The organism is Actinoallomurus sp. NPDC050550 (assembly GCF_040655075.1).
Taxonomy (GTDB): domain Bacteria; phylum Actinomycetota; class Actinomycetes; order Streptosporangiales; family Streptosporangiaceae; genus Actinoallomurus.
Map to the genome: position 1 here is coordinate 1 of NZ_JBFAJC010000008.1, position 57,671 is coordinate 57,671.

At 69.5% G+C, this 57,671-nt stretch carries 43 protein-coding genes, 2 tRNA genes and 1 pseudogene (1 of these 46 running past the window's edge); 17 read left to right on the top strand and 29 right to left on the bottom strand.

Features of this window, described 5'->3' with window-relative positions; all coding sequences use genetic code 11:
- The 8 genes from AB0I04_RS13395 to AB0I04_RS13430 form a co-directional block, all read right to left on the bottom strand.
- Positions 1 to 679 (bottom strand): FAD/NAD(P)-binding oxidoreductase (locus AB0I04_RS13395; protein WP_360883205.1); only part of this gene is annotated, 679 nt, incomplete at its 3' end.
- Positions 680 to 927: 248 nt separating this feature from the next.
- The gene (locus AB0I04_RS13400) at positions 928 to 1,554 is read right to left on the bottom strand and encodes a hypothetical protein (protein WP_360883208.1); all 627 of its coding nucleotides are present in this window, start codon (positions 1,552 to 1,554) and stop codon (positions 928 to 930) included.
- 11 nt (positions 1,555 to 1,565) lie between these two features.
- The gene (locus AB0I04_RS13405; protein ID WP_360883211.1) at positions 1,566 to 2,732 is read right to left on the bottom strand and encodes a cytochrome P450; all 1,167 of its coding nucleotides are present in this window, start codon (positions 2,730 to 2,732) and stop codon (positions 1,566 to 1,568) included.
- A 191-nt stretch (positions 2,733 to 2,923) separates the two neighbouring features.
- A complete protein-coding gene (locus tag AB0I04_RS13410) occupies positions 2,924 to 3,136 on the bottom strand; it encodes a glutathione S-transferase C-terminal domain-containing protein (RefSeq protein WP_360883214.1) in 213 nt (70 codons plus the stop codon).
- Positions 3,052 to 3,585 carry a glutathione S-transferase N-terminal domain-containing protein gene (locus AB0I04_RS13415; protein WP_360883217.1) on the bottom strand — a complete coding sequence of 178 codons (534 nt, stop codon included), beginning with the start codon at positions 3,583 to 3,585 and terminating at the stop codon, positions 3,052 to 3,054. The genes AB0I04_RS13410 and AB0I04_RS13415 overlap by 85 nt, the downstream gene beginning before the upstream one ends.
- Positions 3,582 to 7,499 carry a beta-ketoacyl synthase N-terminal-like domain-containing protein gene (locus AB0I04_RS13420; protein WP_360883220.1) on the bottom strand — a complete coding sequence of 1,306 codons (3,918 nt, stop codon included), beginning with the start codon at positions 7,497 to 7,499 and terminating at the stop codon, positions 3,582 to 3,584. The genes AB0I04_RS13415 and AB0I04_RS13420 overlap by 4 nt, the downstream gene beginning before the upstream one ends.
- A 25-nt stretch (positions 7,500 to 7,524) precedes the next feature.
- Complete coding sequence (locus AB0I04_RS13425; protein ID WP_360883223.1) at positions 7,525 to 13,116, bottom strand: type I polyketide synthase; 5,592 nt, start codon at positions 13,114 to 13,116, stop codon at positions 7,525 to 7,527.
- The gene (locus AB0I04_RS13430) at positions 13,109 to 20,158 is read right to left on the bottom strand and encodes a type I polyketide synthase (protein ID WP_360883226.1); all 7,050 of its coding nucleotides are present in this window, start codon (positions 20,156 to 20,158) and stop codon (positions 13,109 to 13,111) included. The genes AB0I04_RS13425 and AB0I04_RS13430 overlap by 8 nt, the downstream gene beginning before the upstream one ends.
- Before the next feature lie 496 nt (positions 20,159 to 20,654).
- On the opposite strand from AB0I04_RS13430, the gene AB0I04_RS13435 reads away from it, so the two are divergent.
- Both AB0I04_RS13435 and AB0I04_RS13440 read left to right on the top strand, forming a co-directional pair.
- Positions 20,655 to 21,719: an integrase core domain-containing protein gene (locus AB0I04_RS13435; protein ID WP_360883229.1), complete on the top strand. Its 1,065-nt coding sequence runs from the start codon at positions 20,655 to 20,657 to the stop codon at positions 21,717 to 21,719.
- Between the two features lie 26 nt (positions 21,720 to 21,745).
- A pseudogene (locus AB0I04_RS13440) lies at positions 21,746 to 21,923 on the top strand (IS256 family transposase); the annotation flags it as partial.
- Between the two features lie 119 nt (positions 21,924 to 22,042).
- On the opposite strand, the gene AB0I04_RS13445 reads toward AB0I04_RS13440, so the two are convergent.
- From AB0I04_RS13445 to AB0I04_RS13455, 3 genes are read right to left on the bottom strand one after another with little or no spacing between them, the layout of a single operon-like run.
- Positions 22,043 to 22,777, bottom strand: a complete 735-nt coding sequence (locus tag AB0I04_RS13445; RefSeq protein ID WP_360883232.1) for a helix-turn-helix transcriptional regulator — start codon at positions 22,775 to 22,777, stop codon at positions 22,043 to 22,045.
- 54 nt (positions 22,778 to 22,831) lie between these two features.
- Positions 22,832 to 24,295: an NAD-dependent succinate-semialdehyde dehydrogenase gene (locus AB0I04_RS13450; protein WP_360883234.1), complete on the bottom strand. Its 1,464-nt coding sequence runs from the start codon at positions 24,293 to 24,295 to the stop codon at positions 22,832 to 22,834.
- Positions 24,292 to 25,329 carry a nitronate monooxygenase gene (locus AB0I04_RS13455; protein WP_360883237.1) on the bottom strand — a complete coding sequence of 346 codons (1,038 nt, stop codon included), beginning with the start codon at positions 25,327 to 25,329 and terminating at the stop codon, positions 24,292 to 24,294. Before AB0I04_RS13455 ends, AB0I04_RS13450 begins: the two co-directional genes overlap by 4 nt.
- A gap of 189 nt (positions 25,330 to 25,518) precedes the next feature.
- Between AB0I04_RS13455 and AB0I04_RS13460 the strand changes: the two genes are divergently transcribed.
- From AB0I04_RS13460 to AB0I04_RS13485, 6 genes are all read left to right on the top strand, one after another.
- Positions 25,519 to 26,265 carry an amino acid racemase gene (locus AB0I04_RS13460; protein ID WP_345444455.1) on the top strand — a complete coding sequence of 249 codons (747 nt, stop codon included), beginning with the start codon at positions 25,519 to 25,521 and terminating at the stop codon, positions 26,263 to 26,265.
- The gene (locus AB0I04_RS13465) at positions 26,265 to 27,668 is read left to right on the top strand and encodes an aspartate ammonia-lyase (protein WP_360883241.1); all 1,404 of its coding nucleotides are present in this window, start codon (positions 26,265 to 26,267) and stop codon (positions 27,666 to 27,668) included. The genes AB0I04_RS13460 and AB0I04_RS13465 overlap by 1 nt, the downstream gene beginning before the upstream one ends.
- Before the next feature lie 107 nt (positions 27,669 to 27,775).
- A complete protein-coding gene (locus tag AB0I04_RS13470; protein WP_360883244.1) occupies positions 27,776 to 28,318 on the top strand; it encodes an amino acid permease in 543 nt (180 codons plus the stop codon).
- 295 nt (positions 28,319 to 28,613) lie between these two features.
- Positions 28,614 to 28,811: a transposase domain-containing protein gene (locus AB0I04_RS13475; RefSeq protein ID WP_360883247.1), complete on the top strand. Its 198-nt coding sequence runs from the start codon at positions 28,614 to 28,616 to the stop codon at positions 28,809 to 28,811.
- Positions 28,808 to 28,987: a hypothetical protein gene (locus AB0I04_RS13480; protein WP_360883250.1), complete on the top strand. Its 180-nt coding sequence runs from the start codon at positions 28,808 to 28,810 to the stop codon at positions 28,985 to 28,987. Before AB0I04_RS13475 ends, AB0I04_RS13480 begins: the two co-directional genes overlap by 4 nt.
- Positions 28,984 to 29,880, top strand: coding sequence for an integrase core domain-containing protein (locus AB0I04_RS13485; RefSeq protein ID WP_360883253.1), 897 nt, complete (start codon positions 28,984 to 28,986; stop codon positions 29,878 to 29,880). The genes AB0I04_RS13480 and AB0I04_RS13485 overlap by 4 nt, the downstream gene beginning before the upstream one ends.
- Before the next feature lie 80 nt (positions 29,881 to 29,960).
- Here AB0I04_RS13485 and AB0I04_RS13490 read toward each other — a convergent pair whose 3' ends face one another.
- The gene (locus tag AB0I04_RS13490) at positions 29,961 to 30,368 is read right to left on the bottom strand and encodes a hypothetical protein (protein WP_360883255.1); all 408 of its coding nucleotides are present in this window, start codon (positions 30,366 to 30,368) and stop codon (positions 29,961 to 29,963) included.
- A 383-nt stretch (positions 30,369 to 30,751) separates the two neighbouring features.
- On the opposite strand from AB0I04_RS13490, the gene AB0I04_RS13495 reads away from it, so the two are divergent.
- The gene (locus AB0I04_RS13495) at positions 30,752 to 31,693 is read left to right on the top strand and encodes a NucA/NucB deoxyribonuclease domain-containing protein (RefSeq protein WP_360883258.1); all 942 of its coding nucleotides are present in this window, start codon (positions 30,752 to 30,754) and stop codon (positions 31,691 to 31,693) included.
- Between the two features lie 61 nt (positions 31,694 to 31,754).
- Here the strand turns inward: AB0I04_RS13495 and AB0I04_RS13500 are convergent, their stop codons facing one another.
- Both AB0I04_RS13500 and AB0I04_RS13505 read right to left on the bottom strand, forming a co-directional pair.
- Positions 31,755 to 31,991, bottom strand: coding sequence for a helix-turn-helix domain-containing protein (locus AB0I04_RS13500; RefSeq protein WP_360883261.1), 237 nt, complete (start codon positions 31,989 to 31,991; stop codon positions 31,755 to 31,757).
- Between the two features lie 749 nt (positions 31,992 to 32,740).
- A complete protein-coding gene (locus AB0I04_RS13505; RefSeq protein WP_360883264.1) occupies positions 32,741 to 35,596 on the bottom strand; it encodes a hypothetical protein in 2,856 nt (951 codons plus the stop codon).
- A 356-nt stretch (positions 35,597 to 35,952) separates the two neighbouring features.
- Between AB0I04_RS13505 and AB0I04_RS13510 the strand changes: the two genes are divergently transcribed.
- On the top strand, positions 35,953 to 37,695 hold the full coding sequence (locus AB0I04_RS13510) for a hypothetical protein (protein WP_360883267.1): 1,743 nt from the start codon (positions 35,953 to 35,955) through the stop codon (positions 37,693 to 37,695).
- A gap of 127 nt (positions 37,696 to 37,822) precedes the next feature.
- On the opposite strand, the gene AB0I04_RS13515 is transcribed toward AB0I04_RS13510, so the two are convergent.
- Positions 37,823 to 38,590, bottom strand: a complete 768-nt coding sequence (locus AB0I04_RS13515) for a tetratricopeptide repeat protein (protein ID WP_360883270.1) — start codon at positions 38,588 to 38,590, stop codon at positions 37,823 to 37,825.
- Positions 38,591 to 38,639: 49 nt separating this feature from the next.
- Here AB0I04_RS13515 and AB0I04_RS13520 point away from each other — a divergent pair, with 49 nt between their 5' ends.
- From AB0I04_RS13520 to AB0I04_RS13530, 3 genes are all read left to right on the top strand, one after another.
- Complete coding sequence (locus tag AB0I04_RS13520; protein ID WP_360883272.1) at positions 38,640 to 38,933, top strand: hypothetical protein; 294 nt, start codon at positions 38,640 to 38,642, stop codon at positions 38,931 to 38,933.
- A gap of 132 nt (positions 38,934 to 39,065) precedes the next feature.
- Complete coding sequence (locus tag AB0I04_RS13525; protein WP_360883275.1) at positions 39,066 to 39,269, top strand: hypothetical protein; 204 nt, start codon at positions 39,066 to 39,068, stop codon at positions 39,267 to 39,269.
- A complete protein-coding gene (locus AB0I04_RS13530) occupies positions 39,266 to 40,252 on the top strand; it encodes a DUF3631 domain-containing protein (protein ID WP_360883277.1) in 987 nt (328 codons plus the stop codon). The genes AB0I04_RS13525 and AB0I04_RS13530 overlap by 4 nt, the downstream gene beginning before the upstream one ends.
- 491 nt (positions 40,253 to 40,743) lie before the next feature.
- Here AB0I04_RS13530 and AB0I04_RS13535 read toward each other — a convergent pair whose 3' ends face one another.
- The gene (locus AB0I04_RS13535; protein ID WP_360883280.1) at positions 40,744 to 41,010 is read right to left on the bottom strand and encodes a hypothetical protein; all 267 of its coding nucleotides are present in this window, start codon (positions 41,008 to 41,010) and stop codon (positions 40,744 to 40,746) included.
- A gap of 176 nt (positions 41,011 to 41,186) precedes the next feature.
- Between AB0I04_RS13535 and AB0I04_RS13540 the strand changes: the two genes are divergently transcribed.
- Entirely contained in the window at positions 41,187 to 41,501 is a 315-nt protein-coding gene (locus tag AB0I04_RS13540) for a restriction endonuclease subunit S (protein ID WP_360883283.1), read from the top strand.
- 371 nt (positions 41,502 to 41,872) lie between these two features.
- The gene (locus AB0I04_RS13545; RefSeq protein ID WP_360883287.1) at positions 41,873 to 43,180 is read left to right on the top strand and encodes a hypothetical protein; all 1,308 of its coding nucleotides are present in this window, start codon (positions 41,873 to 41,875) and stop codon (positions 43,178 to 43,180) included.
- Between the two features lie 234 nt (positions 43,181 to 43,414).
- On the opposite strand, the gene AB0I04_RS13550 is transcribed toward AB0I04_RS13545, so the two are convergent.
- From AB0I04_RS13550 to AB0I04_RS13580, 7 genes are all read right to left on the bottom strand, one after another.
- Positions 43,415 to 43,915 carry a hypothetical protein gene (locus AB0I04_RS13550; protein WP_360883290.1) on the bottom strand — a complete coding sequence of 167 codons (501 nt, stop codon included), beginning with the start codon at positions 43,913 to 43,915 and terminating at the stop codon, positions 43,415 to 43,417.
- Positions 43,916 to 44,552: 637 nt separating this feature from the next.
- Positions 44,553 to 44,625: transfer RNA gene (locus AB0I04_RS13555), tRNA-Lys, on the bottom strand.
- Positions 44,626 to 44,700: 75 nt separating this feature from the next.
- Positions 44,701 to 45,252 carry a response regulator transcription factor gene (locus AB0I04_RS13560; protein WP_360883293.1) on the bottom strand — a complete coding sequence of 184 codons (552 nt, stop codon included), beginning with the start codon at positions 45,250 to 45,252 and terminating at the stop codon, positions 44,701 to 44,703.
- A 202-nt stretch (positions 45,253 to 45,454) separates the two neighbouring features.
- Positions 45,455 to 45,530 (bottom strand) — tRNA-His (locus AB0I04_RS13565).
- Between the two features lie 47 nt (positions 45,531 to 45,577).
- Entirely contained in the window at positions 45,578 to 46,174 is a 597-nt protein-coding gene (orn, locus tag AB0I04_RS13570) for an oligoribonuclease (protein WP_360883296.1), read from the bottom strand.
- A gap of 20 nt (positions 46,175 to 46,194) precedes the next feature.
- Positions 46,195 to 47,238, bottom strand: a complete 1,044-nt coding sequence (locus tag AB0I04_RS13575; protein WP_360883298.1) for a DUF2510 domain-containing protein — start codon at positions 47,236 to 47,238, stop codon at positions 46,195 to 46,197.
- A 26-nt stretch (positions 47,239 to 47,264) separates the two neighbouring features.
- Positions 47,265 to 47,933 carry a pyridoxamine 5'-phosphate oxidase family protein gene (locus AB0I04_RS13580; protein WP_360883301.1) on the bottom strand — a complete coding sequence of 223 codons (669 nt, stop codon included), beginning with the start codon at positions 47,931 to 47,933 and terminating at the stop codon, positions 47,265 to 47,267.
- Positions 47,934 to 47,968: 35 nt separating this feature from the next.
- On the opposite strand from AB0I04_RS13580, the gene AB0I04_RS13585 reads away from it, so the two are divergent.
- Positions 47,969 to 49,411: a PLP-dependent aminotransferase family protein gene (locus AB0I04_RS13585; protein WP_360883304.1), complete on the top strand. Its 1,443-nt coding sequence runs from the start codon at positions 47,969 to 47,971 to the stop codon at positions 49,409 to 49,411.
- On the opposite strand, the gene AB0I04_RS13590 is transcribed toward AB0I04_RS13585, so the two are convergent.
- On the bottom strand, positions 49,335 to 50,024 hold the full coding sequence (locus AB0I04_RS13590) for a hypothetical protein (protein ID WP_360883307.1): 690 nt from the start codon (positions 50,022 to 50,024) through the stop codon (positions 49,335 to 49,337). The genes AB0I04_RS13585 and AB0I04_RS13590 overlap by 77 nt on opposite strands.
- A gap of 280 nt (positions 50,025 to 50,304) precedes the next feature.
- On the opposite strand from AB0I04_RS13590, the gene AB0I04_RS13595 reads away from it, so the two are divergent.
- Entirely contained in the window at positions 50,305 to 51,375 is a 1,071-nt protein-coding gene (locus tag AB0I04_RS13595) for a phosphotransferase family protein (RefSeq protein WP_360883310.1), read from the top strand.
- Between the two features lie 111 nt (positions 51,376 to 51,486).
- On the opposite strand, the gene AB0I04_RS13600 is transcribed toward AB0I04_RS13595, so the two are convergent.
- From AB0I04_RS13600 to AB0I04_RS13620, 5 genes are all read right to left on the bottom strand, one after another.
- Positions 51,487 to 52,275: an isocitrate lyase/phosphoenolpyruvate mutase family protein gene (locus AB0I04_RS13600; protein WP_360883313.1), complete on the bottom strand. Its 789-nt coding sequence runs from the start codon at positions 52,273 to 52,275 to the stop codon at positions 51,487 to 51,489.
- 168 nt (positions 52,276 to 52,443) lie between these two features.
- On the bottom strand, positions 52,444 to 53,916 hold the full coding sequence (locus AB0I04_RS13605) for a sigma-70 family RNA polymerase sigma factor (RefSeq protein ID WP_360883316.1): 1,473 nt from the start codon (positions 53,914 to 53,916) through the stop codon (positions 52,444 to 52,446).
- A 289-nt stretch (positions 53,917 to 54,205) separates the two neighbouring features.
- Positions 54,206 to 55,645 (bottom strand): sigma-70 family RNA polymerase sigma factor, encoded by a 1,440-nt coding sequence (locus AB0I04_RS13610; RefSeq protein ID WP_360883319.1) that lies wholly within the window; start codon positions 55,643 to 55,645, stop codon positions 54,206 to 54,208.
- A 184-nt stretch (positions 55,646 to 55,829) separates the two neighbouring features.
- On the bottom strand, positions 55,830 to 57,515 hold the full coding sequence (locus tag AB0I04_RS13615; protein ID WP_360883323.1) for an AMP-binding protein: 1,686 nt from the start codon (positions 57,513 to 57,515) through the stop codon (positions 55,830 to 55,832).
- A 71-nt stretch (positions 57,516 to 57,586) separates the two neighbouring features.
- On the bottom strand, positions 57,587 to 57,671 hold the final stretch of the coding sequence (locus AB0I04_RS13620) for a sigma-70 family RNA polymerase sigma factor (RefSeq protein WP_360883326.1). It continues 1,406 nt past the right edge of the window; only the last 85 of its 1,491 coding nucleotides appear in the window; its start codon lies beyond the right edge, outside the window; it ends in the stop codon at positions 57,587 to 57,589.

Consider the following 57,671-nt stretch of genomic DNA (forward strand, 5'->3'; position numbering starts at 1 on the left):
AGTCCTCGGCGGCTTGATCAACGAGTATAGACGCGCGGCGTAGACAGACAGAAAAGGCCAGGTCGCAACTGAAATCGAGTATCCGCACCCGACAGCCATCCAGCGGTGTCACGTAGGTCAGCTCGACCCGGTCACGGATCCCGCGCTGCCGGAAGTACCAATCGGCCAGGAAACAGAATTCCAGCGGCGCGACCGGGCATTTGATGGGCGTGTCGACGACGTTGACCGCGATCCGCCCACCGGTGAAGTCGTGCAACGCGTGCTGCAGCGCGGCCGCACCAGCCGGGGTGTAGAAGGTGAAGACCTTCTCGTTCCACCCGGGGCCGGTCAGCCCTTCGGTCTCCTCCGGCAGCAGCACCGACCCGGTCGCCACGACCAACACGTCGTAGTCCAGCAGAGTGCCGTCCTCGAGGCGCACCTGATCGGTATCGAGATCGACGCGGTCGATGCCGGCCTGGTGGAAGACGATCCCGTCGTGCAGTTGCCGGTGCCGGGGACGAATGAGTTCCTCCGGCTCGGCGAGCCCGAACGGGATGAACAGCAGACCCGGTTGGTAGACGTGGTCGTCGTCCTGATCGACCACGACGATCTCGGCTTCGCCGATGTCGTAGGCGCGCCGTAGCCGGTTCGCCGCCAGCGTCCCGCCGGTACCGGCCCCCAGAATCACTATCCTTCGCACACTTCAAAGATCGGCCACGCCACCCTCGTCACCCAGGGGCTTAGGTCCCACAGCAGCGGTGCCAACGGCCCAACGGCGGCCGGGGCACGGGAGATGGCGCCGGTGCTGATGGCGGTGAGGTCTGCCGCGGTGAAGAGGCGCTTGCGGGCGGTGCGATGTGTGGCCGGCTTGGTCGAGCAGGGACTGGATCTGGCATGCCGCCGGGGTCACGGGTTTCCGGGGCCGGTGTTTCGGAGCGCGCCTCGTTCTCAGCAGACGCGGCGCACGATGATCGCTCCGTTGTCGCGGCTCGGCGGGTCCGGGTAATAGCCGGGCACGATGTGGGCGCGGTCGGGCACCACGTACCGGTGGCCGCGGTACATCTCCAGGAACGGGTCGACGAGGCAGCCGTTCACGCGGAGGAACGCGTAGTCCTTGGCGTCGACCTCGCCGAATCGGCGGCAGTACGCGTCGTAGCCCGGGATCTTCGCCCCCGTGACGACGTACTCCAGGCCGAGTCGTTCGGCCAGCGCGACCGGCGTCTCCATCATCACCTTGTACGCCGTGCCGCCGCGCGCGTGGCGGCGGAGCGACCCGGAGACGAGGTAGAGGGAGTTCGCCCGGGAGAGGTCGATATCGGGCAGGAATCCGTGATTGGTCACCTTGTCCCAGCTGCTGAAACCGGAGACCTCGGCCGGGTCGTACCGCAGCGGGCAGCTCATCAGCGTGCCGACGGTCTCGCCGTCGCGCCGGAACAGCCAGAAGCCCTTCGGGAACTTCTCCAGCCGGACCCGCATCTGCTCGCGGCTCGCTCGCTGGTCGGGAGTCCAGTCCTCCTCCACGCGCATGATGTCGTCAAGGTCGGCGAGCGTGGCCTCGCGCACGTCGATGTTCATGTTCTCCTCTCTCACCACTTCACGGGCAGGCGTTCCAGCCCGTGCACGAACACTCCGTCGCGCCAGCGGAAGGTGGATGGCTCCTCGGCGAAGCACAGGCCCGGGGATCGGCGCGTCAGCAGGCTCAGGGCGACCGCCGCCTCCATCCGTGCGAGCGGAGCGCCCAGGCAGAAGTGGATGCCCAGTCCGAAACCGAGGTGCCGGTTGGGCGTGCGGGTGATGTCGAACCGTTCGGGGTCGGGGAACTGTGCCGGATCGTGGTGCGCCGACAGCAAGGACGCGACGACGAGTTCCTCGGCCGGGATCAGGTGTCCGGCGAAGTAGGTGTCCTCCAGCGCGAACGCGCCCGTCGTGTTCTTCACCGGGCCGCAGTGGCGCAACGTCTCCTCGACAGCCCCGGTGATCAATGACGGATCGGCGCGGAGCCGCTCGAACTGGTCGGGATGGCGCAGGAGCGCCCAGACGCCGTTGCCGATCAGATTGCCCGTGGTCTCGTATCCGGCGGCGATGAGCAGGAAGATCATGCTCATCAGCTCGACCGGGGACAGCCGGTCCTCATGCTCCTCGACCGCGACCAGGGCACTGGTGAGATCGTCACGCGGTCGAGCCCGGCGCAGCTTCAGGAAGTCGGTCAGGTAGGCCTGGAACTCCGTGGCCATCCGCCGCAGGGCTGAGAAGTCGCCGTCCGTGGGCGGGGAGACGAGGATCGTGGTCCATTCCCGGAACTGCTCCTGGTCCTCGACAGGGACCCCGATCAGTTCGGCGATGACCGCGATGGGCAGCGGGAAGGCGAACCGGTCGAGGAGGTCGCCCTCGTCACCGGCCTGCCTGGCCTCGTCGAGCAGCCGGGTCGCGATCGTGGTCACCGTCGGCCGCAGTGCCTCCACCCGGCGCGGGGTGAAGGCCTTCGACACGAGCGAGCGCAGCCGGGTGTGTTCGGGAGGATCGGAGAAGAGCATGTGACGATCCAGCTCGCCGAGCTCGCTCACCCGGAAGTACCGCCCGCGCGCCTGGTCGGACAGCTTGCGGGGGTCCTTGATGAAGCGCGGGTCTCGCAGGAGCTCGACCGCCCCGGCGTACCGGGTCACCACCCATTCCGGAGCGCCCTGGTGCGGGTTGAACAGCCGGACCATGGGCGCCTCGCGGCGCAGACCGGCCAGGATCGGGAGTGGATCCACGCGTGCCTGCGGTTGCCACAGGTCATGCCGATCGTCTCCGGCGGCCACTGGTCATCTCCGATCTTCGTCGTTTCGTCGGGCGGGCCCGGCGTCGCCGTCGCGACGAGTTCCGTCAGTAACTCGCTGAGGGCGCCGGAAAGCAGGATCGGCCGGCATCCGGCACGCCACCGGCGCTCCGTGCCGGATGCCGGTCAGTCGACGGAGGTCAGCACCCGTCCGACGGCGCGCCACGTCGGGCGGGTGCTGATCCTGTCCCACCATGCGGCGAGATGGGGCCGTTCGTTTATCAGGTCACCGCCGCCGGAGGCGACCAGGTACGTCAGGTACGGCAGGAAGGTGACCTCGGCCAGGGAGAACCGCGGACCGGCGAGGTACGGCCGGTCGGCCAGGGCCGCGTCCAGCACCCCGAACGTGCGCGCCAGTTCGGCGCGTGCACGGGAGATGCCGGCGTCGTCCGGCGGGGCGGGAACAGCGCGACCGCCGGGCTGCGGCGGATGATGTCGTACACGGGTCCCGCCCTGACCAGGTCCCAGACGGGACCGCTCACGTACGACTGCTCGACGCTGATCCACTGTTCCATCAGGCCGCGCAGGCGTATGTCGTCCGGGGTGAGCGACGGCCCGGGCAGCCGTTGGTCGAGGTAGCGGATGATGGCCCGCGACTCGTAGAGCAGGAAACCGTCGTCGTCGAGTACGGGTATCTCCCCGAACGGCATCCGCGCCACGTGCTCGGGCAGCTTGTCCTGCCCCCGCAGCACGTCGACCTCGACGAGTTCGGCCTCGTGGCCTTTCTCGGCGAACACCATCAGCACCTTGTGCGTGCACGCGCTCGTCGCCGATCCGTAGACCCTCATCGGTCCTCGCCTTCACTCTCGCCGACCTCGACCGATGCGGCCCCGCCGAGGATGTCGAGCAGATACTCGCTGATCTCGCGAATCGTCGGATACTCGAAGGCCAGCGTCGCCGGCAGATCGATGCCGGTGCGCCGGGCCAGTTCGTGGCGGAGCGACACGGCCATCAGGGAGTCCATGCCGAGATCGAGCAGGGCCCGATCGGCGGGCAGGGCCGTCGGCTCCGTCAGCTCCAGCACCGTGGCGACGTCGGCGCGCACGGCGGCTTTAACGTACTCCCGGCGCTCTCCGGAGGGCAGCTCCGGCAGCCGGGCGCTCCAGTCGTCCTGGCGTCCGGCCCACTCGGCGCCGCCGCCGTGGATCGGCGAGAGCCGGAGCCCGAGCAGCTCACCCCGGATGATTCCGCCGTCGTCCACGATCCGGACGTCACCGGCCGGCGACGCCGCGTCGGTGGGCGACCCGATCGCCGCGTGGAGCCACAGTGTCCCGGCCTGTGGCGCGTCGATCGCCAGCTCACCGACCGCGAGGACCCGCCAGGCGGCCGGGTTCTCCTGCTCGCCCGCCGCGGCGAGGACCATACTGAGCGCGGCCCGCAGCAGCAGGTGGCGTGCTCCGGCGATATCCGGGGTCACCTCCAGGCGACACCACGCCTCGCGGTCGCCGCGCCACAGTCCGGCTGTGCCGGGCGGCATCGAGGACAGATCGCCGACCGGGAACGCGGCACCGCGACGTTCCCAGACGGAGTCCCAGGCGTCCCACGGGTCGCCGGACGGGCCGTCGGCGACCACCAGCCCATCCGCGTGACCGGTCCACGGCTCCCCGGCGCCGGCGGTGTCCGCCCTGCCGTACACGGTGAGCGGAACGCCGTCCTCCGTGGGCGCCGACAGTACCGCCTGCAGGCGTCGGGCCCCGCCGTCGGGCAGCGCGAGCGGCCGGTCGATCGTCAGATCCTGGATCCGGCCGCCGCCCTGGATCGCGTTCGCGACCGCGAGCGACAGGTCCACCAGCGCGGTGTCGGTGGCGACCCACTGTCCCGGTACCTCGCGTCCGGGGTGGTCCGCGACGGCGTCACGGGTCACGACGCTTTCGAACACGGCGGTGAGGCCGGCCACGTCCTGTCGTCTCCCAGGCCAGCAGGGCCGGGTCGCGGCCGGGACGGCCTCAAAGCCGGCGGACGTCCCTTCGGCCACCGTCGCCGGGGCCGACGGCAGCCAGTGGTGCCGCCTTCGCCACGGATAGGACGGCAGGGAGACGACCCGCCCTCGGGGCGCGTACAACCGCGCGAAGTCCACGGGCACTCCCGCCGCGTACAGGTCCGCCAGGGAGCGCAGCAGGCACCGTCGTTCGGGCTGGTTCCTGCGCAGCGTCGGGATGACGTGGCCGTCGACGCCGGTCCCCGCGAGAAGTGTCTCCAGATCACCGGTCAGTACGGCGTGCGGGCCGACTTCCAGGAACACGCGCCGGCCCCCTTGCGCTGCGGCCGAGACGGCGTCCGCGAAGCGCACCGGTTCCGCCACATTGGCGGCCCAGTAGGTCGCGTCCAGCCCACCCTGGGCGACGCGGTCCCCGGTGACGGTGCTGAACATCGGCCGGTCCGGCGGGGCGGAGCCGATCTCGCCGAGCTCGGCCGCGAGGGCGGCGGCGAACGGGGCCATGGCGGGCGAGTGGAACGCGTAGTCGACGTCCAGCGGACGGCAGCGCGTCCCCCTGCCGCGCAGCCGTGCGACCACCTCGTCCAGGGGACCGGCCGCTCCGGACAGCACCGTCGAGCCACCGTTGACCGCCGCGACCGCCACCTGCTCCTCGTGACCTCGCAGAGCGTCGCGTGCCTCCGCCGACTCCGCGGAGACGGACACCATACGGCCGGTGCCCTTGGCCCTGCCCATGATCCGCCCGCGCAGCACCACGAGCCGAGCGGCCTCCTTCAGATCGAGGGCCCCGCAGGCGTACGCGGCGGCGACCTCGCCCACACTGTGCCCGATGACCGCGCCGGGCCGGATCCCCCACGACGACAGCAGCGCGGTGAGTGCGACCTGCAGGCCGAACAGCGCCGGCTGGACGACCTCGGTGTGCCGCAACCTGGACTCGGATTCGCCGGCCGCGAGCTCGCGAAGGATCGAGAACCCGGCGTGCTCCCCGAGCACGGCGTCGCACTCCTTCAAAGCGGTACGGAACACCGGTTCGCCGGCGAGCAGCTCACGGCCCATCCCGATCCACTGTGATCCCTGGCCCGAGAAGACGAACGTCACGGCGGGGACCCGTCCCGGCGCCCGTCCGGACGCCGTGCCGCCCGGACGCTCACCGGCCGCCAACGCCCGCAGCGAGGCCGCGAGCTCCTCCCGCGAGTCCGCCACGACCGCCAGCCGGTGCTCGTGATGGGTGCGCCGGGCGGCCGCCGTGTAGCCCACGTCCCGGATGTCCTCGGCCCGGTCGACGACGTCCGCGTACGCTCCGGCCAGCGCCGGCAGCGCTCCGGGTTCGCGTGCCGAGACGGGAACGAGGACCGGGCCCGCCGAAGGCGGACCGGATTCCTCAGGAGCCGCCTCCTCCACGATGAGGTGCGCGTTCGTGCCGCTCATTCCGAAGGAGCTCACCCCGGCGAGCCTCGGCCGGTCACCGGCCGGCCACGGAAGCGGCCGGACCGGCAGCGTGAACGGAGTGCCGTCCAGGGTGATCCGCGGGTTCAGCGTCCGGAAGTGCAGGTTGGCGGGGATGGTCTCGTACCGCAGCGCCAGCACCGTCTTGATCAGCCCGGCGATGCCGGCCGCGGCCTCCAGATGACCGATGTTGGTCTTCACCGCGCCGAGCGCGCACGTCGCGCCGTCGGGCCGTGGCGGTCCGAACACCTCGGTCAGGGCATCGACCTCGATAGGGTCGCCGAGCGACGTGCCGGTGCCGTGGGTCTCGACGAACCCGATGTCCGACGCCGAGACGCGCGCGTCGTCCAGCGCACGGCGCAGCATGGCCTGCTGCGCGTCGGCGTTCGGCGCCGTCAGGCCGGCCGACCGCCCGTCCTGGTTCACCGCCGAGCCTCGGAGCAGAGCCCACACACGGTCGCCGTCCGCGCGGGCGTCGGCGAGCCGCTTGAGGACGACGAAGCCGCAGCCCTCGCCGCGGACGAACCCGTTGGCCCACGCGTCGAACGTGCGGCACCGGCCGTCCGGTGACAGGGCCTGCAGGTCCGCGACCATGTCCGTCGTCGGCGTGGCCAGCATCAGGTTGACGCCGCCGGCCAGCGCGAGCGAGGTCTCGCCACTGCGCAGGCTGCGCATGGCCAGGTGCACGGCGACCAGGGAGGACGAGCACGCGGTGTCCACGGCGAGGCTCGGTCCGCGCAGCCCCAGGTGGTAGGAGATGCGGCCCGGGCCGAAACAGTGTGCGGTGCCCGTGCCGGTGTAGGCGTTCCGCGACCGGGCTCCGGCCGTCGTGCCCAGCAGCAGGTAGTCGCTGGTGCTCATGCCCACGAACACGCCGGTGTCGGTGCCGGAGAGCCGATCGGGGGCGATGCCGCTGTGCTCGAGAGCCTCCCAGGCCACCTCCAGGAGCAGCCGCTGCTGGGGATCGAGCTGAGCGGCCTCCCGTGGAGTGATGCCGAAGAACGCCGCGTCGAATCCCGTCACGTCGGGGAGGAACGCGCCCCAGGTGCTCCCCTCGGCCGGCCGGTATCCCTGCTCCGTTCGCGCCGTGGGGACCCGGGACACCGCGTCCCGTTCCTCGACCAGCAGCCGCCAGAACGACTCGGGGTCATCGGCGCCGCCGGGAAAGCGGCAGCTCAGACCGACGATCGCGATCGGCTCGGTCCGCTCCCGCTCCAGCCGGTCGAGCCGCGCCCGCATCTCCCGCAGGGCGCCGGCCGCCTTCACCAGCCGGGAACGGTATTCGGCCTCCAGCCGCTCGGCGTCGCTCACCGCGGGCACGACGTGCCACCGCGATCACTCGTGTTCATCCGGTGCTCCCCTCGATGCCGCGTGTGGAGCCGTCGATCAGGTCCAGCAGCTCATCCATGCTGAGTTCGTCCAGGGATCCGGCAGGCGACCCGGCTGGCGGCGCGTCCGGTGCCCGCGATTCTCGCGCCGCACGCGGCTCCGTCACATCCGGCACCAGCCGTTCGGCCAGGGCGGCCACCGTCGGGGAGCCGAACAGGGCGCTGACGGCCAACCGGATGCCGAACACCGCCTCGATCCGGTTGCGCAGTTCCAGCGTCATCAGTGAGTCCATGCCGAGGTCGGCGAAGGTGCCCTGCCGGTCGATCCGGTCGGGTGCCAGGTGCAGGATCCGGCCCAGCTGCTCGCCGACCAGTTCCTCGACGAGTGCGGGGACCTCCTCCGGCATGGCGGCGGCGAGCCGTGCTCGTCCCTCCGGCTGCGACGGCGTTCCGGTCTCCGGGTCCCGGATCTCGCGGCCCAGCTCCGAGAGGAGGGCCGAGCCCGCGGCGGCCGGGTAGAACTCCATCCACTGACGAAGGTTCAGGCGCACCGCGGCGATCTGCGGCGGCGCGCTCCGCAGGAGCCGGCCGAGGATCTCCATCCCCTCCCGTGGCTCGATCCCGGTGACTCCGAGTGCGGACAGGCGTTCACCCTCCAGGGAGCGATCCGCCATGATCCCGGAGGTCGCGTACAGGCCCCAGTCCACGCACACGGCGGGCAGGCCGGCGCGCCGGCGATGCCGGGCGAGCGCGCCGAGGAACGCGTTGGCCGCGGCGTAACCGGCCTGGCCGGGTGACCCCAGGACGGTGGCCGCCGACGAGTACAGGACGAAGAGGTCCAGCGGCCGGTCGCGGGTCAGCTCGTGCAGGTTCCACGCGCCGAGTGCCTTCGGCGCCATGACCCGCTCGTACCGCTCGGCGTCGAGTTCCAGCACCGTACGGTCGTCCAGCACCATCGCCATGTGCACGACGCCGCGCAGCGGCGGGCCGCCATCGTCGATCCCGGCGAGGACGCGGGCGACGTCCGTCCGCCGCGACACGTCGCCGCGCGCGATGACGACCTCGGCGCCCGCCGCCTGGATCCGCTCGACCCGCTCCAGGACCTTCGGCGCCGGCTCGCTCCGGCCCATCAGGACCAGGCGTGCGGCGCCACGGTCCGCGAGCCACTGGGCCACCTCGAGGCCGAGCCCGCCCATCCCGCCGCTGATCAGGTACGTACCCGGGCCCACCGCGGGCCGCGGCCGGGTGCCCAGGTAGGTGTCCTCGAAGGAGGCCCGCACCAGGCGCGCGACGTACCGCCCGTCCGTGCGCAGCGCCATCTCGTCCTCGTCACCGGACTCGGCGAGAGTCTCGGCGAGCCTTTCGGCGGCCGGGATGCCCTCCGCTCCGGCGTGGAGGTCGATGCGCATGGTGGCGAACTCCGGATGCTCCATGGCCAGGGTCCTGGCGAACCCCCACAACGGAGCCTGGGAGACCCCGGTGAGCCCGTCCTCCGCGACCACGTCATGGGCGTCGCGCGTGACCAGCCACAGCCGGGGGGTGTTCCGCCACCCGGCGCGTACGACGGCCTGGACGAGCCGGAGCACGCTCAGGCCACCGAGACGCTGATCGTGCGACAGGGTCTCGGCGGTGACCCGCTCGCCGGCGTCCAGGCTCCACAGATGCACGATTCCCGCGCAGGCGCCTCCGCCGAACGCGTCGTCGAGCAGGTCGGTCCACGATCGGGCGTCCTCCGGATCGATCTCGTACGCGTCGGTTTCCAGTCGGCGGTAGGCGGCCCCGGCCATGACGCGGACGCACCGCACGCCCTGTGCGTCGAGCAGCGCGGTCAGCGCCTCGCCGACGCCGGACCGGTCGCTCAGGACGAGCCAGGGTCCGTCGGCGGGCGCCACCGCGGTCCCGCCGGGCGTGCCCGCCGGGCGCCACTCCAGCCGGTACAGCCAGTCCTCGTACGGCTCCCGGACGGTGGAAGCCGAGGTCAGCCGTCGTACGGACAGCCGCTCGACGTCGGCCAGCACGTGCCCGTCGTTGTCGATCAGCCGCAGGTCGCCGGTGAACAGGTCGGCGTCCGTGTCCTCCTCCGCCGGGGCGTGACGCGGCCGGGCGTGCACCCAGACCCGCTCGGTCGGCCGTCGGTGAAGCCGGAGCCGCTCCAGGCCGACCGGGACGAACGCTCCGGTGTCGTTTTCGCCGAGCAGCAGTCCGCCGAGAACCTGGAAGCAGGCGTCGAGCATCGCGGGATGGACCAGGTACTCCGCGGGTGACGAGGCCGGATCCTCCGGCAGCCGTATCAGCCCGAGGGCCTCCCCGGAGCCGAGCCACAGCCGCTGGACGCCCTGGAAGCCCGCGCCGTAGTCGATCGCGTGGTCCCGGTAACTCCGGTAGAGCCGGTCGGACGGCACGTCGACCGGGCACCGGCCGCGGACGTCGTCCGGCCGCTCGCCCCGGGCGGGTGGGGCCACCGCCGACGCGGGTAGGACGGTGCCGGCCGCGTGCCGTGTCCAATTCTCATCGCCGTCGGTCCGGCCGAAGAACCGGAAGGACGCGTCGTCCTCGTGCCGCTCCAGCACCAGCTGGACGGTCCGCGAGCCGTCGCGCGGCAGCACGGCCATCCGTTCGAAGCGGACATCGGTGAGCAGGTGCGGACCGGGGCCGTACGTCTGGCCTGCCGCCGCGAGCGCCGCTTCGACGAAGGCGGCGGCGGGCAGCACGACCTCGCCCTCCACGCGGTGGTCTGCGAGGTAGGCGGGGCTCGAGGGCGTGAGCTCCCGCTGCCAGATACGCGTTCCGGGCAGCGACGCGATGCCCACCGAGGGACCCAGCAGTGGGTGCCCGTCGACCTGCCGTGGCCGATCGGTGCCCGCACCGGCGGCGACCCAGTAGCGCTCCCGCTGCCACGGGTACACCGGCAGCGGGACACAGCGCCCGCCTGCCGCGTGGTACTTCTCCCAGTCCACCGGGCAGCCGTGCGCGTACAAGGCGGCCAGCGCCTCGGACAGGACCTGCCGCTCGGTGCCGTGCCGTCGTGAGGACGCGACGGTGATCCCCTCATGTCCGCCGGTCGCGATCTCCTCGTCGACGGCCGGCGTCAGCACCGGGTGCGGGCTCAGCTCGACGAACAGGGCATGGCCGTCATCCAGGAGGCCGCGCACGGAGGATGAGAACAGCACCGGATCGCGCAGGTTGCGCGCCCAGTAGCCGGCGTCGAGCTCGTTCCCGTCGCACGGAGTGCCGGTGACCGTGGACCGCATGGGAATCCGTGTGGTCATCGGCCGGATGTCCGTCAGCGTGTCACGCAGCTCCTCGAGCAGCGGCTCGACCTGCGGGCTGTGCGAGGCGACCTCGACCTTGACGTGGCGTCCGAAGACGCCGGCCTTGGCGAGTTCGTCGAGTAGTTCCCGCACCGCGTCGGGATCCCCGGACACCACGGTGGAGCGCGGGCTGTTCGCCGCCGCGACCGACAGCCTGTCCGCGTGGCGGGACACGGCGCTTTGCGCCTCGGCCATGGGCAGCTCGACGAGGGCCATCGCCCCACGCCCGGCCAGCCGCCGCAGCAGCCCGCTGCGGCGGCAGACGACGCGTACGGCGTCGTCCAGGGTGAGCGCTCCGGCCACGTGCGCGGCGGCGACCTCGCCCATGCTGTGGCCGACGACGGCGTCCGGCTCGACGCCCCACGATCGCCACAATGCGGCCAGCGCGACGCTCATCGCGAACAGGACCGGCTGGACAACGTCGATCCGTTCCAGCCGGGACCGGTCCTCGGGGGCGTGGAGTTCCTCGATGAGCGACCAGCCGGTCTCCCGGCGGATCGCGTCGTCGCAGGCCTCGATCGCGGCCCGGAAGACCGGTTCGGTCGCGAGGAGTTCGCGGCCCATGCCCGTCCACTGGGCGCCCTGACCGGGGAAGACGAACACCACCTTCTGGGCTCTGTCGCCACGGGCACGGCCGTCCGCCACGCCGGGAAGGCTCAGGCCCGTCGCGAAGGCGCCGGCCAGCTCGGCGAGGTGCTCGCGGGAGCGCGCCGTGAACGCGGCCCGCCGCTCGTGGTGGTGCCGGCGCACGGCGGCCGTGTAGGCGATGTCGGCGAGGCCGGGAACCACCTCATCGTGCGCGGCGGCGCCGTCGGGCGGGGCGGTCAGGAGAGCCGCGTAGGAGCCCGCCAGCTCCCTTAGGGCGGTGTCGTCGCGTGCGGAGATCGGGACCACGATGGTGCGCTCGGTGTCCGGTGACGCGGCCGGCCGGGCCGTGTCCGGCGCCTCTTCCAGGATGACGTGGGCGTTGGTGCCGCTGATCCCGAAGGAGCTCACCCCTGCGAGGCGGGGATGTCCGGCGGACCGAGGCCAGTCGACCGGTTCGGCGGGCAGCAGGAACGGCGTCCCGCTCAGATCGATCCGGGGATTCCGCGTGCGGAGGTGCAGGTTGGCCGGGATGCGTTCCCGCCGCATCGCGAGCACCGTCTTGATCACGCCGGCGACGCCGGCGGCCGCCTCGAGGTGCCCGATGTTGGTCTTCACCGCGCCGAGCACACAACGGCCGGCATCCTCCCGGGGTGCGCCGAGCACGCTGGTGAGGGCCTCGACCTCGATGGGATCTCCGAGCGGTGTGCCGGTCCCGTGCGTCTCGACGTACCCGATGTCGGCGGCGTGGACGCGCGCGTTGGCCAGTGCCTGGCACAGCAGGTCCTTCTGCGCACTGACGTTCGGGGCGGTGAGCCCGGCCGAACGGCCGTCCTGGTTGACGGCCGACCCTCGGATCACCGCGAGCACGGGATCGCCGTCGGCCACCGCGGCCGACAGACGCTTCAGGATCAGCACGCCGCAGCCTTCGCCGCGGACGTATCCGTTGGCCTGGGCGTCGAAGGTCCTGCAGCGTCCGTCGGGGGAGAGGGCCTGCCCGGCGGCCAGCATGCGGCTCATGTCGGGCGTCAGCATCAGGTTCACCCCGCCCGCGAGCGCCAGCGTGCTCTCGCCCGACCGCAGACTCTGGCAGGCGAGGTGGACGGCCACGAGGGAGGACGAGCAGGCGGTGTCGACCGTCATGCTCGGTCCTTCCAGCCCGAGGACGTAGGAGAGCCGGCCGGCGGGGAAGGAGTGCCCGTTCCCGGTCACCGTGTAGATGTCCCGGGCACCACCGGCGCACAGCCGGTCGTAGTCGGTCACGACGACGCCTACGAAGACGCCGGTCCGTGAGCCGGTGAGCAGCCGCGGAGTCTGGCCGGCCCGTTCCAGAGCCTCCCACGCGACCTCCAGCAGCAGGCGCTGCTGCGGATCCATCGTCTCGGCCTCACGCGGAGATATCCCGAAGAACGCGGCGTCGAAGCGATCCACGTCCTCGAGGAAGGCACCCCAGCGGGCCGGGTCCCGCCGCGGAACGGCCTCACCGTCCGGCGCGCCCCAGCGACCGGCCGGGACCTCGCCGACGGCGTCGACCCGCTGGTCGAGCAGCTGCCAGAAGCCGTCGGGGTCCGTGACGCCGCCGGGAAGCCGGCAGCCCATCCCGGTGATCGCGATCGGCTCCGTCCGCGACCGCGCCTCGGCGTCCAGCCGTGCCTGGAGCCTCTTGATCGTGATCAGGGCCTGCTTGACCGTGGAGGTGGCCTGGTCACTCATCCGTCTTCTCCGCCTCGATGAGCCGCAGCAGCAGCCGTTCGGCCTCTTCATCGGACATGGCCTCGATGTCGAGTTCGTTGAAGGCGGCGTCGGCGCCGGGCGCCGCGCCCGGTCCGACGCCGGTCTCACCCGCGTCGCCGGCGTCCGCGGACGCCGTGCCGGAGGGGGCGCCCAAATCGAGTTCGGTCAGGATGTGGTCGGCCAGCGCGGCGATGGTGGAACACGTGAACAGCAACGCCACCGGCAGCCGTGTGCCGAGAACCGCCTCCAGCCGGTTCCGGTACTCCACCGCCATCAGCGACTCCAGACCCATGGTCTGGAAGGGCGTCGTGCGGTCCAGCCGGGCCGGATCCTGCTGAAGCGTGAGGGCGAGCCGACCGCGCAGGTGGTCTTCCAGCCTGGACCGGCGTTCCCCCTCGCGCAGCCCTGCCAGCTCCCGTCGCAGTGACGCGCCGTCCGCCGCGATGGCGGGCGGTTCGGCGAGGAGATCGGAGAGCAGGGGTGAGGCGGCGGCGCCGGGATGCGTCTGTACCCAGTGGCGTGCGTTCAGCCTGAGCACCGCGAGCGATCCCGGGCCTGCCGCGCTGAACCGCCGCAACGCCCGTGCGCAGTCCGCCGTCGTGACCTCCTCGACACCCTGTGCCGCGAGACGGTTCCCCCCATCGATGGCCCGGCCCCTGGACTCGTCCGGTGCGACCGGTCCGCAGCCGACGCCGGTGGCCCGCAGCCCGGCCAGCCGCCGGTGGGCGGCCAGCGCGTCGAGGAACGCGTCTCCGGCGGCGCGGACGGCCTGCCCCGGGAATCCCAGCAGCGGGGCCGCGGAGGACCACAGCACGAAGTAGTCCAGCTCACGGTCGGCGGTCAGCGCGTGCAGGTTCCAGGCGCCCGCCATCGTCGACGCCAGGCCCGCGGTCAGGCGGTCCGCGGTGAGATTCCCGACGGCCGCGTCGTCGACGATCCCGTCGCTCCCGGCGTAGACGACGCCGCGGAGGTCGCCGATGCCGGCGAGCACCGCGGCCGCGTCGCCGGGGTCTGAGACGTCCGCGCGGACCAGCCGGACGCCCACGCGGCCCGCCATCGCCGCCGTGATCGCCTCGGCGGCGGCCTCGCGGTGGACGACCAAGAGCTCCGGCGTGTCCCCGGCGGTCGGCCGGTCCGCCAATGCCGCGATGAGCGGGAGGGATCCACCCACGACGAGATGGGTGCCCCCGGCGGCCGGCCGCGCGTCGTTCCGCCGGCCCGCGTCGGCCGGGCCGGCCGGCGGTGTCCGCGCGAGACGCAGTACCCGGCGGCCGCCGTCGCGGAAGGCGACGTCCGTCTCCGGCCCGTCCGCGAGGACCTCCCGGCACAGGACCGCCGCCTCATCGGCGGGCAGGCCGGGGTCCAGATCGACGCGCGTGCACGCGAGCTCGGGATGCTCGGTGGCGATCACGCGGCCGAGGCCCCACACGGGCGCCTGCGCCGCCGACACCGGGCCCGACCCGGCCGCCTGCGCGCCACGGGTGACCAGCCATAGCCGGGGCGTGTCCCGCCGGCCCGCCGCCGCCAGCGCCTGCGCGGTGTGCAGAACGCCGGCGGCGACGCGACCCGCCGCGAGAGTCGCGTCCTGCCGCCGATGACCAGGGCGCGCCGCCTCCGTCGGCGGAGTGTCGAGCGCGCCGAGGTGGACGACGCAGGACGGAGGTTCGGGGAACGCGGCGGACAGCAGGGCGCCGACCGCTCCGGGCTCGCCTGGGTCGAGGTGGATCACGTCCGGGTCCGTCTCCTCGTACGGCCGGTCGAGTACGGCCAGCACGCAGCGCCGGCCCCGCGCCCGCAACGCGGCGGCCAGCGCGTGGCCGCTCCCGCCCCGGTCGGCCAGCACCAGCACGGTGCCGGCCCGGCCCGGGACGGCCGACGGCTGCTCCGTGCCGCGCCATTCGAGCGCGTAGAGCACCTCGTCACCGGCGTCCACACGTGTCGGCGTGGAGGGCGGCAGCGGTCGCAGCCGCAGGCCGTCGGCCACGCCGACCTCCCGTCCGTCCACGCCGACCAGCCGCAGATCCGCGACGCGTTCACGGCCGTCTTCCGGACGGAGCCGGACATGCGCCCAGACTTCGCCCGTGCCCGGGCCGTCGAGCCGGAACCGGTCGACCGAGGTGATCATGTGGGAACCTCCGTCGCTGGCGTCGCACAGCGCGGCGGCGACCTGAAGGCAGGAGTCCAGCATCGCGGGATCCATCCGGTGACCGGACGGCGACACCGGTTCGGCGGGCAGGGCGATCCGGCCGAGCGCCTCGTCCGCTCCCAGCCACAGGTCGCGCACGCCGCGCAGAGGCTCGTCGAACTCCAGACCCGACTCCGACAGCCGGCGGTAGTGCTCGATCCCGGGACGGTGCTCGGAGCACCGGTTTCGGATCCGGTCGATCGGCTCTTCGGCCGCCCGCCGGTCGTCCGGCGGTGCGTGTCGCACCACGCCGTGACAGTGCCGGACCCAGGAGTCGCCGGCCTTGCTGGACACCTGGAAGTCCACTCGGCCGGGCCCTTGCTCCTCGGCCACGGCCTGAACCGTCGGTTCGTCCTCCGGAGATATGGTCAGCAGCCGTTCGAAGGTCAGGCCGGTCACCTCCACCGGCTGCCCCGGCCACAGCCGGGCACCCGCGGACGACGCCATCTCGAGGTACGCGGCGGCCGACAGCACCGTCTCACCGCGCACGTTCAGGGCGGTGAGGAACGGCGACCTCGTCACGCTCAACCGCTGCTGCCAGTACGTGGTTCCGGGATGCACGGACGACGTGAGGGACGAGCCCAGCTGGGGGTGACCGCGGTCGCTCCAGGACGGCTGGAGCGAAGCGCCGCCCGACCAGGGCGGCGTCAGCCAGTACCGTCGTCGCTGCCAGGGATAGGCGGGCAGCGGAACACGGCGTCCCCAGTCACCGGCGAGCCGCTCCCAGTCGACCGGGTGCCCGTCGGCGAAGAGCGCTCCGACCGACCGGAGAAGCGACTCACTCCCGTCCTGCTGCCGGCGCAGCGACCCGACGGCCCGCCCCTCCACTCCCGCGTGCGCCAGGCACTCCTCGATGTTAGCGACCAGCACCGGATGCGGACCGACCTCCAGGAACGTGCGGTGGCCGGCGGAGAGGGCCGACTCCATCGCGTCGGCGAAGCGTACGGTGTCCCGGACATTGTCGGCCCAGTAGGCGCCGTCCAGCTCCGGTCCCTTTATCTCCTCCCCGGTCACCGTACTGTAAATGGGGAGCCGGGCCCGTCCCGGGCGTGACTCGTCCAGCGCTCGCGCCAGCTCGTCATGGAACGGCGTCATCTGCCCGCTGTGGAAGGCATAGTCGACGCGCAGATCACGACAGTGGACGCCGTCCTCCCGCAGTCGCCGCAGCAGGTCCGCGAGTGCCTCCGCCGCACCGGAGAACACCACCGATCCCGGATCGTTGACAGCGGCGATCGCGAGCCTCCCGCCGTACCCGGCGACCAGGTTCCGGGCACGACCGCGCGGAAGCTCGGCGGCGCCCATCCGTCCGAGCCCGGCGGCCCGTTCCATGAGGCGCCCGCGATGGTGGACGATCCGTATCGCGTCCTCCAGGCCGATGACTCCCGCGACGTGTGCGGCCGCGACCTCCCCGACGCTGTGACCGACGACGGCGGCGGGCGTGATCCCCCAGGACCGCCACAGGGCCGCCAACCCCACCTCGACCGCGAACAGCGCCGGTTGTGCCACCGACGTACGGTCGAGCCGACCCGCGTCCTCCGTACCGGCCAGTTCTGCCAGCAACGACCAGCCGGCGAGGGGCCGCAGAGCCTCGTCGCACGACTCGACGACCCGGCGGAACACCGGTTCGCGGTCCAGAAGGTCCCGGCCCATGCCGGCCCACTGCGAGCCCTGCCCGGAGAACACGAACACCGGCGGCGGACGGTCCCCGGAGGAGACCCGCCCTGAAGCCGTTCCGGCGCGCGGTTCGCCGTCCGCCGCCACGCGCAGTGAGCCGGCGATCTCCTCGGCGGTCCGGCCTACGACGGTGAGCCGGTGTTCGTGGTGCGTACGGCGCACGGCGCTCGTGTGGCACAGGTCGCCGACTGGCGCGTCACCGCCCTCGCGGAACCGATCCGCGAGTGCCCGCGCCGCGTCCCGCAACGCCTCCGGCGTGCGGGCCGTCACCACCGCGATCCGTACCGAGGCCACGTCGTCCACGGGTACACCGTCCACGCGCTGCAGGTCGACGGCGGCGCCGCTGGCGTACAGGGCGCCGAGGGATTCCAGCGGTGTGGCGCGCCCGCGGTCACCGCGCCGGAGGGACGGCAGCACGAGCACCTCCGGTCTGCCAGGCCCGTCCCGGAGGGCGTCGTACCGGGCGGCCTGGCCGCCTTCCGGCCCGACCGTGTCCGGCCGGACGTGCTGCCGTATCGCGTCGACGAGCACCGGGTGGGGGTCCAGGTCCACGAAGACGTCGTGGCCCTCGTCGAGCAACCCGCGGACGGTGGAGGAGAACAGCCACGGGTCGCGTTCGGTCCGTACCCAGTGCTCCGCGGTGAGACGCCGGCCGTCCAGCGGGCCGCCGTTGACCGACGAGTGGAATGGGACGCGGGCGTCCCGGGGACGCAGCCATGCCAGCGCCTGCGTGAGCTCATCGCGGATGTCGTCCACGAAGGGACTGTGCGACGCGTAGTCCACCCGGATGCGCCCGCAACGGACGCCACCGGCCTCCAGGACGGTCAGGACGTGCCCGAGCGCGTCACGGTCCCCGGAGAGGACCGTCGACCGTGGACCGGCCTCACCGGCCACCCACACTCTGCCCGGATGCTCGTCCAGCACGGCGCGTGCCTCGGCCGCCGAGCACTCGGCGACCGCCATCCCGCCCCGGCCGCGCAGGCGGCCGGCGATCCGGCTGCGCACGCACATGAGGCGGGCGGCGTCATCCAGGTCCAGCACCCCGGAGACATGGGCCGCCGCGACCTCGCCCATGCTCATGCCGACCACCGCGTCCGGCTCGACGCCCCACGACCGCCACAACTCCGCGAGCGCGACCTGGACGGCGAAGATGGCCGGCTGCACCACCGGCGTGCTCTCCAGCCAGGCCTCGTCGTCGCCGGAGAGAACCTGGAGCAGCGACCAGTCCGCGTACGGGCGCATCGCCTCAGCACATCGGCGCAGAGCGGAACGGAAGACGGGTTCTTCCCGCAGCAGCCGCACGCCCATCGCCGGCCACTGCGCGCCCTGACCGCCGAATGCGAACACCGTCTTCGGCCGTTCACCGCCGGGCCGTCCGTCGCGGACGCCGGGATGAGCGCGGCCGGCGAGGAAGTCGTCCGCTCGGGCGATGAGGTCGTCCCGTGACCGGGCGGTCAGCGCCAGCCGGTGCCGCCGGCCGTCGCCGGCTGGCGGGGCGAGCCGGGGAGGCCACGGTCCTGGACCGGTCACGGCCGACGCCAGGTCGCGTACGGCCGATCGCAGCGCTTCGGGCGTGGCGGCCTCCACCGGCACCAGCCATGCCGCCTCTTCGCCTAGGCCCTCGAGCACGAGGTGGCAGTTGGTGCCACCGAAACCGAATCCGCTCACGCCGGCGAGCAGGCGCCCCTCTTCATCGCCGGGCCAGTCCTCCGGCTCACGCTGGACGCGCAGGGCCCACTCCTCGAAGGGGATGTGGGGATTCGGACGCTCGAATCGCACGCTCGGCGGCAGGACCCGATGCCTCATCGCGAGAGCAACCTTGATCACGCCGGCGATGCCCGCGGCCGCCTCCAGGTGACCGATGTTCGCCTTGACGGACCCGATCCGCAGCGCACGCTCCCGCGGCCGCCCGGCGCACAGCACGGCGCTCAGCGCCTCGGCCTCGATGGGGTCGCCGAGCCGGGTGCCGGTGCCGTGGGCCTCCACGTACTGGACATCGGCCGGACGCACGCCGGCCCGGGCGTACGCCTGCCGGAGAACGGCCTCTTGGGCCTGGGGGCTCGGCGCGGTCAGGCTGTTGCCGCCCCCGTCGTTGTTCACCGCTCCGCCTCGGATCACGCAGTGGACGGGGTCGCCGTCGGCCAATGCGCGACTGAGCCGCTTGAGGACGATGAGGCCGCCTCCCTCTCCTCGCCCGTAGCCGTCCGCGCTCCCGTCGAACGCCTTGGACCGGCCGTCAGGGGAGAGGGCGCCCAACCGGTCGAGCGAGAGCATCGTGTTCGGGTCGAGCATGAGGTTCACGCCGCCGGCGAGGGCGAGGTCGCACTCACCGCGCAGCAGGCTCTGGGCGGCCAGGTGCACGGCGACCAGAGAGGACGAGCATGCGGTGTTCACGGCCATGCTCGGTCCGCACAGGCCGAGTGTGTACGAGACACGGGCCGGGACGATGCTCAGGTCGTTGCCGGCGGTGGTGTGCGGCCCGATGAGGCCGGCCTGGCCCCATCGGCTCGCCCCGTACTCGTTCCACATGGCGCCCACGAAGACGCCCGTACCGCTGCCGCCGAGGTCATCTGGGGGTACGCCCGCGTCTTCCAGCGCCTCCCAGGCCAGTTCCAGCATCAGACGTTGTTGCGGATCGATGTGGGCGGCCTCGCGCGGGGAGATTCCGAAGAACTCCGGGTCGAACCGATCCACCTGGGTGAGGAATCCGCCACGTGCCGCGCCCACGGCCCCCGGGAGGTCGGCGGCGTGCCACCGGTCGGCGGGAACGTCGGTGATCGCGTCCTCGCCGCTGCTCAGCAGGTGCCAGAAGGCGTCGGCGTTCGCCGTTCCGGGGAACCGGCAGGAGAGCCCGATGACCGCGATCGGCTCGTCCCCGGTCACGACGTCGGCGGGCGGGGCGTGCGCGAGGACCGTTGTCGTCTCGCCCATGAGATGAGCCGCCAAGGCCTGCGGGCTGCGGTACTTCCACGGCAGCGCCGGGGAGACCGGGCGTTCCAGCGCCCGTTCCAGGGCTTCGGAAAGCCGGGTCAGCGTCAGCGAGTCCACGCCGTACCGGCCGAAGGGCTCATGTCCGTCGATGCCGTCCGGCGTCGGCTCCCAGTGCTCGGTGAGCCAGTCGACGATCCACGTGCGTATGGCATCGACGGATCCGGGTCGCATTTCGGCCCTCCAGCGACATCCTTGGCCGCTGACGGGCGTCATACGTCTCGCGTGCGAGAAGACCGGATGAGTGCCGTTGAGCTGCCGTTGCGGACGGTATTTAACCAAATATGCGGCACGGGCGGTATTCAGACCGATAAAAGTTAAGGGTGTAGCTCGAACGTAGTGAGGCTCTGAACTTGGCTGTTGTGGGCTTGATGGTGCTCCTTGAAGACGGCCACCCCTGCTCGCGGTCCCCAGTTGGTTGCTGGCTCGACCAAGGGCGGGTTCGTCAGGTCCGCGCTGCGGGCCGTGGTCGCTTACCTGCCAGGTCATCGCCGAGGCCGAACCCCTTGGCCGACTTCGTCCCCGACGGGATCGTCGACCGGTTGTGCCTGCTCGGCCCGGCGTCCGCGCATGTGGACCGTGTCGGTGCCGAAAATTCGGCTACGGGCTCTGAGCTGGGGGTTCGTCGTTTCGCTGACGAGTTACGTTGTGGTCGGCAGGATCGAGTCTCGTGGGTCTTGGACTGCTGTATCTGATCTTCGTCCGGCTCGTCGGCTGGCTGGCCCTACTCGGCCGGTCCGATCGGTCCAAAGACATCGAGATTTTGGTGCTGCGCCATCAACTCGCGGTGCTGCGCCGGCAGGTCTCCCGTCCGCGTTGGTCATGGGCCGACCGAGCGATCGTCACGGCGCTGCCCGGGCTTCTTCCGAAAGCGAGACGAGCCGGGATGCTCATCACGCCGGGAACGCTACTACGTTGGCACGCCGACCTGGTGAAACGGCGTTGGACGTACAAGCGGCGAAGCCAGGGCCGACCGCCACTACGGCCAGCACTGCGGGAGTTGGTGCTGCGGCCGGCGACCGAGAACCCCCCGTGGGGATACAGGCGAATCGTTGGGGAACTGGCCGGCTTGGGCCGCAAGGTCGCGCCGTCGACGGTGTGGGCGATCTTGAAGAAGGCCGGTATCGACCCCGCACCACGACAATCCGGCCCCACCTGGGGCGAGTTCCTCAAAGCTCAGGCCGCCGGGATCGTGGCGTGTGATTTCTTCAGCGTCGAGACGATCACCTTGGCCCGGTTGTACTGCTTCGCGGTCGTGGAGCACGCGACCCGCAGAGTCCATGTACTTGGTGTCACCGCCCACCCAACTGCCGCCTGGGTGACCCAGCAGGCCCGCAACCTGTTACTCGACCTCGATGATCAGGTGGACCGGTTCGCGTTCTTGATCCGGGACCGGGACACCAGGTTCACGGCCGGCTTCGATGCGGTGTTCCAGTCCGAGGGCATCTGGATCATCAAGACACCGGTCCGGGCGCCTCGAACGAACGCGATCATGGAACGCTGGGTGGGCAGCGTACGCCGCGAGATCCTCGACCGGATCTTGATCATCAACGCAACGCATCTGCGGAAGGTTCTCGCCGAGTATGAGGACCACTTCAACGCCCACCGTCCCCACCGCGCCTTGAACCAGGCCGGCCCGCTCAGACCGTTACCCGCCCTCAGCGACGCCGACACCAAGGTCACCCGACGAGATCGACTCGCCGGTCTGCTTCACGAATACTCGCAGGTCGCATAGGGCGGCCGAGTTTTCGGCACGGACACGTCCGGGCATGCGGGCACTTCCCCAACGAGCAGGCCGCGCTCCAAGTGCGTGTACATGTCGCTGATGAGCCTGGACCCGACCGGCAAAGGCCGCAAGAGATGGACCCAGCGCTGGAAGGCGCCCCTCAACGCCTTCCAGATCGCCTTCGAAGGCCGCCTTACCCCGGCCACGGACTGAACCCCTAACAACCAAGATCAGCCGTTAAGTTGACACTCCCGAGGGGGGTATCTCTCTACGAGTTACAGACACCCCAGGTCACGTCGGGACTGTACGGGCCGAAAAGAGCGACAGAGCCGTTAGCTGGACAGACCCTCGTCTGCCGGTGGTGTGCGAGCGCTGTCATCGGCGGCGATCTGTGCCGCCCGGACTTCATCGAGGTAGTTGTAGATCGTAAAGCGGGAGACGCTCAATGTCTGGGCGACGTAGTCGATTGCCCCCCGGACCAGAAAGACTTCTCGTTCATCGAGGAAGGCGACGACCTTGACTTTGTCGGATTTGGTCATCTCGGAGACGGGAATGCCGACCTCGTCGATGCTCTGCCGGATGATGTGCCGGAGGATGCTGAGGACCCCGGAGTCCTCGATGAGTTTTTCCGACTCGGGTGGGTCGAGCTCGTGTCCGGTGACGAATGAGTCGATCACGTTCTTGACCGCATAGAACTTGCCGAGGTCATAGTTGACGGCGAATGCGGCAATTACGTCACCGTTCTCATCGCGGACAACGAGGGTTGACGACTTAAGGACCTTGCCCTCCTTGGTCTTTGTGATGTAGTCGGTCAACATGTCGTCGTGGAAGCGCTCGGAACGAAGGATGGCAGCGAGATCACGGATCCCGTCACCGACCTTGCGGCCCGTAACGTGGCCGTTCTCGATGTGCACGATGGACGAGGCCGGGTCATGGAGGTCGTGCACCACCGTTTCGCATCCCTCACCGAACATATCGGCGACGGCCGTCGCGATGTTGCGGAGGATGTTGAAGACCACAAGGTGGTCTTGCCGCAGGCTTGATTGGCTGCGACGGTCGTCATTCACTGCTGGATCTTCCGTTCTCGAGAGGACTTCCCTATGAACGCGTGAGCCGTGCCCTCAGTCCACGGCGGCTTCGATCGAGCCTATCGATAGGTACTTGACATCGAGGTACTCCGCGATGCCTTCGGCTCCGCCTTCGTGACCTATGCCAGACGCCTTGATCCCGCCGAAGGGAGCCTGGGCGGTCGACGGGATCCCGTCGTTCGCGCCGATCACCCCGAACTCGAGTCGTTCGGCCAGGCGTAGAACGCGTCCCACGTCCCGGGTGAAGTAGTAGGCCGCGAGGCCGTACGGGGTGGAGTTCGCGAGAGCCACGGCCTCCTGCTCACTCTCGAAGGTGCTGATCGCAACTACTGGACCGAAGGTCTCCTCGCGGCTTATCCGCATTGTTGGGTCGACGCCGCGCAGCACGGTCGGTGCGAAGAACGGTCCACCGGCGACGGTCCGACTGCCACCGGTGAGGAGGTCAGCTCCGTTGGCGATCGCATCGGCGACGTGGGCCTCGACCTTCGCGACTGCGGGCTCGGAGATCAGTGGACCGACGTCGGTCCTGTCGTCGAGACCGTTTCCCACGACGAGCTCGCCGAGCCGTTGGGCGAGACGCTCGGCGAATCGGTCGACGACCGCGCGATGGACGTAAAAGCGGTTCGCGGCGACGCAGGTCTGTCCCATATTGCGCATCTTGGACGCCACCGCTGCGTCGACGGCGATATCCAGGTCGGCATCCTCGAACACCAGGAATGGCGCGTGGCCGCCGAGTTCGAGGGACAACCGCTTCATGGTCGAAGCTGCCTGCGCCATGAGTGCTGTGCCGACGGTGGTCGACCCGGTGAAGGAGAGCTTCCGCACCCGCATGTCGGCCATGACGGGTTCGACGATGTCGGCCGCGTCGAGCCCGGCGACGACTGAGAACACGCCGGTCGGCAGCCCCACATCTGCGAATACTCGCGCGATCTCCAACGCTGACAAGGGTGTCAATTCGGACGGTTTGACCACCATGGTGCAGCCGGCGGCCAGCGCGGGGCCGAGCTTGCGCGTGATCATCGCGGCGGGGAAGTTCCAAGGAGTGACGCCGGCGGTGACGCCTACCGGGCGCTTGAGGACGAGCAGCCGCTTAGTGGGATCGGCGGAGGGGATCTGCCTCCCGTAGATGCGTTCGGCCTCTCCGGCGAACCAGCTCAGGAATGACGCGGCGTAGCGGATCTCTGTGCGCGACTCACGTAGTGGCTTGCCCTGCTCCCTGGTCATCAGGTGGGCGAGCAGGTCGATCCGCTCCAGCATCAGCCTGCCGGCCGCCGCGAGGATCTTCCCGCGGACGGGTGCGGGTGTGTCCGCCCACGCCGACTGGGCGCCTGCGGCGGCGGCGATCGCGCGTGACATCTCCGCGCGGCCGCCGTCGGGGAGCGAAGCGAGCACGTCGCCGGTGGCGGGGTCGGTGACGTCGAAGCGGCCACCACCGACCGCGTCGCGTACCCATTGCCCGTCGATGTAAAGGGCGTCGTGGACATCGAAGGTGTTCATCGTGTCTCCGATTCGGGTGTCGAAATGACGGTCCTGGTGGCCGCGGTCGCCCGACGTAGCGCCAGTTCGGCACCCTCCACGACGGAGGCGACGATCCGCGCAACGGGTTCGATGCCATGGATGAGTGGGGCGCTGGCACCCGCATAATGGGCGCCGGCTTCCCAATCGCCCTCGAAGCCCTCCCACGGCGAGGCATCGGTATAGCGCAGGAATGACCTGCCGTTGGGATGGGCGCCGATCACCTCGCCCTCCCCGGGGCGCTGGCCGGATCGAGGGCACCCTGCCTCCTCCCAACGGGACACGGTGGAGTTGCGTATCACCCGGTGCGGCGAGTCGGGCCATCCACCGTCGAACAGTCGTGTCTCCAGAAGATCGTCGAACCCGGCGTCGACCACCCGCTGCTTGTAGCCGGGATGGTTCGCGCTCTCCTCGCTTGCGACGAAGCGCGTACCCATCCAGACACCCTCGGCGCCCATGATGAGCGCGCTCGCCAGACCGCGACCGTCGGCGATGCCGCCCGCCGCGACGACCGGGATGCCGCCCGCGGCATCGACGATGGCTGGTAGCAGCGCGATCGTCCCTGCCGTGCCGACCAGATGACCGCCCGCGTCGCGGCCCTGGCAGACGAGGACGTCCACGCCGAGGTCGGCGGCGCGCGCGGCGTCAGCGAGGCGACCGACCGTCCAGAACACCGTGGCTCCGGCGGCCTTGGCCTGCTCGACGTACGGCTCGGGGTCTCCGTACCACAACGAAACAGTGCGGATCCCGGCATCAAGGGCGGCGGCGAGCCGCCGGCGCTGGTCACGAATCAAGGTGAGGTTCACCCCGAACCGAGTCGGCTCCACGACGCGGGTGTAGTCGGCGAGCGTGGTGACGATATCCGCCTCAGGCATGTGCATGAGCGCGACGAACGCGAACGCCCCCGCGTCGGCGACGGCAGTGACGAACCGCGGGGTCGAGCCCCGCCCCAACGGCGCGGCGATGACGGGGGCATCGATCCCTAGCCGGGCGGTGAGTGCGGTGTGCAGCGGCATGTTCCTCCTTGCCTCAGGCTGACGTCCGGGCGGCCATGGCTGCTCCGCCGTGCCAGTCGGGCGCGCTTGTCGGTGTACGGGTCGGCCCGTATCGGATCGCGTGCGGGTCGCACTACTTGATTTTTTGTAAGTTACAACAAATTTGGATAGGTATCAACAAGTCGTAGAATTTCAGGTACGGTTCGGCGCATGCTTACCCATGACGGCCGGGCCGCGGCGTCCCGTCAGGCACCCACCCTGGGTGTTCTCGGAGGGATGGGTCCCGCTGCGACAGCAGAGTTCATGCGATTGCTCACGGCCATCACCCCTGCCCAACGGGACCAGGACCATCCGCGTGTGCTGGTCCTTTCCGACACCCAGATCCCAGACCGACGCGCCGCGTTCGGCGGCGGCGACGACCCGACACCGTGGATCCGCTCCGACCTGTTCCGACTCGCCCGCTGGGGTGCAGATCTCCTTGCGATGCCCTGCAACACGGCGCACCTCTTCGTCGAGGGGATGGCGGCGGAGCTACCGAAACCGCTGGTGCATATAGCCGAGGCGACCATCACACAGGCGTATCGGCGAAGTCCGCGAGGTGGCCTGCTGGTCGCGACGGGGGCCACAGTGCGCAGCGGGCTTTACCAGCAGTGGGCACGGCGGCTGGGCTACCGGCTGGTCGTTCCGCCGCCCGACCGACAGGAGGCGATCGATGTGATGATCGACCTGGTCAAGGCGGGACAGGCCGAGGAAGCGGCACGTTCCCTCGCCGCCACCCTCGAGGAAGCGTGGCAGGAACGCGACCTCCCGATGGTCGCGGCCTGTACCGAGGTGCCCTTGGCCTACGACCTCACCGGGCTCCCGGATGACCGGATGTGTTCGTCGCTCGAGGCGCTCGCCGAAGCGTGCCTGCAAAGGTTGAACGATGCTGCCTGCTGCGAATCGGCGGTTGAGTGATGGTCGGTCTGTTTCGAGTCGAACGCGACCATCTTGGCGAGCTCCATGTGCCGGCGCATGCCTACTACGGCGTACACACCGCGCGCGCGATGACGAACTTCGCAGTGACAGGAGAACCCATCGCCGCCTGGCCTGAGCTCGTCTCGGCGCTCGCGGCGGTCAAGGCCGCAGCGGCTCAGGCCAACCACGCCCTGGGCGTGCTGCCAGGTGCGAAGGCCGACGCGATCGCCGCTGCCTGCACGGAGATCAGGAACGGCCTGCTGCACGAGCACTTCGTCGTGGACCTCATACAGGGCGGGGCCGGCACCTCGACCAATATGAACGCGAACGAGGTGATCTGTAACCGGGCGTTGGAGCTCCTCGGATACCCCCGCGGTGAATACCGCTTCCTCGACCCCATCGAGGATGTGAACCGCAGCCAGAGCACCAACGATGTCTATCCCACCGCAGTGCGACTGGCGGCCTTCGCGTCGACCACGGCGCTGTTGCAATCGGTGGCCGAACTCCGGCATCGGCTTGCGGAGAAAGCCGCAGCCTTCACCGGGGTGGTCAAACTGGGCCGTACGCAGTTGCAGGACGCCGTGCCGATGAGCCTGGGACAGGAGCTGCGGGGTTACGCCAGCAGCATCGAGGACACCGAACGCCGGCTCCAGGCCGCGGCAGCAGGCCTGCTGGAGATCGGCCTCGGCGGAACGGCCGTGGGTACGGCGCTTAACACGCCTTCCGGATACGTCCGGGAGGTACTTGCCCGACTCGCCGCGGTGACCGGCCTTCCGCTCGTTCCGTCGCGAGATCTCATCGCGGCTACCGCGGACGTCGGTGCATTCGTCGCCCTATCCGGCGCACTGCGGCTGCTGGCCGTCCGGTTGGGCAAGATCTGTAATGACCTTCGCCTCCTCGCCTCCGGCCCGCGGGCCGGCCTGGCCGAGATCACCCTCCCCGCCGTGCAGGCCGGATCCAGCATCATGCCGGGCAAGGTCAATCCGGTCATCCCCGAGCTCGTCAACCAGATCGCGTTCACGGTAATGGGCTACGACCTCACCGTCACCCTCGCAGCCGAGGCTGGGCAACTCGAGCTCAACGCCTTCGGACCGATCATCACTCGAAGCCTGCACCAGAGCGTGAAATGCCTCGATGCAGGCTGCCGCGCGCTGGCCGATCGATGCGTCGCGGGCATCACGGCCAACGAACAGCACCTGCGGGACAACATTGAGCGGTCGGCGACCGTCGCGACCCTGTTGAACCCACTGATCGGCTACTCCGCTGCCAACGCGCTCGTGACGCAGGCGATGGATGAGGGTCTCTCCATCCGCGAGTTGGTGATCAAGCGGGGTCTGCTGACCGCGGAGGCCTTCGACCAGCTGGTCCACTCGTCCTACTCATCAGTCAACTCAATCGATTGATCAACACGTCCCGGGTGCCCTGAGCCCCCGGCTCGACGGGAGAAGCCGCCATGAGCAGATCCACCCAACCCTCATCAGCCCTCAGTCCCAATCTCGGCCGTCGACAGATGAGCATGATCGCCGTCGGTGGTGTAATCGGCGCTGGCCTGTTCGTCGGCAGCGGGAGCGCGATCCATTCGGCCGGGCCAGGAGTGGTCTTGGGCTACATCGGCGTTGGCGTGCTGGTCATCCTGATAATGCGGATGCTCGCCGAACTGGCCGTGGCATCGCCTGACACAGGTTCGTTCGCCACCTACGCCGGCCGTGAGCTGGGTGCATGGGCGGGTCTCGCCGTCGGCTGGATCTATGCCTACCTGTGGGCGATCACGGTCGGCTTCGAGGCGACCGCAGGCGCTGCGATCGCGCACCGTGTCCTGCCGGCAGCTCCGGCATGGCTGGCCGCCCTCACCTTCATGGTCGTGCTCACCGGTGCGAACCTGATCAATGTCCGATTCTTCGGTGAGATGGAGTTCTGGTTCGCCTCGATCAAGGTCCTCGCTATCACCGGATTCCTGGCGCTGGGCGTGGTGGCGATCCTGGGCTGGATTCCCGGCCACCCCACGCCTGGCCTGAACAACCTCACCGGGAGTTCTCACGCTTCCATAAGCTGAGGGCAGCCTGATCCGGGTGGTGCCGGGGAGGGTGGGAGCAGCCCTGACAAAGCCGGGGCGGGTTAGCGCAGGGTTAGTGCCGCCAGATGACGCGGGCCCGGCGAGCGTGGCGAAAAGGAGTACGCGAGGAACCGGCGTCGTTACGTCGGGGCCTTCCCCCCAAGGCCAGGTAGTTAAGGGGATTCAGTTCTTGTCAATCGGCTGAGATGGGCAACGGGACTCCTGTAGTTCAGATGTCGGCGAAGATCATCTGAAGAGTAGAGTCCCGTTGCGGGATCAGTCTGTCATTTCCCGGGTGGTCCGGGTGGCTGCGGGCGTGTTCGCGCCCGGGCATCTGGGAGAGCTCACGCAGGTCGTGCCGTTCGAGCTGGTGGACGCGGTGTTGGCGGAGACGGGCCGGGTGCAGCACCGTGTCGGTGCCGGAAACTCGGCCACCGGTCGTGACCTGGGTTCCCTGTTCAGCAGGCGGACGTGTCTGCGACGAGCAGGATGAGGCTTGTGGTGCTACGGCTCCTCTATCTCATCTTCGTTTGTCTACTCGGCTGGCTCGCCATGCTCACGCGGTCGGATGCCTCGAAAGAGGCGGAGATCTTGGTGCTGCGGCATCAGCTGGCGGTGCTGCGCCGGCAGGTCGCACGACTAGGCCGTCGTGGGCCGATCGGGCGGTGATCGCAGCGCTGGCCCGGTTGCTGCCTCGATCGCGGCGGATCGGGTTGTTCGTCACCCCTGGCACGCTGCTTCGCTGGCACGCTGACCTGGTGAAGCGACGCTGGACCTGTAAACGCACCCAACCTGGTCGCCCATCGGCGCGCCCGACGATCCGCGAACTGGTCTTGCGGATGGCCGCGGAGAATCCCGGGTGGGGTTATCGGAGGATCGCTGGACAGTTGACCAATCTGGGCCGCGGGATCGCGCTGTCGACAGTATGGGCGATCTTGAAGAAGGTCGGGATCGATCCGGCACCCTATAGATCGGGGCCAGCGTGGGGAGAGTTCCTGCGTGCCCAGGCCGAAGGGATCCTGGCCTGTGATTTCTTTCATGTCGAGACGATCACCCTGATCCGGCTGTACTGCTTCGCGGTGGTTGAGCACGCCACTCGCCGAGTGCATGTCCTTGGTGTGACCGCGAATCCGACCGCCGGCTGGGTGGCCCAGCAGGCGAGGAACTTGTTGATGGATCTGGGGGAGCAGGCCGGGTCGTTCACGTTCATGATTCGGGATGGGGACAGCAAGTTCACCGCGCTGTTCGATGAGGTGTTCCGCGCCGAAGGAATCCGGATCGTGCTCACCGCTTCCAAGGCACCTCGCATGAACGCGATCACGGAACGCTGGGTCGGCAGCGTCCGCCGCGAGATCCTCGACCGGATCCTCATCATCAACGCCGCGCATCTACGCAAGGTCCTTACCGAGTACGAAGACCACTTCAACGCCCACCGGCCACACCGCACCTTGAACCAGGCCAGCCCACTCAGAGCGCTACCCGACCCCGTCGACGCCGACATCAAGGTCATCCGACGAGATCGACTCGGCGGACTCATCCATGAATACGCCCAGGTCGCATAGGGCGGCCGAATACTCGGCACCGACAGGGTAGGACCCTGCGGTTCTGGGCCACTTCAGCGCCTCGTGGCTGTGCGGTTTCTTCAGGTTCGGTCATTTCGGCGGTTGTCATGTTCGGTGAGCTGGTGGCGGAGTTGGTCGGCGATCTGTCGGGATTGGCGTGCGTCGGCGCGGCTGTTGGGGGTCTCCAGGTCGGCGGCGACGGCGGCCCAGCGGTCTAGGCAATCCAGGATCAGGTCCCACTGGGTGTGGGTGAGCGGCATCGTCACTGTCTGCCCGGGCTGCGGCGAGTCGGCGAAACCCGCGGGGTCGGTCGGCCAGTCGGGTAGATGGTCCCAGCCGGCTTGGCGGATGGTGTGGGCGAGGTCGAGGACGTGGCGGGGGTCGCCGTGTTCGCCCTCGACGCTGATCTCGTTGTCCAAGATGGCATCCACTACCAGCCAGTGCGCGACCGGTATCACCACCGGGACCTGTTCGTGAGCAGAACTCATGCCGCAGGATCGTGGCCGCCGGACGGCGGCAGGTCAACGACCGCGCGGGACGTCACGGGCTGGCGCCGGCCGATGGACCTGCCCTGGCCCCCGTGCAGTCTTGGCCTTTGGGGCTCAAGCGACCGGGAGGGCGGATTAAGGGTTTCCCCGGATGCCGCCGACCGGCACGCCGTCGCACACTCTCACGTGACAATCGCGGACGCCGAGAGGATCGGGTTCGTGACCCCCAAGATCTTCAAGGAGCCACATGAGGTTCTTAATCTCACCACGTGCCGGCCAGCCCGGGATAGCGCACTCGCCGCCGAGCGCTCGCACCGGCCCGCCGGACGGTTCGCGCGCTGGCGTGCACGGGAGCCACAGCGGTCTTGCTTGCGGTCGGCGGGGTGTCCGGGATAGGCGTCGCGGCGGCGGACCCGGCACCCGGCGTGCACGCGGACACTCCTGGTGGCGCGGGCGACCCGGCGCACGGCACAGCCGCGGGGGCGGCAGCCGCCGGTCCCTGCAAATTCTCCCGCACCAGCTCCTGCGACAAATTCAAAGGGACGGTCTTCGTCGCCGAAAACGGCGCTCCGGTCGGCTACGCGCGGTTCATCGGGACGATCGACTGGCACACGGCGGTGAACAGCAACACCTACACCGCCGAGATGACCGTGACACCCTTCGCCGTCGTCGACGAGGGTGTCGGGATGAACATCACGATCACCGCGGCCTGCGAGCACCCGTGCTCTGCCACCGGCGCGCTGAGGGGGCCGGTGGTCACCGGCCGGTCCCTCACCGGCACCTTCCACTTCACCGAATCCACCAAAAGCGAGCACACCAGCTCCCCGGACTTCATCGCGACCCCCTCCAAACCGCCACTCAGCCCGGTGCCCGGTCAATCCCGCGCCGCCACCCGCATCCGCTGCGACGACCTGATCGAAGGCCGCAAGGCGGGCTGCGTCGTGCCCGACTACATCCCGACGATGACCACCATGGCCAAACTGCCGAAGATCGCCAAAAACATCCGCGGCATCCAAAAACGCGGGGGGTACGGCGTCCCCGGCGACAAGGCCCGCGCCCTGCACCACATCACCGACGAAGCCCAGCAAAGACGCAACCGTGAAGCGATGTGCGGCCGTCGCCACACCGGCCCGCGCCCCGCCGGCAAATCCTGCGACGAGTACCCGTTCGCCTCCGCCCGCGAAGGCGGCGGCACAGTCGGGGGAATGGGAAGCGGCTGGGCCTGGGTCCCCGCCAAAGAACAAAACAGCCAGGGCGGGCTCATCAGCGGCTTCTACAACGCCGACCGTGTCCTGGACGGCGACCCCTTCTACGTCGAGGTCTAACCCCTGCACCCACGATGGACTCCCGAAGCTACGGCGAGCCGCAAGGTAGGGATCGCCGCGGTCAGCTGGCGGGGAGTTCGGCGCGAGCGGCCGACGGGGCGCCCGCGTCGAGTTGAGGGCGCTGGCCGGTCTTGAGCTCAGGCACGTACTTGTAGATCGTTGCCCGGCTGACGCCCAGCAGCCGGGCGATGGTGGCGTCGGGCTGGGCGAGCAGGGCGCGCGCGTGCCGGATCTGGTCATGAAGCTTGACAGCGCCAACCTGGTGGCGCTCTATCCATTCCGGCGTCTGGCGTCCCATGGGACGCCGACGTTAGACCGGCCCCCGCACGAGACGTTGGCCGCTCGCGCCCATCTCTGCTCCCTTCGGGCGGCTAGGCTGCGCCAACGGTGGAGGCCGTCGCCGACCCACCTGAGTGTGTCTTTCTTCTCTGTGACACGCCGGCTATGAGTGCGAAACCAGGGTTGGGCGCGGACACCGATGGCGCTCCGGGAGCTCGCGCGAGGCTGATCCGTACTCCAAGAATGTCGGGAATCTGTCGTGGAGACGGATGCGTCCACAAGCGTAATGTGTGAGCTTATTTGTGGCGGTTATGGCGTCATGAAGTGAGGCGGCCATCGCGTGACTTGCGGGATCGAACCTGCGGATTAAAAGTCCACAGTTCTGGAGGAATTCCCTACTCGACGCGCTACCGCGTCCTGTTTCACAGTACCGCTACGTGCCATTTGATCCGCGTTCGCTATTCGCTTCACGGCGTATCGGTGCGGCGTCGTACCGGGTGCTGCCGGGCGGTACCGCGACGTACGAGCACCCGCGGAGCACCCAATCCGGCCGTTGGGCTTGGAAAACTATGCATCGCACCTACTCCTAGCCGAGTATCAGCGAACGAGGTAGTCAATCTTTCAAAGCTCCAGGTCGGCCCACTGCGGCAGTTTTGAAGTGGTATAGGGCAAATGGTTATCTCCGGGAGGTCATCCGTCAGCCTGAATGTAGAGCATGCACGCGGGCTTCTTCGCGCCCTGATGCGGCGCGGGAGCGAGGCATCGCGGTCAGCGCAGGTGTTCGCCGATTGCTGCTCGGTGAACCAGTGGCAGGATCTCTTCCTGGAGCGCCTGGAGGAGGACTGGCTCATGGGCGGCGATATGGTGCAGAGCCGAAGCCAGCGCGGCTGCGCCCTGCTCATCTGCGAGAGCGGTGAGAATGGCGGACACCTCCCGCTCGGTCGGCGCCAGGCTCCCCTTTGAACGTGATTTACGTCGCTTCGCCCGTTGTAGCTCGTTATGGCGGAGGATCACATGGATCGCGGCGACGGCAGCGCTCACTTTGCCGCGGGCCTCTTCGGTGAGCGGGTAGGTGGTGATCTCCTCGGTGAAGTCCGCCCAGCCGTCAGGGGCTTCGGGAGCCAGGTTCGCGCCCTCGCGCTTACGCACCGTAGCCAGCCAAGGAGCGCTCCCGCTCTTGTATACCTTCATGTCGCGCTGGACCAGCCTGGCTGTGAGTCGGGCCACTGCGGGGCCGGCAAGCGCGTCGCGCAGGCCTTCAGCGATCGTATGCCGTTGGGACTCACCGGTGTCGGCGAACCGCGCCAGGATATGGACCGTGTCGAGGAGGTCGGTCGACGGCGGGGCCCACAGAGTCCGCAGGCCCTGGGCGATGAGACGGTCTCGCCATCTGGGCAGAGAACGGGCCATCCCGTCGTCGATGAGGTCGAGTGCCAGTCTCGGGCCGATGGGGACGATGCTGCCGAGCCGTTCGTCAGCACGCTCGTCGATCGTTTCCACGAGTTCGATCAGTGCCTGCTGCTGGTGCTCTTGGGGGACGGAGAACAGACGGCCAGCGGCGAAGATCCAGGTGTTGCGCCAGTGCGGGCTTGCGGCAGCGATCCGCAGGCGGTGGATGATGACGTCGAGCGGGCCGGTGGTCAGGTACATCGCGGCCATGAGCTCTTGCAAGGACCGCACATCGAAGCCGTAGCCTTCGTCACCGCGGGGGGCGATCAGCACCAGGCGCCGGGTGGCGGCGTTGACAATCTTCGTCAGCAGGTCCTCGTCAATGCCCGAGGGCTTAAATCCCGCTTGGTCGAGCACGCCCCAGGTGATGTTGTGCAATTCCTGGTCGGTGAGGGCGGCATCAGAGCGATTGCCGACCTCGCTGCGGTCCTGCAGTTCGAAGCCAATGCGTTCATGAAGTTGCTGAATCTGCTGCCCGTGTTCTTGGAGGATCCGGCTGAATCCCGTCTGCTTGTCCCGCTCGCGTCGGAAGATGGTTTCGTAATAGCCCCAGAAGAGGCTGAACCGGTCGGGGGCGAGCTTGCCTGCCGCGCCGATGATGATCGTCATGATCAGTACTTGCAGGGGTGTGCGCAGCAGGTTCCGCAGGGCGTCGTCGGCCGCGGCGCTCTGCAGTTGCCGGGTGACCCTGTCAATGCGGTCGAGGTCGTTGCGGAGTCTGATCTTGGTGACCAGGGTGCCGTAGCGGACCGCTTCGGCGGGCTGGAGGTAGTCCAGGTCGATGCGTTTGAACTGGGTCGGCGCGATCGGCTCGGTGAATCCCATGGGCCGGGTGGTGAGCACGACGAACAGGTCGCAGTCGTCGGCGTCGGCGTTGGTGACCAGTTCGGTGACCCGCTCGATGAGCCGTTTTCGTACGGTCGGGTCGGTGACTTCGTCCAAGCCGTCCAGCATGAGGAACCAGGGCCAGCGTCTCATCCACGCCAGCAGGTTGTTCGGCTGGACCTTGCCTGCGTCCGAGCGCAAGGAGATCCGTTCGGCGATGTAGCGGATCAGCGTGGAGTCGATGTTCTGGCCGTGATCGCGAGCGTATTCGGCCAGGTCGATGCGCATCGCCCAGCGGCGGTGGCGGGGCATAGCCCGTCCGAACCTGCCAAGCGCCTGCCGCATCCCGGCGATCAGCGCCCGATGGTGGGTGCTCAGGTCCTCGGCCCCCGACAGCATGGCCGCCCGGTAGGCCTGGACGAGGAACTTGGAGATGGTGGTCTTCCCGTTGCCGGGAGCACCCGCAACGATGAGGTGGCGCGGGCCATCAACCGTGGTCAGCTTCGGTTTCAGCATGCGCTCACCGTGATCGAGCACTTGCTGGATCACGCTTCCGCTGCCGACGTCGTGGCCGAGCGTGACCGGCAGGTCGATGACGACCTGATGGACGGGCAGCCCGGTCGTGTCGCCGGCGCCAGCCTCGTCGAAGTAGATCATGCCTTCGCCGACCAGCGTCGTACGGGCGTGCGCGCGCAGCGCGGCTTCGAGGTTCTCCGGCGAGACGAACCCGGTGATCTGCGACAGGTTCGCGAACACGTCGGCGGCGGTGAGGAACCCGGGGAACGCCTGCCTGACCGCTAGGCTGGTGTTCAGCAGGGCCTGAATTTGGTTACCGTCCCACACGCGCCATTTCCGGATGCGTTTAATCCGATGCAGACGGGCCCGCCGCTCGGCGCCGGTCCCGACGTCGCGGCTGCCGTCTTCCAGACTTGCCACGTACTGGCTGATGCTGGCGTTGATGAAGTCATGGCCACCCGAATCCGGCACCGGCGTGAGCGGCACGTTGGAGATGAAGACCAGGAAGTCGGGAACCGGACCCCTGCCCGAGGACGGATCAGCCCAGGCATCGAGTTCCTCACGCACCTGTGACCACAACCAAGCGGCGTTAGCAGTGTGCCGCGACTCCAGCGTCTCCTTGTGCTTAACCTGGAAGACCGTGTACCCCTCCCAGACCTCGCTGGCCTGGTCCTCAGTCGGCTTCCAGATGAGCTGGCCCTTGTAGTAGAGGTCCCGGCCGCCGTCGCGGCCTGACCCCATCACCTGCACACCCGGACCGAACGCATCCAGCAGGAGCGCAGCGGCGAGATCCTGGAAACCCGTGCTTCCCAACTGCTCTAGGTCGTACGCCATCGCACACCTTTCCGCCATCCGCGGGCGCCGACATCAAGGGGAGAACCGCACCGGCCGGTCGGCATGCCACCACCAGCCGCAGACCTGCCTATCACAAACACCGGCATCGCCAACGACGGTCGCCGATATGCGCACATCACCGGCAACGACTCCTTCTGCCACAGGCCACGCATGGCCCGGTAGCGGGTGAGCTTCCGCAACTCAGTCATCGCCTCGCAAGCGGCCTGCAGGGAGACCGCGCCATGGAGCCAGGGCACCTCAGGGTGTTTCGTTCGCGTGGTCCCGGCCGGCGAAGCCCAACCCGACGATCATCTGGTGTTGACACCGGGGACGCGTGACACGAGAGTGGCCGCGCGATGGACGCCAAAGATCTGACATCCGCAGAACGCCGTGTCTACCGGGCCTTTCCGCGTGGAGACGAGGTCGACTTCCGCGACGGTGATGACGATCCCGTCGACGGTGCGTCCTGGGGTCCCGACCGGACCATCCGCGCGAAGGTTCTTCGTGCGCTGCTTCTTCGCGAGGGTGCCGGTCGAGGCGAGATACCGGCGTTGCGGATCGTCGGCGCCCGCATCATCGGTCCGCTGGACCTGCGGAACGCGGTCGTCGCGCATCCCGTTCGTCTGCGGGCCTGCTACTTCGAAGAGGCGCCGAACCTGTACGCCGCGCGGACCCGCCAGCTCAACCTCTCCGAGTCGGTCCTTCCCGATCTGGTCGCCACAGAGATCCAGATGGAGGGCGCTCTGCACCTCACCGACTGCCACGTCCTGGGAACGGTACGGCTGGTCAGCGCGAGAATCACGGGCGCGCTCTTGCTGGACGGCGCCCGCCTCGGCTCGGGAAAAGGCGAGGTACTCCAGCTCAACCCGGCGCACATCGAGCATGACCTGTGGGGCCCTGGCCTCACAGCAGCCGGGCAGGTCCGGTTGGACGGGGCGCACATCGGCGGCGCGCTGAACCTCCAGAATGCCGAACTGACCAACCCCGGCGACGTCTGCCTCCGAGGGGTCAATCTCACCATCGGTTCGGGCATCTACGGTGAACGCCTGACCTCCCACGGAGAGATCAGGCTGACCGGTGCCCGGATCGGTGGATCGTTCAACGTCTCAAACGCCGCGCTCACCAACCCCAGTGGCCCCGCCCTGACAGCCACAGTGATCACCGTCGGGCTCGACATGCTCTGCGTCCGGATGCGGACCGAAGGACATGTCCGTTTCAGGGGCGCGCGCATCGCCGGGGTCGTGAACCTCGATGATGCGACGCTGATCGATCCCGGTGGCACCGCGTTGCAGGCCGAGAACCTCGCCGTCGGCACGGATCTTCAGGGGATGCGGCTACGCGCCGATGGCCGCGTGGACCTGCGGGGAGCGAAGATCACAGGCCAGCTCAACCTCGCCCACGCCAGGCTCACCAATGCCGGCGGCATGGCTCTGCGGGCCAGTGGCTGCACGGCGGCCGAGTGCTGGTTCCGCGATGCGGAGCCGATCGCAGGGTCGGTCAACCTGCGCCGCGCGCAGTTCGATCTCCTCCACGCCACCCCCGACCTCTGGCCCGGCTCCGTCAAACTCGACGGCCTGACCTACGGCAGGCTGGTCCCCCACCTGCCCGCGCGCGAACGCCTGGAATTTCTGGAACGCGACGAGGACGGCTACGTACCTTACGCCTATGAGCAACTCGCCGGCGCGTACAGCCGCATCGGAGACGACGCCGCGGCACGCCTCGTACGACTGGCGAAGCAACGCCGGCACCGCTCTACCCTTCCCTCCTACGCCAAGGTCTGGGGATATCTGCAGGACGTCACCGTCGGCTACGGCTACCGGCCGATGCGCGCGGCCGCCTGGCTGGCCGTACTGCTGGCGATCGGCACCGTGACGTTCGGGCTGCACCACCCGCCGCCGCTGGAACACGGCAAGGCGCCCGGTTTCAACCCGTTCATCTACACCCTGAACCTGCTCCTGCCGATCGTGGACTTCGGCCAGGCAAAAGCGTTCAGCCCGCAGGGCCCCTACCAGTGGCTGTCGTACCTGCTCATCGCCGCGGGCTGGATCCTGGCCACCACCGTGCTCGCGGGCATCACCCGCACGATCAACCGCCAGTAGGTGCCACTACCGGCATACCGACCAGCTGCGCGAGGATGATGGCGTCGTCCTTGCGAACAGCAAGGTTCCGCTACGACAGGGCTTCACCTCCCGCTCGGCCGGGCACGAAAAGCCTCTCTCTTCGACGCTACATCTGAGCTCGCAGGCTACGAATATTGTCACGCATTTTGATGACGGCCGGATGACGATGCCCCAGTTCGGCGACGGCAAATTTTAGCGTCTCCTCGTAGAGCGGAATCGCCCTAGCGAGGTCCCCGGAAAGCCTGTATGCGTAGGCGAGAATGTTCCGCGATTTAAATGTGTCTTGATGCCCCGGCCCAAGGATTCTGGTGCGGCCGATCAGCTCCTTTTCGTAGAAGACGATGGCACGAGAGAGGTTATCAGTTGCCCTGTACGCGAATCCCAACATGTCCTGGGTGGCGAGGGTTGTAGGGTGGTCGACTCCAATGGTTTGGATTCGGGTTTCGAGCAGCTGACTATACAGTGGAATAGCGCGATCTGGCCGCCCTGTTGAAATGTACAGACCGGCAAGTCTTTCTTGCGCGCTCGTCAACTCGGCACTCTCGGGGGCGAAGATCCCCGGTGCATCATCGATCACCTGCTCCAAGAGCGGAATGGCGCGGTGCGGTTCGTCGATTTCGCAGAGAGCAACCGCGAGGTTGTTCCGTGACACCACTGTGTCCAGGTGATCACGACCCAGCACCCTAGCTCTAACACTAAGAGCCTGCTCGAGATAAGTTACGGCGCCAGCCGGGTCCCCATTGGTGAGATGGACGCCACCGAGCACGGCGAGTGAAGCGGCAGTTTCTTCATGCTCCAAACCAAGCGTACGCGGCGGCACGGAACCGATCGCCGCACTCACCGCCGTACGCACCGCCGCCCGCCAGATCCTCATCCACCAACTCGACCACCGCACGGCATCGCTGTTCGAACACGCCGACGCCATGGCCCAGACCGAGGCCACCCGCCGCTTCTACAACGACACCGCCGTCCTTGACCTCGCGACCATCACCTACCCGGGCCCCGCCGTCCCCACCATCACCACACCCGCTGTCACCCTCCTGCCCCGCGACACGGGCACGCGGGTACGCCGACCGGCCACGGCAGTTGAGGACGCCACGGGCATTCGCCCGGCATCGGACCGGCCGCGAGGCGGCGCGGCGGGTCTGATTCGGGTCCTCTGGCGAGGCCGGCGGGAGAAGAAGGGGTCCTTCGATGAGTCACCTGATCAGAACTGAGCCTGACGCCCGAGGTCCTCGCACACGTGCACCAGCACGCCGGACCGCTGACGGACACCGACCCACGCTGCTACCGGCCAGGCCGATCCGACCCAGCCACGCAACCGCCGCACAACACGGGGAGATTCCCCGATGAGCCAGGCGATCTGCATCGATGACGAGGTCAAGACCTACATCCAGTGGCATGCCGGGCTGGACGACACACCCAAACGGGTCCTGAGACGGCTGCTCGGCATGGACGACACCACACCCTGCCCCGGACCAGCCGATGTCAACGACCCACCGAACACGACGGCAAGCTGCCCTCTGAACCTGGAAGGTGACGTTCAGCGATGAAGTGGAACCTGCGCCTGGCCGCCGCCAACCGCGACATCTGGAAACCTAGCGAGCTACAGCGCCTGCTCGCTACCGAGGGGCTCACCATCAGCGTCGCGAAGGCGCACCATCTATGGTCCGGGAGGGTGCAGAAGATCGATCTGTCCGATTTGGATACCATCTGCGCCGCTCTCCGTTGTGGAGTCGAAGAAATCCTCATCCCCAGCACGGTGAAACGGGTCGATGACCAGCGGGAGAAGACGGCTCCGGCGTCGTCGGTCGAGACAACCACGCTGCCTATGAGTTGCACGAACGATCAGGACACGCCCGTCGGTATACGGCTTCTCCGCGATCTACACGCAGTGTTCGAGGGTGTCAACGCGTTGCACAGCGTGACCGTCCTCGAACGGCTACATCAACTCCACGGAAGGCCGTGGATGCACGAGTACGGCCGTGAGTTGACCACCCGCAGCCTGGCCTACCAACTCAAGCGGTACGGCGTCGTGTCGGTACAGGTCAACCTCGGGGGCGTAAACCGAAGGGGCTACCAGCGAGAACACCTTCAACAAGTGTGGGACCGTATCCCCGGCACGGTGAAACGGGTCGATGACCAGCGGGAGAAGACGGCTCCGGCGTCGTCGGTCGAGACAACCACGCTGCCTATGAGTTGCACGAACGATCAGGACACGCCCGTCGGTATACGGCGTCTCCGCGATCTACACGCAGTGTTCGAGGGTGTCAACGCGTTGCACAGCGTGACCGTCCTCGAACGGCTACATCAACTCCACGGAAGGCCGTGGATGCACGAGTACGGCCGTGAGCTGACCACCCGCAGCCTGGCCTACCAACTCAGGCCGTACGGCGTCGTGTCGGTACACGTCAACCTGGGAGGTGTAAGCCGAAGGGGCTACCGGCGAGGTGACCTACAACCCGCATGGGACCGTTACCTACCCCGGCCGCGACAGCAGGAAGGTGGTCCCGGCGACCACGACGTCTCGGCCTGACGCTATGCGGGCTGTGATGCCCCCTGGGGCCGTCGTGGTACCGCCACGCCTCAAAGGCTTTGCCGCAGATGCGGCGACGGCCGCCCCGTCATCCGCCAGCTACATTCGAGTCAGCTCTCACCTGTTCCGCGCACCGGTCTCGTGCCACCTGGTCCAGGACCTCGATCCGCCCGCGGCTCGTTCACCGGAAGGCGGACGCTACTTCGTCGCCGCGCGGGCGCCGGGCCGGGTGAACCCGGCCGCGCCACCCGGGTAGGTCTTGTACGACTGCAGTCGCACGTTCGCGCCGGTGTGGGGTGCGACGATCATCATGCCGGTGGCGGGGTTGGAGACGATGCCGAGGCTGTCGGTGGGTCAACGGGTGTTCGGCCTCGCCGACTGGCATCGCGACGGCACTCTGGCGGAGTATGTGGCGATCGAAGCACGCAACCTCGCACCGCTGCCCGGCGACGTCGACTTCGCGGTTGGTGCGTCCCTGCCCATCTCGGGTCTTACTGCGTGGCAGGGACTGTTCCAGCACGGTCGCCTTCAGGCTGGCCAGAGCATCCTCGCCGGTCCAGCAGCGCCAGATCCGAACGCGGCAGCGCGAGCAGGCCGGCCGGGCGGGCCAGATGGGTGGCGAGCCAGCCCCCGACCCGCTCAGACCTCCCGGCCGATGCCGGCTCGGCGGCAGGATGCAGGCGGGTGGCCTGGATCCGGGCCAGCGCCACATCCAGCCGAGGCGGCGCCGGCCACACCTGCCAGGCGATGATCAACACCCCGGCAACGGTGAGACCCGCGGCGAGCGAGTTCCACGACGGACCGGCATTCTTGGTGCAGCCGGACGGCGAGGAACGATTGCTGTCCGTGCCTATGGCTCCAGGCAGTTGTCCACTCGCGTGCCTACGGCCACTTTCTACGCCAGCCGTTTATCCGCATTGCTGGCGAGCGCCGAATGACGGGTAGTGGTGGGCAGCGCCGGATCCCCGAGTCCTATCTGGCTCAACTCGAGGTTCCACTGCCTCCAGTCGAGGAGCAACAACGGATTGCCGAGGTGCTGGACCAGGCGGACGAGCTGCGGGTGAAGCGACGGCGGGCGATCGCGATCCTCGACGACCTCGCCGAATCGATCTTCCTCGACATGTTCGGCGCCGAAGCGCAGTTCCAGAGCTGCCGACTGGGAGAGGTCGCCGAAATAGTCTCGGGAATCACTAAGGGTCGGAAGGTTCCCGATGGCGTAGAACTCAGGACGATTCCACGGCGACCGTAGTGATCGCAAGGCGCGGAGATCCGCGCGAGTCCGGGGTTCAGGAAATCTTCAGAGACTTCCCGTCCTGAAGATGTCTAATGGAACAGGAATTCCAACCCCGTCCGTCTACGAGAGTACGTCGGCGCACGAGCTCATGCGCAGCCGTCATGCATGAAGGCGTCCCTTGACTGCTACGACAGCAGCCGATACGCCAATAAGCCCTTGCCCGACGGGATGCGACTCGCCAGTTCACGCGCGGTTCGAGTCCGCTCTGGCGAAGCCCAGCGGTAGCCAGGCGTTATCTCGCATCAGATCCCGTAATCGGCTTGCACCACATGAGATCCAGGCCTCATCCTGGCCAGTTCGCCATAGGAAGGTAGGAACGGTCTCGCATGGATATCAAGACGCTGGAGGAGCTGCAGGCCGCTGACGAGCGCACCCTGGCTTTTACTCCGCTCGGACTCGGCCGCATGGCACCCGAGGACGCCGCCGATTTTCAGCAGCGGGTGATCGCCGACCTTCAGCTGGCCGGTGAGGTTACCGAAGCCACCCGAAACAAGTTCGAGCAGCTGCGCGCCGCCCACGCTCACGGGGTGCTGTGCTACGAGTTGTTCACGCTGGTCGGGGACGCGGCCCAGCTGACGCTGGAGCAGGCGCTGCGCGATCGCTTCGCCTTCCAGTACCAAGGGCAGATCGTCCAGGTCCGCGACAAAGACAACCGCGAGTACCAGATCACCATGACCAGCTACATCGACTTCTTCGAACATCTCAGAAAGATCCGCGGCCCGAGAATCCGCATGGGCCCTTCACGAGAGTGGAAGGTGTTCAACGGCACGCTAGGCGGCCTGCTGACCTGGGCACGCCGCGAGGGATTGCTGCGCGGCCAGCGCAACCGGAGTCTGGACCCGATCCGGCAGGCACTGCGCAATACGGTCGCCCATGGCGTCTACCACCTAGATTCTCCGGTGGAAGCCGCCAGGTCGCTGTGCGACCTGGCCGAGACCATCAATCAGCTGTGGGGACATCCGACCCCGGGAGGCCGGCTGTATCCCGCGCCGCTCAGCCGGAGCATCGTCGCCATCGGCTGGAACGATAATGGCGAGAACATCAGGGCCGGCTACGCCGACTCCCTGGTCGATGCGGCCGATGAGGACGAATTCACGTACATCCTGATCCGCGCCGTGTTCTGCCCGGGCGGAGTGACCGACCCCCGTCTGCTGGGATTCGACGCGCGCAGCGCGACCACTACCTTCCCCGCGCAGTACCTGTGGGGCCCGGGGAGTCGTCAAGAGGCCATCGCCTGGCTGCGTGACCACCATCCCGAGCCGGATGTGTGCGATCACCTCGATCAGGTCGTCCTCGCCCGCGTCCACGACGGCCAGGTAGAGATGCCGATGTACCCGGGCATCGCGGCCGGACTTCCCGCGGCCGAGCAGCGTGACGGTACCTGGTACGCGCTGCGCGTCGACCACGGGCTCGATGCCCTCGCCCACATTCGGGCCGCCGTCGGCGGCGTAGCCGAGCACGACAGTCAAGGGGAATGCGGGGCGTGCCCCGTGGAGACGCTCGCCACCGGGAATCTGACGGCTGTCCTGGAGGCGGCACGCGATGCCGGGACGGACACGACGCCGCTCAGAGTCCCGGACGTAAGCACGCCCTTGACACACCGCATGGACCGGCCGGCGCCGCTGGCGGGATAGCCATTGCGCCGATCCCCTGGACAACTTCTCCCCGCACAAGCACCCCAACGTCGTCTCCTGAGAGGCCGCAACGACATCGAGCTGGTATTCCTACCGACGTATTCCTCCTGGTTGAACTGGATCGAAGCGGAGTTCGCGGCCCTGCGCTACTTCGCCCTGTCCGCCACCGACCACCCGCAGCCACACCGAACAAGGCGAGACCATCGCCGCGTACGTCCGCTGGCGTGAAGTAGATCACCAGTACGAGGAGTCCACGCTCGTCGCGTCTAGGAGCGTGTTCCAGACCGCTTCCTCATACCGGGCCATTTCCCGATCGCGGCGCACTGCGCCGTCGACATGGGCACGCTCGCTTTGCAGCACTGCCAGCTTGGTGCTCAGCTTCTGCTCTTTCTTGGTGACCGGGGGCTTCTTTCGCCGGCCCGCTGCCCACACCGAAGTGCGGATCCGCTTGAACTCGGCCTGCTGTGATCGCAGCTCGGCCAGCTCAGCATCGATCTGCGCCAGGAGGGTGGCGCGTTCATCCTCGAGCGCGCGCAGCTCGGCGCGCACGGCTCGCTCCTCCTCGCTCCATGTCTTCTTTCCGCCGGGTTTCTGGCCGGTCTCCCGGAAGATCCGGGAGCGTTCGCGGTCGAACGCGCTGCGTCGGCCCTGAAGCTCAGCTTCACGCTCGGCGATCTCCAGCCCGCGCTTCTTACGCACCGTCATCAGCTGCCCCGGCCCTGCTGAGGTACCCATCGGCTCATCGTCGCAGCCGGATCGCCGCCTCGTCCCCTGTCTCCACGGAGCCAAGTTCGTATAGCTATGCACGGCCGTTACGGATGTCCGATTAGCCGGAAAGTCCGTGAGGGCTGTCCCTACGCCTACCGTCCACCTGCCCCAGGAGAACACGAAGGATCAACTTGGGTGGCGGTGTCGGCGTGAAGCCGTCATGCTGCGTGAGCGCGATGACGAGCGTTTCGCCATGCTGCTGGGGCGGGCTCAGACCTCGGCCCTGGCGCGCGTCGAGGGCACCGATGAGGTGGTGTCGGCTGCTGGGCGGATCAGCCACCGGCTGGCCATTCCGGCGTCGCCGGGCCTGCCACGGTTGCGTGTCGCAACCGGGTGCCGCTGGCCTGGCGGAACCTGGAGGGCAAGGGGCGCGATTACGTCCAGGACGGGGACACGTAGGTTGCTCGCGTGCGGACGGCTTGTCTGTGATCCTGCCCGTTCGATGGCGGGCTGCCGGTTGTTGTGGCTGTTCCGGCGGAACCCGGGGGCGGATTGACCAAGATCCGGCACGCGAGCAACCACGGAGCAACCACCGTCGCCAAACCACCACAAAAAAGACGCTGGGCGCTCCCGGTGAAACCGAGAACGCCCAGGTCAGGACGGGTGCGCCGTCAGGGACTTGAACCCCGAACCCGCGGATTAAGAGTCCGCTGCTCTGCCAATTGAGCTAACGGCGCTCGCGACGTCCGTAACTTTAGCAGCCCCCTTGCCCTGCTTGCGAATCGAATGATCCACATGGCTGGAGGGCCAGGTCACAGGGGTTGTCGGCGGGCCTGCCAGAGGGTGATGGCGGCGGCTCGTGAGCCCACCCGGAGCTTGGCGTAGATGCGGTTGACGTGGTTCTTCACGGTCTTCTCGCTGAGGAACAGCTCCCGGGCGATCTCGCCGTTGGAGTGGCCGCTGGCGATGAGGTCCATGACCTCGGCTTCGCGGGCGGACAGGTCGAGGTCGTCGCGGCCGGCGTCGCGGAAGACCTGGAGCAGTTCTCGGGCGGTGAACCGGCCGGGGGTGAGGTGGCCGGTCGCGCCGTCGCGGAGGGCCGCCGAGGCGGCGGTGGGCTCGCTGCAGACGACGAAGACGCGGGCTCTGCGGCTCAGAGGGGCCGTGTGGGCCGCGAACTCGGGGCCGAGGATCACGACGTCGGGTCGGAGGCGTTCGGCGGCCTCCAGGGCGTCTGTGGGCCCGGCGGCATCACCGGGCTCGTTGACCACGTCCAGCTCGTCGCTGTCCTTCAGCAACGAGAGGAGGGTGGGGTCGCCGTCGACGACCATGACCCGTAGGGGGAGCGGACCTTCGGAATTCATCCTGCCTCCGGGGGACGCCTGTCACGGCGGGGCGCGTACCGGGCGGTGTCCGAGGGGGGACGGGCCCGGGTGGTGTCCGGTGGAAGACCGGCCTGGGCGCCTTCGGTGGGGAGCCGGACCCGGGTGAGGGCGGGACGTCGGAGGCCGGGGTGGGCCGGAAAAGGCCGACGGCCCCGGCGCGTGCGCGCTGGGGCCGTCGGAGTGGGGTGAGTGAGGGGACTTGAACCCCCGACACCCAGGACCACAACCTGGTGCTCTGCCAACTGAGCTACACCCACCATGCCCGCACTAGGCGGCTTGATGAAGTGTAGCGGTTCTTCGCACCTCATCGGTCACCGATATTCGTCGCGATGGCGCGTGCCGTCTCGGAGTCGGGGCCCGGTTGTGGGACGAAGACGGTCTCCCGGTAGTAGCGGAGCTCGGTGATGCTCTCGGTGATGTCGGCGAGGGCCCGATGGCCGCCCTTTTTGACCGGGCTGGCGAAGTACGCCCGTGGGTACCAGCGGCGGGCCAGCTCCTTGATCGAGGACACATCGATCATGCGGTAGTGCAGGTGGGCGTCCAGGGCGGGCATGTCGCGGGCGAGGAAGGACCGGTCGGTCGCGATGGAGTTGCCGCACAGGGGGGCCTTCTTCGCCCCGGGGACGTGAGTGCGGACGTACTCGAGGACACGGTCCTCGGCCTCGGCGAGGGTGATGCCGCCGGGCAGCGCCTCGAGCAGCCCGGAGGTCGTGTGCATGTCGCGTACCACCTGCGACATCTGCTCCACGGCCTCTTGGGGCGGCTTGATCACCAGGTCAATGCCCGCGTCGAGGATATTGAGCTCACTGTCGGTCACCAGGGCGGCGATCTCGATCAGCGCGTCGCGCCGCAGGTCGAGCCCGGTCATTTCACAGTCGATCCAGACCAGCCGGTCGTTCATGACCTTCACCATAAGTCCTGTCAGGACACTTTGAGTGAGGACAGGAGTAGATCGAGGTCGCCCTGGTGCCCGTGGCTGTCGGGGATCGAGACGTAGAACTCCGCGGGGGACCGGCCGTTTCCGCGGTCGACGATCAGGATCGCGGCCGTCTCCGTACGGAAGTTCCAGCCCGCGGATTTTGCCTGTGGGAAGGTGAATTTCACCTTCAGGAGCCAGCCGTCGTGCCCGCCGACGGGGTGGGAGGCGGAGGTGAGGTCCTGGCGCGTGTGCGCCGGGTAGGCGGCCGGCTCCAGCGCCGCCAGAAGTGCCTTGGCCTCGGTCTCCGGCGGGACGGGGACGGTGTTGGTGGCCGCTCCGCCGTAGACGCTCGCGAGGTACGGCTGGCCGTTCTGGTAGTCGGCCATGACCTCGGCGGCCTCTCCCTGGTCGAAGCCCAGCTTGCCCAGGGGGCTCGTGGCGGTGACGGCCTCGGTATGCCACTTTCCGCCCAGCTTCGGGTAGGAGATCCCGGCCTGGGCGTCGGTGATCGTCCCGGTGACCGGGGAGTGGCCGCCCTTGCCTCCGCCGAAGACGTCGGTGGCGAACAGGATCGCGACGACCGTGATGATGATCACAACGGCCGCGCCGCCGCCGACTAGGAGGGGGAGCCGGGAGCGGCGGCCGGCGGACGGCGCGGGCGTGCTCTGCGCCCACGTCGGCGGGGCGCTGCTCCACTCCCAGGAGGCCTGCGGGCCTCCGCTCGCGGGCTGAACACTGCTCCACCCTTCGCCCGCGGGTCGAACACCGCCACGCCCTTCGCTCGCGGGTTGAACACCACCCCACCCTTCGCCCGGGGGTTGAACTCCGCTCCAGCCCTGGGTGGCCTGCTGCCCTTCGCCGGAGGGCTGAGCGCCGCCCCATTCCTGGGTGGCCTGCTGGCCCTCGCCGACCGTCTGCGGCCCTTCCCAGGCGGTCGGCTGACCGTCGCCGGTGGGCTGCGTCGCCTGGGTCCACTGCTGACCGTCCCACCACCGCAGGAGACCCGGATTGCCGTACGGATCGCGGTACCAGCCCGCAGGAGTCATGGGGTCAGAGTATGTGGCTCATATCACTATTTGGAATACCCGATGCCGGGCCGCAGCAGTGGGTCGGGGACCGGGTCTCCGATGACCTCGCGTACCGGGAGCACGCCCGCCCAGACGTCCAGTTCGTAGTCTTCCTCGTCGTCGGAGGGCGGTCCCTGCCGGATCTTCACCGACGCCTCTTCGAGCGAGAGGGCGATGACGGCCGTCGCGGCGAGTTCCTTGCGCGTCGGCTGCCGGGCGGAGTCCCAGCGGCCCGGCGCGAGGTTCTCCACCACCGCGCGGAGCCCGGCGAGCTTCTCCTCCGGGTCGGTGACGAGCCGGGGCCGGCCGTAGATCACGGCGCTGCGGTAGTTCATCGAGTGGTGGAAGACCGAGCGGGCCAGGACGAGGCCGTCGAGGTGGGTGACGGTGACGCAGATCTCGCCGCCCGCGCGCAGGCTCGCGGCGCCCGTGGAACCGTGGAGGTACAGGGTGTCGCCGTCCCGCCCGTACCCGGTCGGCAGGACCCGGGGGCTCCCGTCGACGATCACGCCGAGGTGGCAGATCCGCCCGGCGTCGAGGACCTCGTACAGCGCCTGCCGGTCGGTGGCGGCGCGCTCGGAGAGACGGCGGACACGCGTGCGCTCGGTGCCCGACAGCCCCGACAGCGCCTGGCCGCCCGGAGAGGTCGCGTCATGCTGTGCGGAAGTCGTCATGGCCATGACGATAAGGTCGAAGTGGCCTGTCCAGTATGGCCACTTCGTTGCGGAACAAGGGAACCACTTTGTCGCGGGACCAGTTCGACCTGCCGCTCACCGTCGACCGTGGAGCCGGGACGCCCCTCAGCGTCCAGCTCGGCGGGCAGCTGCGCGCGGCGATGAATGACGGGCGCCTCAAGGCGGGGGAGCGGCTGCCGTCCAGCCGGGCGCTGGCGTCGGCGCTGGGGGTCAGCCGCACCGTCGTCACGGAGGCGTACGAGCAGTTGTACGCAGAGGGCTGGATCGAGGGCCGGCACGGCTCGGGCACCTACGTGGCCGACATCGCACCGCCGCGCTCCGGGTCGCTCCGCGCTCTCAGGCCGGTGCCGGAGGACCGGTCCGGGGGCGAGGGGGCGGCCATCGACCTGAGGCCCGGTATGCCGTGGGTCGACGGGCTGGACACGCCCGCGTGGCGGCGCGCCTGGCGGCTCGCGGCGACCGTGCCCCCGGCGGGACGGCCGGATCCGCGCGGCCTGCCCGGCCTGCGCGCCGCGCTCGTCGACTACCTGCGGCGCAGTCGCGGCGTGACGTGCCCGGTGGACCGGGTGCTCGTCACACGCGGCGCGACGAACGGCCTGGATCTGCTGGGGGCGGTGGTCCTGCGGCCCGGTGACCGGGTCGGCGTCGAGGAGCCGGGCTACACCAAGGCCCGGTCGACCCTGGCCATGCGCGGCGCGGAGGTGGTGCCGTGCCCGGTGGACGAGTCCGGCCTGATCGTCGACGCGCTCCCCGACGGGCTGCGCATCGTCTACACCACGCCGTCGCACCAGTACCCGCTCGGCGGCCGGCTGCCGGTGCCCCGCCGCCAGGCGCTGCTGGCGTGGGCGCGGCGCAACGGCGCGCTGATCGCCGAGGACGACTACGACAGCGAGTTCCGGTACGACGTGGCGCCGCTGCCCGCGCTGTACGGGCTGGATCCGGAGGTGACGGTCTACCTCGGTACCACGTCCAAGACGCTGGCGCCCGACGTCGGCGTCGGCTGGCTGGTGGGGCGCCCCGACCTCGTCGAGGCGATCACGGACCTGCGCGAGCAGGTCAACGACCGTACGGCGGTGGTGCCGCAGGAGGCCGTGCGCATCCTCCTGGAACGCGGTGACCTGGACCGCCATGTACGGCGGATGCGGGCGGAGTACGCGCGCCGGCGCGCGGCCGTCGTCGACGCGCTGGGTCACCTTCCGCTTCTGGGGGACACCGCCGGGCTCCACATCGTTGTCGCGCTGCCCCAGGGCGTCGCCGAGTGGGTCGTTGAGCGCGCGGCGGAACGCGGCGTCCTGCTCGCCACACTGGACCGGCGGTTCGACGGACCGCCGGCGGTGCACGGCCTCGAGCTCGGGTACGGCAGTGCCACGCTCGCGCAGGTTAGGAGTGGCTGCTCGCTGGTGCGTGCGCTGGTCCAGGAGGCTCTATCCGGCCCAGCGCGTGCGGCCGTCGGTTGAGCAGTTCGTCCGGGTCGGCGGATCCGGTCTCCTCACTCGGGGGGATCCGAGGCCGCGGGATTCCCACGGGCGCCTCCGGGCCGGTGATCTTATGGATGTCGATCCGGCCGGGGTCCGAGGAGGTCCCCTCTGGCACCTGGGACGCCCCGTAGTGCCCGCCGCGGGCCCAGGGCCGGCGTTCGCGGACGGCGTCGTACGCCTCCGGCCGGGGGAGCGGCGCGCCGGCGGGCCAGCGGCGCGGCACGCGCCAGCCGTCGAGCCAGCCGACGATCCTCTCCAGGCCGTTCAGTGGACCCGCCGTGAACGGCTCGCGGGCGAACCCGACGACCATGATCTGGAAACACGAGCGGCCCTCTCGGCCGACCTCGCCGGAAAGCAGTTCGGCCGCCCGCGTGGCGGGCACCATCTGCACGATCTCGCCGGTGGAGGGGTTCCACACGAGGTGGGCGCTGAGGCCCTCATGATCCAGACGCTGGGCCACCGAGCGTGCGGAGATCTGATGCGGGTCGTTCTCGCTGGTGTGCCAGACCGCACGGGGCGCGCCTCCCCTGGGCGATCCACCGTCATGCGCGGTGTGCAGGCGTCCGGCTCCAGGCAGCCAAGCGTCGGCCACTATCGGTTTCCCTCCATCGGGTCGGATCCGTGCCCGGATGGTGTTCCGCTTATTAAGGAAGTTTGTCCCACTCATAGGACATTTGGGGTTACGGTCACCTTTCGCCTTTCTGATACCCCAACGGGCCGAATGCCTACCCCTGGTGACGCGCCGGTACCCCACCGGGGCCGGATCCGGCCGGACGGGGCCGGTTGGCGTCCTGATACCGAGTCGCGTTCTAATAGGCGCGTGACCGGCGAACGTCGCCCAGCGCGTCGCCATGGAACGGAGTGGAGGGTCCATGATCGAGCAGGTCGCCGGAGTTCCCGGGATCGACGTTCCGCGATTGTCGTCCTGGTTGGAGGACAACCTGCCGAGCGGCGGTCCGATCACGGGCATCGAGCTGCTCGCCGGCGGCCGGTCGAACCTGACCTACCTCATCCGCCTCGGCGGCCGGCGCGTCGTGCTGCGCCGCCCACCGCTCGGCCACGTACTGCCCACCGCCCATGACATGCGCCGCGAGCACACCGTGCTGTCCGCGCTGGCCGGCACCGACGTCCCGGTGCCCACGCCGCTGGCGCTGTGTCAGGACGAGGACGTCATCGGCGCGCCCTTCTACCTCATGGAACACGTCGACGGCCGCGTACTGCGCACCGTCGAGGACGCCGCCGACGTCACACCCGAGGAGGCCCGCGCCCTCAGCGAGCGCCTGGCGGACGCGTTCGCCGCGATCCACACCCTCGACGTCGAGAAGGCGGGGCTCGCCGGATTCGGCCGTCCCCAGGGGTACATGGCGCGCCAGCTCGCCCGCTGGCGCAAGCAGTGGGACGCCTCAGTCCCCGCCCACCCCACCCTCGCCGACGCCACCCGCGCCTCGTACGACCGGCTCGTCGAGCGGCTCACGACCCGCCTGCCCGGCGACGGGCTCACCGGCCTGGTGCACGGCGACTTCCGGCTGGACAACGCGCTCGTACGGCTCCGGCCGGAGCCCGAGATCGCGGCGGTCGTCGACTGGGAGATGTCGACCCTCGGCGACCCGCTGTCCGACCTCGGCCTGACACTGGTGTACTGGACCGATCCCGGCGACGACGAGCGCGGTTCGATCCCGGTGGGCTCGACCGTCACAACGGCGCCCGGGTTCCTGTCGAGCCGCGAGTTCGCCGAACGCTACGCCGCGACCACCGGCTACGACCTCACCGACCTGGACTTCTACGTGGCGTTCGGCTGTTTCAAGCTGGCCGTCGTGCTCGAGGGCATCCACGTGCGGTACCTGCAGAAGGCGACGGTGGGCGAGGGTTTCGAGGGGATCGGCGAGTCCGTTCCGATCCTCCTCGACCGCGCCCACCGCACCCTCGACGACGGCACTCGCTGAGATCCGACACCGCCCCGCCGCTCGTACGGCTGGGCCGCCCGCCGAGACTCCGGCGGCGGCCCGGGGCCTCGCCGTCGCGCCCGTACGGTCAGGCCGCTCGCTGAGAGTCCCTCAGGACGTGAGCACGTCCGGGGCCTCACCGGCCTGGAGGCCCTCGGCGAGGCGGCTCAGCAGGCCGAGCGTCGCACTGTGCAGACCGGGCCCGAACGTCACCCGCCGGACCCCCAGCTCGCCGAGCCGGGCGAGGGAGGGCATGCCGGGGTGGTGCAGCACGTTGAGCGGCGCGGGGATCCGCTCGACGAGGGTGGCGATCACCGCCTCGTCGGCGACCATGATCGTGAAGATTCCGTCGGCGCCGGCGTCGAGGTAGGCGCGGGCACGGCGGACGGCCTCCTCCAGGCGTTCGGCGTCCGACAGGTCCGGCATCGCCCCGCTGCCGTACACGTCGACCCGGGCGTTGATGAAGAGCTCGGGGTCGGCCTCCCGTAGCGCGGCGATCCGCTCGGTCTGCCGGTCGACGTCGGCGAGGACGCGGCCGGCGTCGGCCGGTCCGCCGTGCAACGTGTCCTCGAAGTTGCAGCCCGCCGCTCCGGCCTCGCGCAGCCGGTCGGCCAGTTCGGCCGGCGGCAGGCCGTACCCGGCCTCGGCGTCCACCGAGACCGGCACGTCGACGCTGCGGGTCACCCGGCCGGCCGCGGCGAACATCTCCTCGGGCGGCGCCGCCTCGCCGTCGTCGTAACCGAGGCTCGCGGACACCGCGTGGCTGGCGGTGGCGATGGCCGCGAACCCGGCGTCCACGAGGACGCGAGCGCTCGCCGCGTCCCAGGCGTTCGGCAGGATCAGGGGACGGTGTTCGTCGTGCAGGGCGCGCAGCAGCGCCTTCTTGGCAGACAGGTCCATGACGCCGACCGTACGGGCTGGGCCGGGCGGCCGGAATGGCCACTCGGCGGCCGTCCCCGGGAACCAGTCGATCATCCGGCCGACGCGGCGGCTCGGCGACCGGCCGTCTCGACGGAGATCTCCGCGACCGGCACCCAGGGTGCCGCCCGTGGAGACCGCCGCGTGCGGTCAGCAGGACCAGGTGACGCGGGCGACCTGGCCCGTGGAGAAGGAGACCGATCCGCTGCCATCGCCCCAGCACCAATCGTGCGGGCGGCTGACGTTGAGGTACACGGGATGGTTCGGCCACGCGGTGCCGCTGCCGCCCGTGCTGACGCCGTTGGTGCCGGTGACGGCCCAGTTCACGGGGGCTCCCTCGGCGACCAGTCTCACCTGGCACTCGTAGTCGCCCTGTTCCATGGAGCATCCGCTGACCGCGAGGCTGCCCGGCTGCTGGTGGGAGGGTGCCGACGGGTGCGGCCGATGCTGGCCGGGCCGCGCGTGGTGCGTGGGCAGTGCCGCCGGGCTCGTCGCGGACGGCGTCGGGGTCACGGACGGCGTCGGCGTGACGGTCGGGGTCGGCGTCGGCGAGGCGCTCTTGGCGGTCGGTGAGACGTCGGCCGAAGGGGAGGACGTGCCGCCGTCGTCGGACGGAGAGCCGCCGGGGGCGGCCGCGGCGGCGTGGCCGTCGGCGGGCCGCTTGCCGCCCGACCCGCCCGAGCCGGGTGACACGAGGAAGAAGCCGCACAGGACGAGGACGCCGCCGGCCGCCGCTGCGGCGACGACCCATACGCGCGACGCCTTCCGCGACCGCTGCTCGGGCTCCGACGGCGCGGGCGGCGGGGGCGGCGGGGGATCGAGGCGCATCGCGATCGTCGCCCTGGTCGGGGCGTGCTCCGGGGAGAACGCCGTGGCCAGGATGCGGCCGCGAAGGTTCTCCGGGACGGCGGCAGCCGGCATGGCGCGCAGGAGCTGCGCCGTGGGGACGTCGCGGTTCACCCGCAGAGCGCAGATGGGGCAGCCGCTGATGTGCCGCGCCAGCGTCACGCAGCGCACCGCGTCCAGTGGCTGTCCGGGCGGGCCCGCCAGGGCCGGGACGCTGGGGCAGTCGTCGCGCCCGGTCGCCGCGACGACCACGGCCGCGAACGCGTCGTCCAGGTCGTTGCGGGCCTGCTCGACCAGCACCGACGCCTCGTGCGGCGTCTTCGCCAGGACCAGGCCGACCTCCTCGGTGTCCAGGTCGTGCCGTACGGCCAGGTCGAGCGCCTCGCGCTGCTGTCCGCTGAGCGCCAGCAGGGCGGCGTGCACGAGCGCGCGGGTCGCCTCGTCGATGCCACCCTCGGCGTCGGCCTCTGGCGCCCGCCGGCGGTCGGCCGGGAGCTCCACCCGCCGGCGCATGGCCTCGGCGCGCGTCGTGGCGTACAGCCACCCCCGGAACAGCCGCTGGTCGGGGAGCGCGGAGATGCGCTCCCGCACCATGATCAGCGAGTCGTGCACGGCCTGCGCGGCCGCCTCCTGGTCGCGCAGCAGGACGTGGCAGTAGTCGAACAACCGCGCGACGTACGCTGAGCACAGCTGAGCGAGGGCGTTGGTGTCGCCGGCGCCGAGTGCCCGTGCCAGCCGTTGGTCATCGGCCCTGTCGATACCCGGCCAACCGGCCACGTTGATCCTCCCCGCTGATCGGTTCGTGTCCCCCATAGCCCGGTCGTCCCAGGCGTACCGTACGGTTCACGAATCCTGCCATCAACGGACTGGATATTCGCCGTCTTCCGCGATGAATGTGTTCATGGTGACAGTGCCGCACGGCCCGTTCCGGCACCGGAGGTGCTTCGGTCAGGGGCGACCGAAATCTCACGCGGCCAGGTCGCCGGTGCCCGATCAGCGGGACGGGACCGTGCCCGGCTCCGTCAGCGGTTCTCGATCAGTGCGACCGGGACCGTGCGCGGAGCCATCAGCAGTTCCACTGCACGCCGGCCGACGCGCCGGAGGAGAAGGACACCGAGCCGCTGCCGCCGCCGATACAGATGCCCTGGTACGTACGGGACACGGTGACGTGGGCCGACTCGCCGGCGCTGAGGTCGCCGCTGCCACCGGCTTTGATGGCCCCGCTGGTCCCGCTGACGGCCCAGTGCACGGACCCGCCCTGCGCGGTCACCGTCACGCTGCAGTGGCTCGACCACCCCATGTTGCATCCGGAGACGGACAGTGTGCCCGTGGTCGTCGGCGGCTGCGCGGGCGTCGTCTCGGTCGGAGTCGTCGTCCCGGGCGAGTGGGTGCTGTGCTTCGGCTTCGGGGTCTTGCTCTTCGACGGCGTCGGCGTCGGCGTGGGGGTGCCCGACTTCTTGGTCTTGGACGGCGACGCGCTGCCCGGCGAATCGGACGGGGAACCGCTCGGCGAGTCGCTGGGCGGAGCGGCGACGGCCTGGTTGCCGGAGTTCTCCTTGCCGCCCGAGCCGGGCAGTACGAGGAAGATCCCCGCGAGGACCAGGATGCCGAAGGCGGCCGCGCCGACGGCGACCCACACGCCCGCCTTGCGGCGTGGTTCGTCGTCGGGCTCGTAGTCGGGTGCGGGCGCCGGCGGGTCGGACCGCATCGCGACCGTCGCCCGCATGTCGGCGTACTGGGGCGTCGCCATGCCGAGCACGCGTGGCCGCAGGTCCTCCGGCACGGCGGCGATCGGCATCGCGTGGAGCAGCCGGGCGGTCGCTACCTTCCGGTTGGCGCGCAGCCCGCAGATCGGGCAGTTCCCGATGTGGCGCGCCAGCCTGCCGCAGGTGTCGGCGTCCAGCGGCCGGTCCTCCGGGCCGGCCAGCGCCGAGACGCTGGGGCAGTCGTCGCGCCCGGTCGCCGCGACGACGACGGCCGCGAACGCGTCGTCCAGGTCGTTGCGGGCCTGTTCGAGGAGCACCGACGCGTTCTGCGGCGTCATGTTGAGGATCTCGGCGAGCTCGTGCGGGTCGAGTTCGTGCCGCAGCGCGAGGTCGAGGAGCTCGCGCTGCTGGCCGCCGAGCACCATCAGGGCGGCGTGGACCAGCCGCCGCGTCGACTCGTCCGTCTCCACGAGGCCTTCGGCCTCGCGCGCCTTCTGCCGGTTCTCGGGGATCCCCGACTCGGCGCGGCGGCGCAGGCATTCGGCCCGCGTCACGGCGTACAGCCATCCCCGGAACAGCCGGGCGTCCGGCAGCGATCCGATGCGTTCCTGGATGATGATCAGAGAGTCCTGCAGACCTTGCGCGGCCAGATCCTGGTCGCGGAGCAGCACGTGGCAGTAGTCGTACAGCCGCGCCGCGTAGGCGTCGTAGAGCTCCGCCATGGCGGTGGTGTGACCCGCGCGCAGAGCCTGTGCCAGCCGCTGGTCATCGGCCCTGTCGGTCGTCGGCCACCCGGCCACTGATCCTCCCGTTGTGCTCGCCGAAACGGACCCAGACGCCTCATAGGCATCTTTGGTTCACGCATCCTGCCACCAATCGCGGGCCGATAGGCCAGTTTTGGTAGCAAATGTGGCATAGCTGACAACGCGTAGTGATCGATTCCTGCGTTGTGCGGGAAACCCTGACGCTGAGTGACCGAATTGATCAGGTCGTCAGGTCCGGGAAGTCCTCCTCGCGGTACTCGCCGGCGCGGCGTTCCTCGCCCTCCAGGCCCCGCAGCTCGACCCGCCGGATCTTCCCGGAGATGGTCTTCGGCAGCTCGCCGAACTCCAGGCGGCGCACCCGCTTGTACGGGGCCAGCCGTTCCCGGCAGTGCGCGAGGATCGAGCGCGCGGTCTCGGCCGTCGCCTCGTGCCCGGACGCGAGGGAGACGTACGCCTTCGGCACGGCAAGGCGCACCGGATCGGCGGCGGGCACGACGGCGGCCTCGGCCACCGCGTCGTGCTCGAGCAGCACGCTCTCCAGCTCGAACGGTGAGATCTTGTAGTCCGAGGCCTTGAAGACGTCGTCGGTGCGGCCGACGAACGTGACGTAGCCGTCGGCGTCCTTCGAGGCGACGTCACCCGTGTGGTAGTAGCCGCCGGACATCGCCTCGTCGGTGCGCCCGGCGTCGTCGCGGTACCCGGCCATCAGCGCGAGCGGGCGCTCCGCCAGGTCGATGCACACCTCTCCCTCGTCGGCGGGCTCCCCGGTGACCGGATCGACGAGCGTGATCCGGTAGCCCGGCAGCGGACGGCCCATCGATCCCGGCTTCAGCGGCTGCTCCGGAGGGTTGCCGATCTGCGCCGTCGTCTCGGTCTGGCCGTAGCCGTCGCGCACGGTCAGGCCCCACTGCTCGCGGACCTGCTCGATGATCTCCGGGTTGAGAGGCTCGCCCGCCGCGACCGCCGTACGCAGGCTCAGCCGCCACGCCGTCAGGTCCTCCTGGATCAGCATGCGCCACACCGTCGGCGGCGCGCAGAACGTCGTCACCTCGCACCGCCGCATGACCTCCAGCAGCGCGGGCGCGCCGAACCGGGTGTAGTTCAGGACCAGCACGCAGGCTCCGGCGTTCCACGGCGCGAAGACGTTGCTCCACGCGTGCTTGGCCCAGCCCGGCGAGGAGACGTTGAGGTGGACGTCACCGGGTCGCAGGCCGATCCAGTACATCGTCGACAGATGCCCCACCGGGTACGAGGCGTAGGTGTGCTCGACCAGCTTCGGGCTGGCGGTCGTCCCGGAGGTGAAGTAGAGCAGCAGCGTGTCGCCGGCGTGCGTCGTCTCGCCGACGGCGTCGTACGGCTCGTGCCCGTACGCGTCGGCGAACGTCAGCCAGCCCTCCGCCGGGCCCACGGAGATCCGCCTCCAGTCGCCCTCCAGGCCCGTGAACTTCGCGGTGTCGGCGGCGCCGGCCACGACGTGGGAGACGCCGCCGCGCTCGATCCGGTCGCGCAGGTCGTCCGTTGTCAGAAGGGTGGTCGCCGGGACCACGACGGCACCGAGCTTCATCGCCGCGAGCATCGTCTCCCACAGCTCGACCTGGTTGCCGAGCATGAGCAGGATCCGGTCGCCGCGGCGTACGCCCCATTCGTGCAGCCGACCGGCGACCCGGCTCGACCGGTCGGCGAGCTCGGCGAAGGTCAGTTTCAGCTCGGAGCCGTCCTCCTCGACGATCCACAGGGCCGGCCGGTCGGGGGTCTCGGCGGCCAGCACGCCGTCGAACCAGTCCAGCGCCCAGTTGAACCCGATGACGTCCGGCCAGCGGAAGCCCCGGTAGGCGGTCTCGTAGTCTTCGGCGTTCGCCAGCAGGAAGTCGCGGGCGGCTCGGAATGTCGCGACGTCAGGAGTCATGTCGCGAATCTTGGCACCTCACCCGCGCGTTCCGTAAGGGCTCTGTCACTCCCTCCGGAGGTTGAACGGCCTCAGCAGGTCCAGGTCAGCGAGACCGCGCCCGTGGGGGAGAAGGAGACACCGGACTTCGCCACGGGCGGGAGCGCGGCGCACGCG

Bases quoted from the DNA above. Each gene is read 5' to 3' on its own strand.
- AB0I04_RS13400 (WP_360883208.1), bottom strand. From the start codon at position 1,554: ATGAACATCGACGTGCGCGAGGCCACGCTCGCCGACCTTGACGACATC.
- AB0I04_RS13415 (WP_360883217.1), bottom strand. From the start codon at position 3,585: ATGAGGGTCTACGGATCGGCGACGAGCGCGTGCACGCACAAGGTGCTG.
- AB0I04_RS13425 (WP_360883223.1), bottom strand. From the start codon at position 13,116: ATGAGTGACCAGGCCACCTCCACGGTCAAGCAGGCCCTGATCACGATC.
- AB0I04_RS13430 (WP_360883226.1), bottom strand. From the start codon at position 20,158: ATGCGACCCGGATCCGTCGATGCCATACGCACGTGGATCGTCGACTGG.
- AB0I04_RS13450 (WP_360883234.1), bottom strand. From the start codon at position 24,295: ATGAACACCTTCGATGTCCACGACGCCCTTTACATCGACGGGCAATGG.
- AB0I04_RS13455 (WP_360883237.1), bottom strand. From the start codon at position 25,329: ATGCCGCTGCACACCGCACTCACCGCCCGGCTAGGGATCGATGCCCCC.
- AB0I04_RS13460 (WP_345444455.1), top strand. From the start codon at position 25,519: ATGCTTACCCATGACGGCCGGGCCGCGGCGTCCCGTCAGGCACCCACC.
- AB0I04_RS13465 (WP_360883241.1), top strand. From the start codon at position 26,265: ATGGTCGGTCTGTTTCGAGTCGAACGCGACCATCTTGGCGAGCTCCAT.
- AB0I04_RS13470 (WP_360883244.1), top strand. From the start codon at position 27,776: ATGAGCATGATCGCCGTCGGTGGTGTAATCGGCGCTGGCCTGTTCGTC.
- AB0I04_RS13480 (WP_360883250.1), top strand. From the start codon at position 28,808: ATGAGGCTTGTGGTGCTACGGCTCCTCTATCTCATCTTCGTTTGTCTA.
- AB0I04_RS13490 (WP_360883255.1), bottom strand. From the start codon at position 30,368: ATGAGTTCTGCTCACGAACAGGTCCCGGTGGTGATACCGGTCGCGCAC.
- AB0I04_RS13500 (WP_360883261.1), bottom strand. From the start codon at position 31,991: ATGGGACGCCAGACGCCGGAATGGATAGAGCGCCACCAGGTTGGCGCT.
- AB0I04_RS13505 (WP_360883264.1), bottom strand. From the start codon at position 35,596: ATGGCGTACGACCTAGAGCAGTTGGGAAGCACGGGTTTCCAGGATCTC.
- AB0I04_RS13510 (WP_360883267.1), top strand. From the start codon at position 35,953: ATGGACGCCAAAGATCTGACATCCGCAGAACGCCGTGTCTACCGGGCC.
- AB0I04_RS13515 (WP_360883270.1), bottom strand. From the start codon at position 38,590: ATGAGGATCTGGCGGGCGGCGGTGCGTACGGCGGTGAGTGCGGCGATC.
- AB0I04_RS13520 (WP_360883272.1), top strand. From the start codon at position 38,640: ATGGCCCAGACCGAGGCCACCCGCCGCTTCTACAACGACACCGCCGTC.
- AB0I04_RS13525 (WP_360883275.1), top strand. From the start codon at position 39,066: ATGAGCCAGGCGATCTGCATCGATGACGAGGTCAAGACCTACATCCAG.
- AB0I04_RS13530 (WP_360883277.1), top strand. From the start codon at position 39,266: ATGAAGTGGAACCTGCGCCTGGCCGCCGCCAACCGCGACATCTGGAAA.
- AB0I04_RS13540 (WP_360883283.1), top strand. From the start codon at position 41,187: ATGACGGGTAGTGGTGGGCAGCGCCGGATCCCCGAGTCCTATCTGGCT.
- AB0I04_RS13545 (WP_360883287.1), top strand. From the start codon at position 41,873: ATGGATATCAAGACGCTGGAGGAGCTGCAGGCCGCTGACGAGCGCACC.
- AB0I04_RS13550 (WP_360883290.1), bottom strand. From the start codon at position 43,915: ATGGGTACCTCAGCAGGGCCGGGGCAGCTGATGACGGTGCGTAAGAAG.
- AB0I04_RS13560 (WP_360883293.1), bottom strand. From the start codon at position 45,252: ATGAATTCCGAAGGTCCGCTCCCCCTACGGGTCATGGTCGTCGACGGC.
- orn (WP_360883296.1), bottom strand. From the start codon at position 46,174: ATGAACGACCGGCTGGTCTGGATCGACTGTGAAATGACCGGGCTCGAC.
- AB0I04_RS13575 (WP_360883298.1), bottom strand. From the start codon at position 47,238: ATGACTCCTGCGGGCTGGTACCGCGATCCGTACGGCAATCCGGGTCTC.
- AB0I04_RS13580 (WP_360883301.1), bottom strand. From the start codon at position 47,933: ATGACGACTTCCGCACAGCATGACGCGACCTCTCCGGGCGGCCAGGCG.
- AB0I04_RS13585 (WP_360883304.1), top strand. From the start codon at position 47,969: ATGGCCACTTCGTTGCGGAACAAGGGAACCACTTTGTCGCGGGACCAG.
- AB0I04_RS13595 (WP_360883310.1), top strand. From the start codon at position 50,305: ATGATCGAGCAGGTCGCCGGAGTTCCCGGGATCGACGTTCCGCGATTG.
- AB0I04_RS13600 (WP_360883313.1), bottom strand. From the start codon at position 52,275: ATGGACCTGTCTGCCAAGAAGGCGCTGCTGCGCGCCCTGCACGACGAA.
- AB0I04_RS13615 (WP_360883323.1), bottom strand. From the start codon at position 57,515: ATGACTCCTGACGTCGCGACATTCCGAGCCGCCCGCGACTTCCTGCTG.